Origin of the sequence: Pseudonocardia sp. NPDC049154 (genome assembly GCF_040648315.1) — a bacterium.
In the GTDB taxonomy this organism is placed as follows: Bacteria; Actinomycetota; Actinomycetes; order Mycobacteriales; family Pseudonocardiaceae; genus Pseudonocardia.
In genome coordinates this window covers 1-56,022 of record NZ_JBEZDN010000022.1, presented here as the reverse complement: position 1 = coordinate 56,022, position 56,022 = coordinate 1, and the positions used below count along the sequence as shown (strand labels likewise).

Genomic DNA, 56,022 nt, shown 5'->3' with positions numbered 1-56,022 from the left:
GGCGCCGCCGGCCCGCCCACCACGCGAGCCACATCGAGCGATCGACGAGGAGGCGCACCCCGTGACGAGCACGCGCCCGAACCCCACCACCACCGACGCCGGTATACCGGTCGAGAGCGACGAGCACTCGCTGACCGTCGGCCCCGGCGGCCCGATCCTGCTCCAGGACAGCTACCTCATCGAGCAGATGGCGCAGTTCAACCGGGAGCGCATCCCCGAGCGCCAGCCGCACGCGAAGGGCAGCGGCGCGTTCGGGTACTTCGAGGTCACCAACGACGTGAGCGCCTACACCAAGGCGGCGCTCTTCCAGCCCGGCACGCGGACCGAGCTCGGCATCCGCTTCTCCACGGTGGCGGGCGAGCGGGGCAGCCCCGACACGTGGCGCGACCCCCGCGGGTTCGCGATCAAGTTCTACACGTCCGAGGGCAACTACGACATGGTCGGCAACAACACGCCGGTCTTCTTCGTGAAGGACCCGATGAAGTTCCAGCACTTCATCCGGTCGCAGAAGCGGCGCGCCGACAACAACCTGCGCGACCACGACATGCAGTGGGACTTCTGGACGCTCTCGCCCGAGTCCGCGCACCAGGTCACCTGGCTGATGGGCGACCGGGGCATCCCGCGCACCTGGCGGCACATGAACGGCTACACCAGCCACACCTACATGTGGATCAACGCCGCCGGCGAGGAGTTCTGGGTCAAGTACCACTTCAAGACCGACCAGGGCATCCAGACCTTCACCCAGCACGAGGCCGACCAGATGGCCGCGGCGGACACGGACTACCACACCCGCGACCTGTTCGAGCACATCCGCGACGGCGAGTACCCGTCCTGGACCCTGTACGTGCAGATCATGCCGTACGAGGACGCGAAGACGTACCGCTTCAACCCGTTCGACCTGACCAAGGTGTGGCCGCACGGCGACTACCCGCTGACCGAGGTCGGACGGATGACGCTGGACCGCAACCCCACGGACAACCACACCGAGATCGAGCAGATCGCGTTCCAGCCCAACAACCTGGTGCCGGGCATCGGGCCGTCGCCGGACCGGATGCTGCTCGCCCGGCTGTTCTCCTACGCGGACGCGCACCGCCACCGCCTGGGCGGCAACTACCAGCAGATCCCGGTGAACGCCCCCGTCGTGGAGACGCACTCGTACTCCAAGGACGGCGCGATGCGGGTCAAGAAGGTCTCCGACCCGGTGTACGCGCCGAACTCCTACGGCGGCCCGGCCGCGGACACCTCGCAGCACGTCCCGACCTGGCAGGCGGACGGCGACATCATGCGCACCGCCTACGTCGACCACGCCGAGGACGACGACTGGGGTCAGCCCGGCACGCTCGTCCGCGAGGTGATGGACGACGCGGCCCGCGGCCGCCTGGTCGACAACGTGGTCGGGCACCTGCTCAACGGTGTCTCGGAGCCGATCCTCGAGCGCGCGTTCGAGTACTGGCACAACATCGACAAGGAGATCGGCGACCGGATCGAGGCCGGCGTCCGGGAGAAGAGCGCGGAGAAGGACCCGAAGGCGGACGACCAGGGCAACCCCGCGCGGGAGAGCATGCAGGCCAAGGCCTGAGGACCGCCCCGGGGGACCCGGGGGTGACGGGGCGGCCGGGCTCAGCCCGGCCGCTCCGTCGCGTAGATCAGGTTGAGCGCCTGGCCCGGCGCCGGGGCCACCGTGACTTCGCCGAACCCGGCCTCGCCCAGCATGCGCACCGCGAGCTCCTTCCCCCACGCCGCGCCCAGCCCGGCGCCGCCGCCGGCGAGCGAGACGGTCATGCAGTGCAGGGTGCTGATCGTGTAGATCCACGGGGCGAAGGGGTTGCCGACGTTGTCGGCGAGGTCGGTCGCCGCCGCCATGTCCACCATGACGAAGCGGCCGCCGGGCACCAGCGCGTCGTGGATCCCGCGCAGCACCGCGGCCGGGTCGACCTGGTCGTGCACCGCGTCGATGGCGAACGCGACGTCGACGGGCTCGGCCGGGCGGAAGGCGGCGGCGTCGGCGCGCTCGAACCGCACGTTCGTCAGGCCCTCGGCGGCGGCCTCGGCGCGGGCGTGCTCGAGCGCGTCGTCGGCGATGTCGTAGCCGGTGAAGGTCGAGGCCGGGAACGCCTTCCCGAGGATCACCATCGCGTGCCCGGTCCCGCACCCGACGTCGGCCACCCGGGCGCCCGCGGTCAGCCGCTCCGTCAGCCCGGGCACCAGCGGGAGCCAGGCGTCGACCAGCAGCTCGTCGAGCGGGCGGCGGTTGAGCTGGTCCATCACGCCGGTGAAGTCGGGCGCGAACGCGTCGTAGGGCAGGCCGCCCCCGCTGCGGAAGACCTCGGCGACGGCGTCGAGGTTGCGGCCGAGCAGCGGCACCATCGCCGCCATCGGCGCCATGTTCTTCGAGCCGGGGCCCGTGAGCGCGGCGGCGTGGGCGGCCGGCAGGGTGTACCGCCCGTCGTCGAACGTCATGATCCCGCCGGTGACCATGGCGCCGAGCCATTCGCGCACGTAGCGCTCCTGCAGCCCGGCCCGCTCCGCCAGCTCGGCCGACGTCGCCGGCCCCCGCGCCGCGGCCTCGAACAGCCCGGTGCGGTGCCCGAGGTCGATCATCATCGTCAGCCCGCCGGCGGTGTAGACGCCGAAGAGGTGGCGGGCGAACTCGCGCACCGCGCGTCGGTCGGGGACGTCGGTGTCCGCACTCGTGGTCATGGGGTGATCCTGCAACCTCGCTGCAACCGTTGCCCAGGGCCTCGCTCCGGCGTGACCGTGGACACATGAGAGCAGCGCGGTTCCACGGTCCCGGCGACATCCGCATCGACGAGGTCCCCGACCCGGTGGTGGGGCCGGGCCAGGTCGAGGTGTCGGTCGACTGGTGCGGCATCTGCGGCACCGACCTGCACGAGTTCCTCGAGGGGCCGATCTTCATCCCGAACAAGGGTGAGCCCCACCCGCTGACCGGTGTGGAGATGCCGGTCGTGCTCGGCCACGAGTTCGCCGGCGTGGTGTCGGCCGTCGGGTCCGGGGTGACCGGCGTGAGCGAGGGCGACCGGGTCGCCGTCGAGCCGTACTGGGTGTGCGGGGAGTGCGTGGCCTGCAAGGCGGGCCGCTACAACATCTGCCGCAGCCTCGGGTTCGTCGGGCTGGCCGGTGACCAGGGCGGCTTCGCCGAGCGCTGCGTGGTCGACCAGCGGTGGGTACACCCGCTCGGCGACCTGCCGACGGACCTGGGCGCGCTCGTCGAGCCCCTCGCCGTCGGCTACCACGCCGTGCGCCTGTCCGGGCTGCGCGAGGGCGGCACCGCCGTGGTCTACGGCGCCGGCCCGATCGGGCTGGTCACCACCGCGGCCCTCAAGGCTGCGGGCGCCTCGCAGGTCGTCGTCGTGGAGCCAGCGGCGGCGCGCAAGGCCAAGGCCACGCCCGCGGGCGCGGACGTGATCATCGACCCGATCGCCGACGACGCCCCGGCCGCGATCCTCGACCTCACCGGCGGCGGTGCGGACGTCGCCTTCGAGTGCGCCGGGATCGACGCCGTGCTGGCCTCGGCCATCGGCTCCGTGCGCCCCGGCGGCACCGTCGTCAACGTGGCGATCTGGGGCCACGTCCCGCAGGTCGCCGTGAACGACCTGGTCATGAGCGAGGTCAACCTGATCGGCTCGCTCGCCTACTGCGGGGACCACCCCGACACCATCGCGCTGCTGCGCGACGGGAAGGTCGACGCCGCCCAGTTCATCACCGGACGGATCGGGCTCGAGGACATCGTGTCCGGCGGCTTCCGGGAGCTGATCGACAACAAGGAGGAGAACGTGAAGATCCTCATCTCGCCGAAGGAGGTCCTGGGATGACCGTCGCGCTGGTGACCGGGGCCGGACGTGGGATCGGCCGGGCGATCGCCCTGCGGCTGGCGAAGGACGGGCACGCCGTGGCCGTCAACGACGTGAACAAGGCCAACGCCGAGTCCGTCGCCGGGGAGATCGCCGACGCCGGCGGGTCGTCGGTCGCGCTGCCCTTCGACGTGACCTCGCGGGACGCGGTGTTCGAGGGCGTCGCCGCCACCGTCGCCCAGCTCGGCGGCCTCGACGTGATGGTCAACAACGCCGGGATCGCGCAGGTCAAGACCCTGCTCGAGCTCACGCCCGAGGACCTGCGGACCGTGTTCGACGTCAACGTCTTCGGCGTGGTCTACGGCATCCAGGCCGCCGCCGAGCACATGAAGGACCACGGCGGCGGGAAGATCATCAACGCCGCCTCGATCGCGGGGCACGCGGGCTTCGACTTCCTCGGTCACTACTCGGCCACGAAGTTCGCCGTCCGTGCCCTCACCCAGGCCGGGGCCAAGGAGCTGGCGCCGCACAAGATCACGGTCAACTCCTACTGCCCGGGCATCGTCGGCACCGACATGTGGGACCTCATCGACGAGAAGATGGGCCCCTACCTGGGCAACGAGCGGGGCGAGACGCTCAAGCAGTACACCGAGCTCATCACCCTCAAGCGGGTCCAGACGCCCGAGGACGTCGCCGGCTTCGTCTCCTACCTCGCCGGCCCGGACTCGGACTACATGACCGGCCAGTCGGTGATGATCGACGGCGGAATCGTGATGGTGTAGGGGTCGGGCTGCAAGAGCGTCGCCGCCCTTCGGGTCGATGGGCGGCTCCCCGTCGAGGTCGACCGGTGCCGGGTCCGCCGAGTCGAGCGCCTCGGGCTCGGCCCGGACCGCTTCGACGATGCCGCAGGCCTCGTCGTCGGGCCGGACGAGGAGCGGCCGGTCGAGGTCGGCGTCGGGGCCGTGTGCGATGTCCGGGGGCGGTTCGGGCAGCAGCGGCTCCGAGGTCGTCTCGTAGGTCCGGCCGAGCGGGCTCCTCCACCGGAAGACGCCCGGCTCGGGCTGGTCGAGCGTCCAGCCCGCCTGCTTGAGGCCGTGGTCGTGGCGGCACGCTGGGCCGAGGTCGTCGTCTGCTGTGCGACCGCCGCGCGCGTGGTCGACGGTGTGGTCGAGATCGGCCCGTTCGGCGGGCGCGGCAGCCGACGAAGGTGCAGGTCTGGTCGCGCAGCTGGACGTGGCGGCGCAGTCCGGCGCGAGGGAAGCGTCGGCGTGCGTCGTCCTCGGGGTTCCCGGGAGGGCTCTCGGGACGGTCGAGGGCGCGGCGGATCGCGGACAGGACAGGACGCCAGTCGTGCCCGCCGGCGTCCGGTACCGGATCCGACGGTCCGCCGGCCCTCGGTCCGAGGAGGAGGTCGAGCTCCGCCTCGGTGATCACGATGTCGACGAGGCCGCCCGGCGGTCCGCTGCCGGTGCGGTCCGATGGTGGCGGATCGGTCGACGGTGACGGACGTGCCCGCACGACTCCGCCTCTGACGAACCGGCCCTGGTGGTCGACGAGGGCGAACCGCCACAGCGCTCTGCGTTGTCGGATCACCACCTGTCGTCCCACCGAGGCGGGAATCGGGCCCTGACCCGGCAAGGAGACGTGCCGTTCGTCGTGCCCCAGCAGGGTGCTCAGCGCAGCCCGCACATGAATGCCCCGCCGGGAGTCGTCGGCGGACTCGTCCAGGGGAGCATCTCCGAGTGCTCCCACCTCAGGCGCTGCCGCAGGAGTGGAGCCAGTGGCAGTCGTGCTTGCAGCGACGTCACGACCGTCGCCGTCACCGCTGTCGTCGAGGTCCCGGTCGCCGGCGGCGTCGGCATCCCACTCGACGCCGCCATCGGTGCTGCCGCCGTTCCGACTGACGCCGCGATCGCCCGCTCCCCCAGCGGTGGCGGCGGAGCCCGCGCGAGCAGCCGTGTCGGTCCTGCTCCCGGCTTCCGCGTCGATCTGAGCAGACGCGCCCTGATCGGCGTGGCCGCCGCCCGCCTCCTCCGCCGCGGCGCGGGCGAGGAACTCCGCGACGATCCGGTCGCGATCACGCCGGAACGGAGTGCCTCGGCGACCGACGGCAGGTGCGCGTGCAGCACCCAGGCCAGCTCGGTCTGGTACTCCGCCGCTCGGCGGGTCCAGGTGAGCGCGGCGCGGACCTCGTCCGACCAGTACTTCTGTGGGCGGGCCCGTCGCGCCGCGGAGTACCAGCGCTCCGGGGCCCCGACGGCGATCTGCGCCATCACCTCGTACAACCCGGCCTGCTCGTGCGCGACCTGCCGGTACCGGGCCTGCAACAACACCGGCAGGTCCTCGTTCGCCGTCTCCGCGAGATCGATCGCCGCCAGGACAGCAGCCAGCTCCGGGCCGGGCGGCATCGCCGCCAGGTCCTCGGGAAGAGCCACCACCTGCTGCACGGATCGAACATATATTCGATCCCCGACAGTTTCGTGCGTCAGTCGGGTCGACGGCGGCTCCTCCGGCCCGACAGTCGGTGTCGTCCGGCGCTCCCTGGTGGTGCGGGGCGGCGCTGGTCGTCGGACGTGTGCTGGTGGGGTTGTGGCGTGGCGCTGTCGCCGTGGCGGTTCGTGAGGTCGTGATCGGCGATCCGGTGCAGCCAGGGTGAGGCGGGGTGCCCTGACTGCACGCATTCGATGATCACGGGCGTCGTGATCGCTGTCGGGTCCGTCCGGAGCGTGCCCTGGCGCCGCGGTTGTGCGACAGGTCTCGGAACCCACACCCCGCGCACTGGGCCGGGCAGTCGGATCGAGCGCGGGGCGAGCCAGCCGCCCACTGCGCCCACCCGTCCCGAGGGGCGGAACGTCGACGTCCGGCCTGCTCTCCGCAACCCCATGCTCGGTGGACGATCCCGGCTCAGACCGCGAGGTAGGCGCCGTTCCGCAGAACCGGCACCGATCGACTCCGATCGAGCTCGGCGGCTGTGTCGACGTCGTCGGGGTGGCCCAGGTCGAGGAGCTCCCGACCGCTGGCGCAGCGGCGGAGGGCCGCGCGCAGGTCGGTCAGGGACCGTGGCGACCGACCGTCAGGGCCGTGGTGAAGCTGAGGACGTCGACGACGACGGCCACGTCGCAGCCGGCTGCGACCGCGACCGCACCGGGAAGTCCCCAGTCCATCCTGACCGCGTGGGCGCGCTGACGGTGCGCGTCGAGCAGCATCGGCCGAGCGTAGGGGGAATCAGCCACCACACGTCCTACGGCCGGGACCGGACCACCCGGTACCAGAGCGTGGTGGTGTGGGGGAGGCCCGTGAGCCGCGTTCGTTCCAGCTGCACGGACATCCCGCCCGTCTCGTGGAACAGCCGCACCCCGTCGCCGATCATCTCCGGCACCACCGACACGGCGACCTCGTCGACGGCGCCGAGCGCGAGGCACTGCCGCGCGAGGTCGGCGCCCAGGATGTGGACGTCCCGGTCCCCGGCGGCAGCGCGCGCCCGGTCCAGCCCCTCCTCGACGGTCCCGACGAACGTGACGTCCGGGGGCGGCGCGGCGTCGGGGTGGTGGGTCACGACAATCGTCGGCCCGGACCACGTGCCCCCGAAGGCGCCCTCGGCGTCCGTGCCGGCGTTGGGGTCGTCGCCCCGGTAGGTGCGGGCGCCGACGAGCAGCGCGCCGGCTCCCGACGCGAGCTCCTCGGCGTCGGGATCCGGCCCGAAGTGTCGTGCGAGCCAGGCCATGTCGCCGCCGGGACCGGCGATGTAGCCGTCGAGGGACATGGCGGCGGAGTACAGAACACGGGCCATGCCCCGGACAGTGCCAGGCCCGGCTTCGCGCTGCGCGGACCGTTGCGCGGCGTGATGATTCCCGACGCACGGTCGGGTGACGCGGTCGAAGGGAGTCGGCATGGCGGGGGACTCGCAGCTCAGCGCAGGACTGAAGGACCGGCACGTCACGATGATCAGCATCGCGGGCGTGATCGGGGCGGGCCTGTTCGTCGGCTCCGGCGCGGCGATCGCGACCGCGGGGCCGGCGGTGCTGCTGGCCTACGCGTTCGCGGGGCTGCTGGTCGTCCTCGTGATGCGGATGCTCGGCGAGATGGCGGCCGCGACCCCGGACTCCGGCTCCTTCTCCACCTACGCCGACCGCGCGATCGGCCGCTGGGCGGGGTTCAGCGTCGGCTGGCTGTACTGGTGGTTCTGGGTGCTGGTCATCCCCGTCGAGGCGACGGCGGCCGCGACGATCCTCAACTCGTGGATCACGGCCGTCCCGCAGTGGACGTGGGCGCTGGTCATCACCCTGCTGCTGACGGTCACGAACCTGTTCAACGTGGCCAACTACGGCGAGTTCGAGTTCTGGTTCGCGCTGCTCAAGGTGGTCGCGATCGTCGCGTTCATCGTGGTCGGCGTACTGGCCGTGCTCGGGATCCTGCCCGGCACGCAGGTCAGCGGCGTCAGCCGGTTGTGGGACAGCGGCGGCTTCCTGCCCAACGGCGTGGGCGCCGTCGTCGCCGCCGTGCTCATCACGATGTTCAGCTTCATGGGCACCGAGATCGTGACCATCGCAGCGGCGGAGTCCGAGAACCCGGCCGAGAAGATCGGCCGGGCGACGCGCTCCGTGATCTGGCGGATCTCCGTGTTCTACCTGGCCTCGATCCTGCTGGTCGTGGCCCTGGTCCCGTGGACGGACCCGGGGCTGCCGGAGAACGGCTCGTACCAGACCGCGCTCGACGCCATCGGCGTCCCAGGCGCCAAGCTGATGGTCGACGTCGTGGTGCTGGTCGCCGTCGCGAGCTGCCTGAACTCGGCGCTCTACACCGCGTCGCGGATGATCTACTCGCTCGGCCGCCGCGGGCAGGCCCCGCGGGCGGTCATGCGCACCACCGCGGGCGGCGTCCCGCGGATCGCGGTGCTCGCCTCGACGGCCGTCGGCTTCCTCACCGTGATCGCGAACTACGTCTTCCCCGAAGAGGTCTTCTCGACGCTCCTCGCGACGTCCGGGGCCATCGCGCTGCTCGTCTACCTCGTGATCGCCGTGTCGCAGCTGCGGATGCGCCGCCGGCTGGAGCGGGAGGACGCCGCGCTCCCCGTGCGGATGTGGGCCTACCCCGCGCTGACCTGGGCGGTCATCGTCGTGATCCCGGTGATCCTGGTCTACATGGCCTTCCGCGAGGGTTCCCGCTTCGACCTGGCGATGACGGCGCTGATCGCCGTGGCCGTGGTCGTGTTGGGGATCGTGCTCACCCGCCGCGCCGGGCCGGACCGCGCTCAGAGCCAGGAGGGGTCGGTGTCGAGCGAGGTCCGGTCGAGCGAGGCCAGCAGGTCCAGCTGAGGGCCGACCTTCGGCAGCTCGAACCGGAAGAAGTACCGGGCGGCGGCGCGCTTGCCGCGGCCGAGGTCGTCGTCCCGCCCGGCCGCGGCCAGCAGCTGTTCGAGCCAGATCCACGCGACGACGACGTGCCCGGCCGCCTCGAGGTAGACCGACGCGTTGGCCAGCCGCTCCTCGGTGTCCGGGTGGGCGTGCAGCACGGCGGTGACCTCGACGAGCCGGTCCAGCGCGGCCCGCAGCGCGGCGCCGTGCTCGGCGGCGTCCCCGCCGGCGTCGGTCGCCCGCGCGATCGTGGCGGACAGGGTCTCCTGCAGCGCGGTGAACCCGGCACCGCCGGCCATGACGACCTTGCGGCCGAGCAGGTCGGCGGCCTGGATGCCGTGGGTGCCCTCGTGGATCGGGTTGAGCCGGTTGTCCCGGTAGTGCTGCTCGACGTCGTACTCGCGGGTGTAGCCGTAGCCGCCGTGCACCTGGATGGCCAGCGAGTTGGCCTCCGGGCCCCACTGCGAGGGCCAGCTCTTGGCGATCGGGGTGAGCGTCTCGAGCAGCAGGTGCGCCCGGACCCGCTCCGCCTCGGTCGGGGCGGTGCGCTCCTCGTCGACGAGCAGGCCGCAGTAGAGGACCAGCGCGAGCGCACCCTCGGCATAGGCCTTCTGCGCGAGCAGCATCCGACGCACGTCGGCGTGCCGCACGATCGGGACCATCGGCGCGGCCGGGTCCTTGGCCCCGGCCGGACGGCCCTGCGGGCGGGACTTCGCGTAGTCCAGCGCCTTCAGGTACCCGGTGTAGGCGAGCGCGGCGGCGCCCGCCCCGACCCCGATGCGGGCCTCGTTCATCATGTGGAACATGGCGGCCAGCCCGCCGCCGGCCGCGCCCACGAGGTACCCGACCGCCCCCGGTTCGCCGCCCGGGGTGTGCGCGCCCTCGCCCAGGTTGAGCAGGGTGTTGACGGTGCCCCGGTACCCCATCTTGTGGTTCAGCCCGACCAGCGCGACGTCGTTGCGCTCGCCCGGCTGCCCGTCCGCGTCGAGCAGGTACTTGGGCACCAGGAACAGCGAGATGCCCTTCACCCCGGCCGCGCCGCCCGGGATCTTGGCCAGCACCAGGTGCACGATGTTCTCGCCCAGCTCGTGCTCGCCGCCGGAGATCCACATCTTGGTGCCGCGCAGCCGGTAGGTGCCGTCGGGCTGCGGTTCGGCGCGGGTGGTGATGTCGGCGAGCGACGACCCGGCCTGCGGCTCGGACAGGCACATCGTCCCGTGGAAGCGGCCCTCGAGCATCGGCGGCACCCACGTGGCGATCTGTTCGGGCGTGCCGTGGGCCTGCAACAGGTTGGCATTTGCCACGGTGAGCATGGCGTAGGCCCAGGTGCCGATGTTGGCGGCGTGGAACCACGCCTGCACCGCCGTGCCGACGACGTGGGGCAGCTGCAGCCCGCCCACCTCGGCGTCCATGGTCGCGGACAGCAGGCCGGCCTCCGCGGCGGCCCGGAGGGCGGGCGCGACCTCCTCGTGCAACCGGACCCGCCCGTCGACGAACTCGGGTTCCTCGGCGTCGTTGCGCTTGTTGTGCGGCGCGAACTGCTCCGCGGCGAGGTCGGCCGCCAGCTCCAGCACGGCGTCGACCGTCTCGCGCGAGTGCTCGGCGAACCGCTCGCGCTTGGTCAGCTCCTCCACGTGCAGCCAGTCGTGCAGCAGGAACCGCACGTCGTGGCGGGACAGGATGAGGTCGCGGTCGCCCCGTGGCATCGTCGCTCCCGAGTGGTTACTGATCGATCAGTAAGTAGAGTGGGCGCCACGGGCGGCGGCGTCAAGAGGAGCGGGTGATGGTGCGGGTCACCGAGGCCGGGCAGGACACCGGGGCGACGACGGCGGCGGGCGAGCGGATCCTCGCCGGCCTCGACCTGTGGGCGGAGTGGGCGACGGCGACGCAGCGGGCGATCGTCGGGGCCGCACTGGAGTCCTTCGCCGAGCGGGGCTTCCACGGCACCTCGCTCAAGCACATCGCCCAGGGCTCCGGGCTGAGCACGGCCGCGTTGTACGTGCACTTCGCCTCGAAGGAGGAGCTGCTCTTCGCGCTCAGCCGGCGCGGGCACACCATCGCGCTCGAGCTGGTCCGGGCGGCCGCGGCCGAGCCCGACCCGGCCGCGGCGATGCGGGTGCTGGTCTACTCGTTCACCCGCTGGCACGCCGAACAGCGCACCACCGCCCGCGTCGTGCAGTACGAGCAGGGCGCGCTCACCGCCGCGCACGCCGAGGTGGTCGCGGAGCTGCGCCGGGACACCGAGCGGGTCGTCCGCGGGGTGATCGACCGCGGTGTCGAGGCGGGCGCGGTCACCGTGCCCGACGTCCGCGGGGCCGGCGCCGCCGTGCTCTCCCTCGGCATCGACGTCGCCCGGTGGTTCGTCCCGGACGGGCCGTGGACGCCCGACGCGCTGGGCCTGCTGTACGCAGGGTTGGCGGGCCGCATGCTCGGGATGCCAGCCTGAGGCCATGCGGATCGCCCTGGCCCAGATCGTCTCGACCCCCTCGCCGGAGGAGAACCTCGGGCTCGTCGCCGACGGGGCCCGCGCGGCCGCCGCGGCCGGTGCACGGCTCGTGGTGTTCCCCGAGGCCACGATGTGCTGTTTCGGCGTGAAGCTGGGTCCCGTCGCCGAGCCGCTCGACGGCCCGTGGGCGGACCGGGTGCGGGCGATCGCCGAGGACGCCGGGGTCACCGTGGTCGCCGGCATGTTCACCCCGGCCGAGGACGGGCGCGTGCACAACACGCTCCTGGTCACCGGCGGCGGGGTCGAGGCGTCCTACGAGAAGATCCACCTGTTCGACGCGTTCGGGTTCGCCGAGTCGGACACCGTCGCCCCGGGCACGGGGCTGCGCACGATCCAGGTCGACCGCCGCACGCTCGGCCTCACCACCTGCTACGACCTGCGCTTCCCGGGCCTGTACCAGGAGCTGGGCGACCGCGGGGCGCAGCTGGTCCTGGCGCCGGCGTCGTGGGGCGCGGGGCCGGGCAAGCGGGAGCAGTGGGACCTGCTGGTGCGCGCCCGGGCCCTGGACTCGACGGCCTTCGTGGCCGCCTGCGACCAGGCCGACCCCGAGACCGTCGGCCGGGAGCGCGGGAAGGCGCCGACGGGGATCGGTGCGAGCCTGGTGGCGAGCCCGTACGGCGCGGTGGTCGCGCAGCTGGGGGAGGAGCCCGGTCTGCTCGTGGCCGACGTCGACCTGGACGAGGTCGACGCGGCCCGCAAGGCCATCCCCGTCCTGGCGAACCGCCGGTTCTAGAGAGGGGTGGGCGCGATGTCGTGGACCGTCGACGGTGTGCGGATCAGCCGGGTGGTGGAGCACGTGATGCCCTTCCCGGTCGACTTCTTCGCCGAGGCCACGCCGGCCGACGTGGCCGCGGAACCGGACCTCGCGCTCGACTTCGTCGACGCCCACGGCCGGTACCGGATGAGCCTGCACTCCTATCTGCTCGAGGCGGACGGCCGGCGCATCGTCGTCGACACCTGCTGCGGCAACGGGAAGGTCCGCCCGCTGATCCCCGAGTTCGACCACCGCACCGGCCCGTACCTGGCCGATCTCGTGGTGGAGGGCTTCGCGCCCGACAGCGTCGACGCGGTCGTCTGCACGCACTTGCACCTCGACCACGTCGGCTGGAACACCCGCCTCGTCGACGACGAGTGGGTGCCCACCTTCCCGCGGGCCCGGTACCTCCTCGGAGCGGCCGACCTCGACGCGTGGGGACGCTCCGACGACCCGCTGCACGCCCCGGCGTTCGCCGACTCCGTCCGGCCGGTGCTCGACGCGGGGCTCGTCGATGCGGTCGAGGGCGACCTCCCGCTCGCCGGTCAGGTCCGGCTCCGGGCGACGCCGGGACACACACCGGGCCACCTCAGCGTCTGGATCGGCGACCGGTGCGTGATCACCGGCGACGTCCTGCACCACCCGATCCAGTGCCGGCACCCCGACTGGACGGCGACCGGCGACGGCGACCCAGACCTCGCGCGGGCGACCCGGCGGGCGCTGCTGGAGGAGGTGGCGTCCGCGGACGCACTGGTGCTCGGCACGCACTTCGCCGGCAGCAGCGCGGGCCACGTGGTGCGCGACGGCGAGGCCTACCGGTTCGTGGCCGAGGACTGACCCGGGCGCCGGTGGCAGGCTCGCAGGATGAGCGCTCCCACCCCGCCGACGGCCGAGCTGCACCTCCACATCGAGGGCACGATCGAGGCCGAGCTGCTGGTCCGGCTCGCCGACCGGGACGGCCTCCCGCTGCCCTCGCGCGATCCGGCCGTGCTGCGGGAGCGCTACGCGCACTTCGCCGACCTGCAGTCCTTCCTCGACGTGTACTACGCGAACCTCGCCGTGCTCCGCACCGAGGAGGACTTCCACGAGCTGGCGACGGGCTACCTCGACCGGGCGCGGGCGGCGGGGGTGCGGCGGGCCGAGGTGTTCTTCGACCCGCAGACGCACGTGCACCACGGGGTGCCGCTCGAGGCGGTGATCCGCGGGCTGAGCAGCGCGTTCGACGGTGCCGAGGAGACACACGGGGTGTCCGCGGCGATGATCCTCTGCTTCCTGCGCGACCTCGGCCCGGAGGCGGCGGAGGAGATCCTGCGGGCGGCGCTGCCCTTCCGCGAGCACTTCATCGGCGTCGGCCTGGACTCGGCGGAGGTCGGGTACCCGCCGTCGTTGTTCACCCGCGTCTACGCGATGGCCGCCGCGGAGGGCCTGCACCGGGTGGCGCACGCGGGGGAGGAGGGCGGCCCGGACTACGTCCGCGAGGCGCTCGACCTGCTCCACGTCGAGCGCGTCGACCACGGCATCCGCGCCATGGAGGACCCGGAGCTGGTGGCGCGGCTGCGCGCGGAGCGGATGCCGCTGACCGTGTGCCCGCTCTCCAACGTGTGCCTGCGGGCCGTCGACGCGCTGCCCGACCACCCGCTCCCGCGGATGCTCGACGAGGGGCTCGTCGCGACCGTGAACAGCGACGACCCGGCCTACTTCGGCGGGTACGTCGACGAGAACTACCGGGCCGTCGCCCGTGACCTCGGCCTCGACCGGGCGCGGCTCGCGCAGCTGGCCCGCAACTCCGTCGACGCCACCTTCGCGCCGGAGGAGGACAAGCGGCGCTGGCACGCCGAGATCGCGGAGTGGGCGGGCTGAGGGGCGCCGGCCGGGATCCCCCCGTCGGATCCCGGCCGGAGCGGGCTCAGTTGTTCGCCGTGGCGAGCTCGAGGTACTCGGCGAACTTCTTGTGGGCGGCCTCGGTGCGCGTCGGCACGTGCTCGCTGGGGACGTCGCGGGCCTCGTAGCCGCGCAGGATCCGCTTGGCGACGGTGGCCTTGTGCACCTCGTCCGGGCCGTCGTAGATGCGGGCGGCGCGGGCGGCCCGGTACATCTGCTCCAGCGGCAGGTCGCCGGAGAACCCGAGCGAGCCGTGGATCTGGATGGCGCGGTCGATCACGTCGTGGAGCACCTTCGCGCCCCAGAACTTGATGATCGCGATCTCGTTCCGGGCGTTCGACGCGCCGACCTGGTCCATCTTCCACGCCGCCTGCAGGGTGAGCAGCCGCGCGGCCTGCATCTCCGCCGCCGAGGTCGCGACCCAGTCCTGGATCATCTGCTTGTGGGCCAGCACCGAGCCGTGCGCGTAGCGCGACACCGCGCGCTCGCACAGCATGTCGAAGGCGCGCTTCGACTGGCCGAGCCAGCGCATCGCGTGGTGGATGCGGCCCGGGCCCAGACGCTGCTGGGCCAACTTGAAGCCGTCACCGGGGTTGCCGACGAGGTTCTCCCTCGGCACCCGCACGTTGTCGTAGATGATCTCCGCGTGCCCGCCCTCGAGGCGCGGGTGCACCGTCGAGTGGTCCATGACGGGGATGTCGCGGAGGATGTTCACGCCGGGTGTGTCGGTCGGCACGATGATCATCGACGAGCCCTGGTAGGGCGAGACGTCCGGGTCCGTGACCGCCATCACGATGAGGAAGTCGGCGGCCGAGGCGTTCGACGAGAACCACTTGTGGCCGTTGATCACGTACTCGTCGCCCTCGAGCACCGCGCGCGTGGTGAGGAGGGTGGGGTCGGCGCCGGCGCCCGGCTCCGTCATCGAGAAGCAGGAGCGCAGCTCGCCGCGCAGCAGCGGGTGCATCCACTGCTCCTTCTGCTCCGGCGACCCGCCGATGGCGAGCAGCTCGGCGTTGCCCGAGTCCGGCGCCTGGTTGCCGAAGATGCCCGGCGCGAACTTGCACTGGCCGAGGATCTCGTGCATCAGACCCAGCTTGACCTGGCCGAACCCGCCGCCACCGAGCTCCGGGGGCAGGTGGGCCGCCCACAGGCCCTGCTCCTTGACCTTCTCCTTCATCGGAGCGGTGATGCGGGCGTAGGTCTCGCGGTCGATGTCCAGGGTCTCGAGCGGGATGATCTCCTCCCGGACGAACTCCTGCATCCACTCCAGCTTCTTCTCGAACTCCGGCTCGGTGGAGAAGTCCCACGCCATCGTGCCCGCACCTCCGCGACTCGCTTCGCCGACGCCTGCGTCGGTCGTTGCCTGGAGGCTAGTTGATGCAGGCGCCTTACGGCAGTCCCCTCGTCGAACGCCGGAGCGTGTCGAGGGCCGCATCGAGCGCGGCCTCGAGGTGCGCGGTGCTGCCGGTCGACATCAGCAGCACCACCCCGCCCTGGATGCCGGCGAGGATCGCGGCCGCCTCCCGGTCCGCGTCGAGGCCGGGGTCGACCTCGCCCGCGGCCTGCAGGTGGGCGATGCCCGCGCGGATCTCGCCCTGCCACTGCCGCGCCAGCTCGGTGACGACGGCGCGCGCCCCGGGCGTGCTCCGGCCCAGCTGGGAGACCAGCACCGTGAGCGGGCAGCGCTCACCCTGGGCCCGGTACCGCGCCACGAGCGCGTCCCGCCACGCCCGCCACGCCGCCCAGGAGGTGAGCTCGCCGAGCATCGGCTGCTGGTCCTCCAGCACCCGGTCGGCCTCGCGCCGCGCCACCGCGAGCAGCAGGTCCTCGCGCCCGCCGGGGAAGTAGTGGAAGAGCTGGCTCTTGCTGGTGCGCGTGCGGGCCAGGACGTCGTCGAGCGTGGTGTCGGCGGCCCCACGCTCGCGGATCTCGGCGGCGGCGCCCTCGACGATGCGCGCCCGCGTCGCGGCGCCCTTGGCGGTGAGGGTCACGGCTCCTCCTCGACTGGACTCAGGAGTCCAAATCTAGCCGGTTGATCGACGGCGAGGTCGGTATTGGTTAGCCTCACCTCCGTTCCCGAACGTCGTCCGTGGAGGTCTGCACGACATGGCCACCGAGCTGGAGAACGGTCCCGTCCCCGTCGTGACGGAGACCGTCGAGCGGCTGTCGCCGACGCTGGTCCGCGTGGGCCTGGGCGGGCCGGGGCTCACCGGCCTCGACTCGCTCGGGGTGCCGGACGAGGCCCTGGTCCTGCGGTTCCCCGGTGCCGAGGTCGGCCGCTGGTACACCGTGCGGCGGTGGGAGCCGGCTCTGCTGACCGTCGACATCGTGCTGCACCCCGGCGGGGTCGGCGGCGAGTGGGCCGCCCGGGCGCGCGTCGGCGACGAGCTGGAGATCACGCACCGCAACAGCTGGTTCCGCCGGCCCGAGGGCGCGCGCTGGCAGCTGCTGCTCGGCGACGTCACGGCGCTGCCCGCCATCGGCCGGATCGTGGAGGAGTCGGCGGACCGGCTCCCGACCACCGTGCTCGTCGAGGTGCCGGACCGCGAGGACGCCCAGGAGCTGCCCGGCGCCCAGGTGCGCTGGATGCACACCGCCGGGCTGGGCCACAGGCCCAGCCGGCTGGACGAGCTCGTGCGCGGCGTCCGGCTGCCGCCCGGCCCCGGGTACGTCTACGTCGCGGGGGAGGCCTCGGCGACCCGGGCGGTGCGCCGCTACCTGCGCCACGAGCTCGGGCTGCCCGCCGGGTCCTACGGCGTCGTCGGGTACTGGCGTGCCGAGTCCGAGAAGTGGTTCGCGCGGGTCGCCGAGACGGGCACCGACACCGCCGCCATCTACGCCGAGGAGCTCGACGCGGGCGGCGACCTCGAGGACGTCCGCGCCCGCTACGAGGAACGCCTCGCCACCCTCGGGCTGTGATAGCCGGAGGCCGTGCGTAACGGTGAGGGTGGGGCCGGACGAGATCCCGGCCGTGGAGAGGCGACGCCGCGGACTGCCGCGCAGGCGGACGGACCGGGTCGAGGACGTCGTGGCCGTCCTGCTGTGCGGTCTCGGCGTCGTCGCGACAGTGCTCGCCGGGTTGGTCGGCACCGCGGCGCACGGGGCGGTGTCCGCGCGGGCGTACCAGGAGGCGGCGGACCGCAGCCGGGTGGTCGCGACGGTCGTCGAGCCCGTGGACGTCGCCGGGTCGACGGAGGGCGTGGGCCCGGCCGCCCGCCGCGCCACGGCCACCTGGACCGCACCCGACGGCACCTCGCGCGCCGGCGAGGTCACGGTCCCGACGAGCGCGAAGGCCGGCTCGGCGGTCCCGGTGTGGGTGGACCGCGCGGGCACGCCCGCCCCGGCGCCGACCTCGCCCCGGGCCGGTCTGCTGGTCGGCGTGGTGGCGGCCGGTTGGGTCGCCGTCGCCGGCGTGCTGCTGCTCCTGGCCGCGTGGCGGGTGGTGCAGCGCTGGACCGCCCGCCGCAACGACGCCGAGTGGACCCGCCGGTGGGCGGAGGTCGAGCCGGAGTGGTCGGGCCGCACGGCGGGACCGGCCGACCGGACCGGCTGACCCGGGACGCCCGCTCACGAGCCGGGTCTTCGGCGCCTCACCCCGATTTGCGGAGCGTTCACGCGCCCGCAACGAACCCGACGGGCAACTCCCGGCGCCCCCGCTCGTTGAACCGGGTGCCGGTATCGGCGGGGACTGGGGAGCCCCCTCGCCGATACCGGCAGATCCGGCTCCGGGACCGGTCAGCCGTCCGGCAGGATCGGCACCTCCAGCCCCTGGTCCCGGCCCAGTCGCGCCGCCCGCGTGACGGACTCCGTGCCGAACCGGGTCCGCAGCGAGTCCAGGGTCCGGTCCAGCTCCGGCCCGCTGGTGCGGTCGAAGGGCAGGGCGAGCTGCATCGCGTCGTCCGTGTCGAGGTTGGTGAGCGAGATCCCGATCAGCGTGAGCCCGCGGTCGAGGACCATGCTCAACGACTCGCGGAGCAACCGCCGCGTGGCCTCGAGCAGGGTCGGGGTGTGGTCCGTGGCCCGGGCGAGGGTGTGCGAGCGGGTGGCCCGGGTGTAGTCGCCGAAGCGCAGCCGCAGGACGACCGTGCGGCAGGTCCGGTCCGCCCCGCGCAGCCGCTTGCCGAGCCGGTCGACGATCCCGGCCAGGATCGCATCCATCTCCTCCGGCGAGCGGAAGCGCCGGCCGAGGGCCCGCTGCGAGCCGATCGACCTCCGGCGCCGACCGGTCTCGACCACCCGCGGGTCGTGGTTGTGGGCCAGCGCGTGCAGGTGCCGCCCGGAGGCCCGGCCGAGCAGCGAGACCAGCGCCGGTTCGCCGAGGTCGGCCACCTCGCCGACGGTGCGGATCCCCAGCGCGTGCAGCTTCGCCGCGGTGACCTTCCCGACGCCCCACAGCCGCTCGACGGGCAGCGGGTGCAGGAAGTCCAGCTCACCGCCCGGCGGGACCTCCAGCAGCCCGTCCGGCTTCGCGACCCCGCTGGCGACCTTCGCCAGGAACTTCGTGCAGGCCACACCGACCGTGATCGGCAGGCCCGCCTCGGCCAGCACCCGGGCCCGCAGCCGCTCGGCGATCGCCACCGGCGCGCCCGCGATCCGCCACAGGCCTCCGACGTCGAGGAACGCCTCGTCGATCGACAGGCCCTCGACCACCGGCGTGGTGTCCGTGAAGATCGCGAAGACCGCCTTGCTGGCCTCGCTGTACGCCGAGAACCGCGGCGGGACCACGATCGCGTGCGGGCAGAGCGCCCGCGCCTGCCGGCCGCCCATCGCGGTGCGCACGCCGAAGGCCTTGGCCTCGTAGCTGGCGGCGAGCACCACCCCGCCGCCGACGATCACCGGCCGCCCGCGCAGCCGCGGCGCGTCCCGCTGCTCGACCGACGCGTAGAAGGAGTCGAGGTCGGCGTGCAGGATGCTCGCCTCCGCGCGACTCTCGATCCGGGACACGAACAGATGTTCGCATGCGAGCCCGACAAAATCCCGCCGTCCGTGGCAGGCGGTCCCCACCTCACCGGGGCGGCGGAGCCGCTAGGGACAGGCGATGCGCCTCCCCGACAACGAGACGACGTCCAGCCGCAGGAAGTGAGGCGTGTCGCCGCCGGCCCACGGCCGCAGCGGGAGCCGGCGGGCCCGGGCGAGCTCGGCCGGGTCCTCGACCACCCGCAGCCGGCCGAACGCCAACAGGCTCCACCCCTCCTCCCACACCTCGTCGACGTGGTCGACCTGGAAGGCCACCCGCTCGCAGCGGGCCGCCGCGGCGACCTTGCTGCCCGCGGCGGACCGGAAGTACACGGCGTCGCCGTCGACGGCGAAGTTCACCGGCAGCACGAGCGGCCACCCGTCGGCGACGAAGGCCAGCCGACCCAGCCGCGGGCGATGGGTGACGAGCAGGGCACGGCACTCGTCGGGGCTGAGCGTCGCCAGTGCGATCTCGGTCTCGGACATCGTCGTCCCCACGGCTCGTGGTGCGTCGCCGCCCGGCGCCGGCGCGCCGTCGCCGGCGCCGGGAAGTGTTCCCGACGGGCAGGTGGCGCACGCAGGGCCGAAGGTCCCTGCCCGTCCGGCGGCGCGGACCGCGAGGATCCGGACATGGGTGCCGGGTCGTCGTCACCGCCCCTGCGCGACCTGCTCCCGGGCGGGACCGCGTTGCCCACCGTGCTGCCTCCCGCGCTGGTCGACGAGCTCGACCGGCGCCGCACGGTGCAGGACGTCCCGGCGGGCACGGTCCTGCTACGGCAGCGGGCCGTCGTCGACGACCTGATCGTGCTCGTCCGCGGGCGGATCGCGACCCTCCTCGACTTCGCGGGCACCGGGGACCTGGTGGTCGAGTCCACCGAGGATCCCGGGCGGGTGTTCGGCTGGTCGGGCCTGGTCGCGCCGGGCCGGGCGACGGCCACGGTCCGCGCGGACGAGGACTCACGGATCGTGCGGCTGCCGCTCGCGGTGGTGCGCGACGGACCGCCGCGCTGGACGGCGGCCGTGTGCGGGCTGGTCGCGGGGGCGCTGGTGGACCGCACGAGGGAGCTGCAGGCGCGGTGGGCAGACCCCGCGACGGAGCCGTCCGAGCCGTCGGAGCTGTCCGAGGTGCCCGGGCCGTCCGAGCTGTCCGCGCTGTCCGAGCTGTCGGAGGTCACCGGGGATGCGTGACCTCGCCGCGGTGCGCCGCTGGTTCGCGGGGCTCGCCCTGCTCGACCAGCTGCACGACGCGGACCGGTACCTGTTCGCCGAGCACGCGACCTGGGTGACCCTCCCGGCCGGCGCGCGCCTGTACGGCGAGGGCGAGCGGGGGTCGGCGCTGTGGTTCCTCGTCGAGGGCGAGGTCGTCCTCGGCCCGGCGGCCGGGGCCGGGGTCGACGGCGGGGTCGACGGCGGGGTCGACGGCGGGGTCGACGGGAGGGTGGACGGGGTCGTGCGGCGGGCGGTCACGACGCCCGGCTACCCCGTGGGCTGGGACGGCGTCGTCCGGCCCGACCGGTACCGCTGGGACGCGCACGCAGCCACCCGCATCCGGCTGCTGCAGGTGGACCGGGAGGTGATCGACGCGTCCTGCCGCCGCGACGAGGCCTTCGCGGCGCGGTGGCACGAGCTGCTTCTGTGGCTCGCGGGCGGGCAGCTGCGGCGCCAACACACCCGCCTGGTGACCGGCCACTACGACGACGAGACGGACGCCGTCGCCGCGCTCGTCGCGCTGCGGGCCGAGGAGCTCCGGGTGACCTCACCGCTCCACCGCATCCCCGGCTACCTGCGCTCCCGCCCGACGGTGGCCGACGCCTTCCGGGCGCTCGAGGTGATTCGCGACGGTCCCGACGCGGTCGAGGCCGAGATCGCGCGGGAGGCGCTCGACGTGCTCGCGGGCGTCCGCCGAGAGCTGCGGGTCTACCTGGGCCTCCAACGGGTCTACGAGGCGGTCGCCTCGGCGCCCCCGGACCTCGGGCCCGCGCAGGTCCGGGCCCGGGCCTGCCGGGCGCTCGTGGACCTGTTCGCGCACACCGAGTACCGCATCACGGGCCTCGACCGGCTGCCGCCGACGCCGGGCAACGTCGTGCTGTGCAACCACCTGGACAGCCACCCCGGCAACCGCCTGCCGAACGGGTTCAGCCTGATCCTCGACACGCACTTCGTCTCGTCGGTGATCCTCTACCGGACCTACGGGCGGGCTCCGGTCCGGGTGGTCCGGGACTCGCACTGGCACGAGGCCGGGCACGCGCGCTACTACGCCCGCCTGGGCTACGTCATGGTCCCGTCCGCGGAGGCGGGCCCGGCGACCCCCGAGCAGCGGGCCGAGCGGTACGAGCGCTTCGTGGCCGAGGCGTCCGCGACTCTGCGCGCCGGCGACGACCTCGTCGTCTGCCCGGAGGGTCGGCCGGGTCCCACCGCGGGGTCGCCGGGCCGCCTGCGCCTCGGTGCCTTCCGGCTGGCCGGCCGGCTCGACCCGGAGCCGCTGATCGTCCCGGTCGCCGTCGCGAACTTCGACCAGCGGCTCAGCCGGGCCGTGCTCGGCGCCGTGGTCGCGGAGCCGTTCCGGATGTCCGACGTCGTCGCCGACCGGTCCGATCCCGAGCAGGTGGCGCGGTTCGTCGACGACGAGCTGACCCCGCGCTACCGGAACTGGGTGCGCGAGGCGGCGGCGCTGCGCTGAGCACGCGGACGCGCCTGCCCGAACCCGGCCGGCACCCCGTCGACGGCCAGCTCGAGCCAGCGCTCGTCGAACCCGTCCCACGCCTGCATGGCAGGGCCGGCGTCGTGGCTCACCGGGAAGGTCATGACCTCGCACGGCGCCCGGAACCGCCCCACCACCGCCTCCACGGTGGCGCGCGGCACCACGCGGTCGACCACGCCGAGACCGACCACGGTGGGGCAGCCGACGCGGGGCGCCAGCAGGGCGGCGTCGAAGTAGGACAGGACGGCCTGCAGGTCGTCCTCGGGGTACTCGGGATGCCGCTCGAGGAACGAGGCGAGCTCGGCGCCCGACCCGGCCTCGACGAGCAGGCGGCGGCCCTCCGCCCAGCCGAAGGTGGGCACCCCCAGCACGAGCAGGTCCGCGTGCGGCGCCACCGCCTCGGCCATCATCGCCAGCCCGCCCGCGAGGCTGACGCCGTGACTGACCCTGCGCAGCGTCGGGACCCCCAGGGCCGCGGCGACCTCGGTCGCCCGCACGTAGTCGCACACGGCGCCGCGCAGCACGGACGTCTCCGGTCGGCGCGCGCCCGTCAGCAGCCAGCCCGCCGGTGCCGGTGCGCGGACCGCCGCGAGCGAACGACCGAACCCGCGGACGTCGAAGCCCAGCACGTGGCAGCCCGCGCGGACCCACCCGAGCCGGGGGACGGCCCGCGACCGGTACCCGTGGGCGTGCACGACCAGGGGCCGGGGCGCGGTGCCTTCCCAGGTGATCGCGTACCCGCGGATCGGCTGCCCGCCCCAGGACCGGAACTCCAGGTCGCGGGCGACCGTGCCGGCGCTCGGCGCGGGGCGCGGGGTCCGGCGGAGGTCGACCGGGACGTCGCGCAGCTGCGCGAGCGTCGCGGCCCAGAACGCGTCGAGGTCCGGGGGACGGCCCGGGCCCCCGGCCCCCGGCAGCGCGCCCGATGTCACCGCCGTCCCCGCACCTCCTCGGTCGCCTACCCGAGGGTGAAGGGGTCCCGGGTCCCGCCGGTGAGCTCCACCCACACCGACTTGGTCTCCAGGTACTCGTCGACCGCGGCGACGCCGTTCTCCCGGCCCAGCCCGGAGGCGCCGAACCCGCCGAAGGGCACGCTGGGCGCCACGACGCGGTAGGCGTTGATCCACACCGAGCCCGCCCGGATCCGCGCCGCCACCCGGTGCGCCCGGTGCACGTCCTTGGTCCACACGGCGCCGGCCAGGCCGTACGGCGTGTCGTTGGCCAGCTTCACCGCCTCGTCCTCGTCCGTGAAGGTGTAGGCGGACAGCACCGGGCCGAAGACCTCCTCGCGCACCACCGTCGACGCCGGGCCGACGCCCGTGAGCACGGTCGGCTTCACGAAGTACCCGCCGAGCCCGTCCTCGGCCGCCCCGCCGTACGCGACGGTCGCGCCCTCGTCCTGCGCCGTCCGCAGGTAGCCCAGCACCTTCTCGTACTGCGGGCCGTTGGCGACCGGGCCCATCTCGGTCTCCGGGTCGTTCGGGTCGCCGAGCTTGATGGTCGCCGCGCGCTCGGCCACGAGCCGGACCAGCTCGTCGTGCACCGACTCGTGGACGATCAGCCGCGACCCGGCCATGCAGGTCTGCCCGGTCGCCGCGAACACGCCCGCGATCAGCCCGTTCGCCGCGGCCTGCAGGTCGGCGTCGGGGAACACGATCTGCGGCGACTTCCCGCCGAGCTCCAGGGTGACCTTGTTGAGGTTCTCCGCCGCGGCGTGCGCGACCGCGCGCCCGGTCGCCGTCGAGCCGGTGAAGGCCACCTTGTCGACGCCCGGGTGCCCGGCCAGGTGCGCCCCGACCTCCCGGTTCAGCCCGGTCACGACGTTGACGACGCCCGGCGGGAACCCGGCCTGCTCGATCAGCTCGGCGAACCCGAGCGTCGAGGCGGGCGCGTGCTCCGACGGCTTGACGACGATCGTGCAGCCGGCCGCGAGGGCCGGGGCGAGCTTCCACGTCATGAGCAGCAGCGGCGAGTTCCAGGGCGTGATCGCGGCGACCACCCCGACCGGCTCCCGCCGCGTGTACACGAGGTAGTTCGGGTTGGGGGTCGGGATCTGCCGGCCCTCGATCGTGTAAGCGAGCCCGGCGTAGTAGTGGTACCAGGAGCCCAGGCCGTTGAGCTGGCCGATCATCTCCCGGTACAGCTTGCCGGAGTCGTTGACCTCGAGCCGGGCGAGCCGCTCGGCGTTCTCGCCGACGAGGTCGCCGAGCCGGCGGAGCAGCGCGGCCCGCGCGAACCCCGTGGTCCGGCCCCACTCGCCGTCGAGCGCGGCCCGGGCGGCGGCGACCGCGGCGTCGACGTCCTCTGTGCCGGCGTCGGGGATCTCCGCCCACGGTTCGCCCGTGTAGGGGTTCTGCGACTCGAAGGTGCGTCCCGACGCAGCGTCGGCGGGCTTGCCGCCGATCAGCATGCGGAACCGTTCCAGCCCTGCGCTCATGTGCCGTCCTCCTCGACCGTCCCGGACCGACCCTAGGGGAGTGGCATGCCACCCTCCAGGGGCGTCGCACGACCCGGTCAGAGCACGCCGTCGAGTCCCTTCCGGACGGCGTCGGCCAGCAGGTCCAGGTGCTCCTCGGTGGCGGTGAGCGGCGGCGAGAAGCCGAGCGAGGAGATCATCGGCCGGACCAGCACGCCGTGGTCGCGCACGGCGTTCGCGACGGCGCCGGGTAGGCCGGGCGTCGCGGCCAGCCGCTCCGGGTCGAGCTCGAGCGCGCCGAGGAAGCCGGTCCCGCCCCGGGCGTGGTCGACGAGCGGGTGGTCGGCCAGTCCGGCGAGGCGCTCGGCCAGCGGGCCCTCCAGCGCGACGGCCCGGTCGAACAGGCCGTCGCGCTCGTAGACCTCGATCGTCGCGAGCCCGGCGGCGCAGGCGGCGGGGTGCCCGGAGTAGGTCTGGCCGTGCCGGAACACGCGGCCCGGCTCGTCCCAGAACGGGGACGCCACCCGTCCCGACGCGACGACGCCGCCGAGCGGCTGCACCCCGGACGTCACCCCCTTGGCGAACACGACGAGGTCCGGCCGCACCCCGAAGCGCTCCACCCCGAACCAGTTCCCGAGCCGCCCGAACCCGCAGATCACGGAGTCGGCGACGAACAGCACGCCGTGCCGGGCGCAGACCTCGGCGGCGGCCTCGATGTAGCCCGGGGGCGGCGGGAGCACCCCGCCCGCGCCGATCACCGGCTCGCAGAGGAACGCGGCGACCCGCTCGGCGCCGAGCTCGCGGATGGTCTCCTCGAGCATCTCGGCGTCGTTCCAGGCCGTCTGCACGACGTCCGGCACGAACGGCGGCGCCACCCGGTTGCCGGGGATGCCCGCGAGCGAGGTCCCGAGCCCGTGCGTGCCGTGGTAGCTGTGCTCGCGGTGCAGCAGGATCGTGCGGTCGGGCTGCCCGGTCAGCGCGAAGTACGCGCGCGCCATCTTGGCGGCGGTGTCGATCGAGTCCCCGCCGCCGCTGGTGAAGAAGACCCGGCCGTCGTCGACCGGCGCGCGGGCCGCGATCTCGTCGGCGAGCCGGAGCGCCGGCTCGTTCGCGAAGTCGGTGAACAGGTGGTAGGCGTCGAGCTCCCGCAGCTGTGCGGTCACGGCGTCGACGATCTCGCGCCGCCCGTGACCGGCGTTGGCGTACCAGAGGCTGGCGGTCGCGTCGAGGTAGCGGGTTCCGGCGCTGTCCCAGAGCCAGACGTCCTCGGCGCGGGTGATCGTCACCTGCGACCGCCGCACCGCGTGCATGGCGGCGAACGGGTGCCAGAGGGTCTCGGTGCCGGTCACGGCGTCTCCTTCGGATCGGTTCGGGCGGTTCGTCCACGGGGTCGGCGGGACCCGTGCGGCGTCCGGCTCGCCGGAGCCGCCGGGGGGAGAGTAAGCAGGGCGGGGACACGAGATCTTCGAGGAGGCGCGAAGTGGCGTACGACGCCGTGCTGGCCGAGACCGTGGGCATCCGCGGCCACGGCGACGACCTGGTCGAGGCCTACACCGCCCGGCCGATGGCCCCCGGCCCCCGCGGCGGGGTGGTCGTCATCCACCACATGCCCGGCTACGACCGGGAGTCGAAGGAGGTCGTGCGCCGGTTCGCGGTGCTCGGCTACGACGCGATCTGCGTCAACCTCTACAGCCGCGAGGCGCCCGGCGCGGCCCCGGACGACGCCGCCGCGACCGCCCGCGCGCAGGGCGGCGTGCCGGACGAGCGGTTCGTGGGCGACGCGAAGGCCGCGGCCCGCTGGCTGCGCGACCTGCCGACGTCGAACGGCACGGTCGGCACGATCGGCTACTGCTCCGGCGGCCGGCAGGCCTTCCTGACCAGCATCGAGGTCGACGTCGAGGCGGCCGTGGACTGCTACGGCGCGTTCGTCGTCGGGACCCCGCCGGAGGGCTTCCCGCTGCAGGTGCAGCCGCTCGCCGACCGGGTCGCCGAGGTGCGGGCGCCGATCCTGGGCCTGTTCGGCAACGACGACTCCTACCCGGCCCCGGAGCAGGTCGACGAGCTGGAGAAGCTGCTGCAGGAGCACGGGAAGACCTACGAGTTCCACCGCTACGACGGCGCCGGGCACGCGTTCTTCTCCGTCGACCGGCCCAGCTACCGGCCGGAGGCGGCGGTCGACGGCTGGCGGCACATCGAGGCCTTCTTCGCGACCCACCTGGCGGGCTGACCCGTGTGCACCTACTCCACGGAGAAGATCGAGGTGGCCGGCAGCAGCGGGAAGGGGCCGGCGGGCTGGTTCCCGCTGCGCACCGCGACGGTCTACTACGACCACCCCGTCCACGCCCCGGACGAGCACACGGTCAACATCGACTTCCTCAACCCCGAGCAGGGGCCGGGGGCGCGGGTGGCGGTGGAGCTCAGCCTCGACACCGCCCGTGAGCTCCTCGCCGCGCTGCAGACGACCGTGGAGCGCGCCGCACACCACTGAGCCGTCCACCACTGAGCCGTCCACCACTGAGCCGTCCACCACCGGGCCGTCCACCACCGGGCCGTCCACCACTGAGCCGTCCACCACCGGGCCGTCCACCACCGGGCCGCTCATCACCGGTCCGAAGGCCCGGGCCGTCGGTCGGTATCGCCGGGCGGCTGTCCGTGCTCTCCTCTGTCGGGGCGGGTGACGAGGGGAGCACGGACGGTGGCACGGAACCTGGCGGACTGCTGCAGCGACGTCACGACGATCGCGGACGTGGTGAGGGTGCTGAGCGCCGTCCGCGACGCGTCGGCCGAGGACATCATGCGTCCGGAGGTCGACGGCATCTCCTGCTTCTCGCGGCTCTACACGATCATCACGCAGAACGTGCTGGACACGGTGGAGGGCCGCAAGCCGAAGCGGGAGTTCAAGGACCCGGACTTCCTGACCCTGCTCGACCTCGAGTTCGCGCGGCGGTACATCGCCGCGATCAGGGCGTACGAGGCCGGCCGCGGGGACACCCCGAAGAGCTGGGACGTGCTGTTCGAGCGCCGGCGCAAGGCCGGCATCGGGCACGTCAACTTCGCCGCCGCGGGCGTGAACGCCCACGTGAACTTCGACCTGGCCTTCGCGCTGCTCGAGACGTGGAAGACGTTCCCGCCGAACGCCGACCGGCGCTCGGACTACGGCCAGGTCAACGAGATCTTCGCCGAGGAGATGGACCAGCTCCGCGAGGACTTCGACGCCTTCCTGGCCGAGGTCGCGCCGGACGGCAGCGCGGTCGACCGGTTCGGCAACGCCGCGTCGGACCTCCTCGTCCGGGTGACCCGGGCGCTCGCCTGGGAGGCGGCCGAGGAGGTCTGGGAGCACTACGACCCGACGAAGGCGGACGGCGGCCAGGCCTACCGGAAAGCCTACGACCGGATGGAGCGCCGGCTCGACCGCACCGCCTGGATCCTCGGCTGGGGCGTGCTGACCGCGCCCGACCTGCCCTGACCCCACGGACGCCGACACCTCACACCCCGCGCGGCTGGAGGATCTCCGGGTCGACGTCGAGGTGCAGCACCGCGGCCCGGCCCCCCGCGACGGCGGCCAGGGCGCGGTCGAGCGCGGCCGGGACGTCGTCGGTGCGGGAGAGCCGCTCGCCGTGCAGGCCGAAGGAACGGGCCAGTGCGCCGAAGTCCGGGTTGACCAGCGCCGTGCCGCTGGGCCGGCCCGGGTGGTGGCGCTGCTGGTGCTGGCGGATGGTGCCGTAGCCCGAGTTGTCGGCGATCACCACGAGCGGGGTCGCGCCGTAGGCCGCGGCGGTGGCGAGCTCCTGGCCGTTCATGAGGAAGCAGCCGTCGCCGGCCACGCACACCACCTGCCGCCCGGGGTGGACGAGCGAGGCGGCGACGGCGGCGGGCAGCCCGTAGCCCATCGCCCCGTTGCGCGGCGCGAGCAGCGAGGGGAACGAGTGCCGCGGCAGGAACCGCTGCGCCCAGATCGCGTGCTGGCCCGCGCCGTGGGCGACGATCGCGTCCGGCGTCATCCGCTCCGCCAGCGCGGCGACGGCCATGTCCAGGTCGACGTACTCGCTGCGCACCGGCACGCCGGGCGTCGCGAACCGCTCGCGGGCGGCGCGCAGCCCCTCCCACCACACCGGGTCCGCCGCGGGTCCCTCGGGGAGCGCGCCGGCGAAGGCGGCCGGGGTCGCGAGCAGGTGCAGGTCGACGCGGCGCTGGTGCGCCCGCAGGTCGGGGTCGGCGGAGACGACGACCGTCGGCGCGTCCGGGTTCCCGCGGGTGTAGCCGCCGGACAGGACGTCGCCGTACTGCCCGCCGACGAAGAGCAGCAGGTCGGCGCGGTCGAGGGCGTCGAGCAGGCCGGGATCGGAGCCGTAGCCGAACCAGCCGGCGTAGGCGGGGCTGTCGTGGTCGACCATGTCCTGGCACCGCCAGTCGGCGACGACGGGGAAGCGCCGCCGCTCGCACCACGCGGTCACGGCGGCCGCCGCGTCGGCCGTCCAGCCGGTCCCGCCGACGATCACGAGCGGCCGCTCGGCCCGGCCGAGCAGCACCTCGAGCTCCTCGGCCTGGGGCGCGGACACCGCGCCGCCGGAGACGGCCCGCGCCGGGACGACGGGTGCGGCGGTCTTGGCCGTGAGGACGTCCTCGGGAAGCCCGATCACCACCGGGCCCGGCCGGCCCGCCGTCGCCACCGCGAACGCCTCGGCCACCTGCTCGGCCGCGCGCTCCGGCCGGTCGAGGGTGATCACGCGCTTCGCGGTGGTGCCGAACCAGCCGCCGAGGGAGAACTCCTGGAAGGACTCCCGGTCCCGGTCGGCGACCGGGATCAGCCCGACGAGCAGGACCATGGGTGTGGCGTCCTGCCAGGCGGTGTGCACCGCGATCGCCGCGTTGGCCGCGCCCGGCCCGCGGGTCACGGCGACCACGCCGGGACGGCCGGTCAGCCGGGCCTCGGCGAGCGCCATGAACCCGGCGCCGCCCTCCTGCCGGCACACGACCATGTCGATCGGGGAGTCGTGCAGGGCGTCGAGCACCTCCAGGTAGCTCTCGCCGGGCACGCCGTACACGCGCGGCACCCCGAGCGCCTCCAGCTGCGCGACGAGCAGCGCTCCCGCGGTCCGTTCCACGCCGGTCCGGCCGGCCCCTGCCGACTTCTCAACCACGGACGTCGACCTCCCGCACCTCGTCGTCGCGCCCCAGGGCGACCTTGGGAGCGAGCATGCCCGAGATCGCGGTGATCAGGGCGATCACGATCAGCAGCAGCGCCGCGGTCCACGACGCCCCACCGGCCCCCGCGAGGAAGGCCGACGCGACGAGCGGCACGAACCCGCTGACCACGCCGGCGACGTTGGCCGACAGGGCCACGCCGGAGTACCGCAGGCGGGCCGGGAACAGCTCGGTGAGCAGCGCGCCGGAGACGGCGTAGGGGATCGACAGGCAGGCGACGCCCAGGGTCACGCCGATGATCACCAGCGCGGCGGCCTTGCTGTCGATCAGCCAGAACATCGGGAACGCGGCGACCGCGGAGATGACACCGCCCGCGACGGTGATCCGGGCCGCGCCGTACCGCTCCGCGAGCCGGCCGCCGGTGATCAGCACGAGGATCTCGACGGCGGCCGCGACCAGCGTGGCGCCCAGCATCAGCGACTGTGGCAGCTTGAGCGTGGCCGTGCCGTAGCTGATCACGAACGTGGTGGCCAGGTAGAACCCGCCGACGCCGAGGAACGCCGAGCCGGCGCCCACCATCAGCTGCGGGAAGGAGCGCAGCAGGACGTCCTTGACCGGCGAGCTCGCCCGCTCGTCCTCGGCCAGCAGCTGCTCGAACAGCGGCGACTCCTCGACCCGGCGGCGCAGGTACAGCGCGACGGCGAGCAGCGGGAAGGCGACGAGGAACGGGATCCGCCAGCCCCAGGAGTCGAAGCTCTCCTTCGGCAGCGCGGACACCGCGAGGAAGGCACCCGAGGAGAGCAACGTGCCGATGGGCGAGCCGATCTGCGGCATCGCCGCGTACCGGCCGCGCTTGTCCTTCGGTGCGTGCTCCACGGCGAGGGTGACCGCGCCGCCCCACTCGCCGCCGACCGCGATGCCCTGCAGCAGCCGCAGCACGGTGAGCGCGATCGGCGCGAGGACGCCGATCGACACGGCGGTCGGCAGCACGCCGATCAGGCCCGTGACGATGCCGATCATCGTGACGGTGACGATCAGGCAGGTCCGCCGGCCGATCCGGTCGCCGAGGTGGCCGAAGAGGATCGCGCCCAGCGGCCGGGCGGCGAACCCGACGGCGAAGGTGGCGAACGCCGCGAGAGTGGCCGCGACCGGCGAGCCGGTGAAGAACAACCGGTTGAACACCAGCGAGGCGGCCGTGCCGAAGAGGAAGAAGTCGTACCACTCGAGGGCGGTGCCGACGAACGCGCCGAAGGCGACCTTGCGCGCCTCGCGGTCGCTGACGACCGCGGTGCCTGCCGGTGAGCTCATGACATCTCCTGGGTGTCGAGACCGAGCGTGGTGGAGCCGTGGGTGGGACGTCCGCCGAGGAGCGTCGCGACCACCTCGGTCGTGCCGATCCGGTCGGCGGGGACGGCCAGCACGTCGTCGCCGAGGACGACGAGATCGGCGTGCTTGCCGGGGGTGAGGGAGCCGCGGACCCGCTCGTCGCCGGCGGTCCACGCGGCGTCGAGGGTGTAGGCGCGCAGGGCCGCGGCGGCCGTGACGCGCTCGTCGGGCCCGAGGACCGCGCCGCCGCGGGTGCGCCGCTCGACCATGGACTGCATGCCGAGCAGCGGTGCGCCGAGCGCGACGGGCCGGTCGGAACTGCCCGGGACGCGCAGGCCGGCGCGGTGGAAGCCGCCGACCCGGTAGAGCGAGTCGGCGCGGTCCGGTCCGACGGCGGCAGCCATCGTGTCGCCGATCTCGTAGAGGAACCGCGCCTGGGGGACGGGCGTGACACCGAGGTCGGCCATCCGCGCGATCTGCGCCTCGGTGGTCACGGCGGCGTGCTCGATCCGGTGCCGCACCTCCGGCCGCGGACGCTCCTTCTGCGCCTCGGCGAAGGTGTCGAGGGCGAGGTCCACGGCCCGGTCGCCGATGGCGTGCGCCGCCACGGCCCAGCCGGACACGTGCGCGTCGACGACCCGCCGGCGCAGCAGCTCGGGATCGTCCTGCAGGTAGCCGTGGGAGTGGCGGTCGCAGAAGGGGTGCAGCATCGCGGCGGTCCGGGCCACCAGCGACCCGTCGAGGAAGATCTTCATCGGGCCGAGCCGGAGCATGTCGTCGCCGAACCCCGTGCGCAGGCCGAGGTCCAGGCCGAAGCGGTCCGGGTCGCTGGCGTGGCCGCGCAGCGGGTGCAGGGCGTCGGAGACCGGCATGACCTGCACCCGGACGTCGAGCAGGCCCGCCTGCTGGTAGGCGCCGAGCTCGAGCCCGGACCGGCCGATCCAGCCGCCACCGACACCGCACTCGGTGACGTGCGTGAGGCCCTCGCCCGCGTACACCGCCGCCGCCCGCCGGATCGCCGTCGCCAGGTCGGCCAGGGGATGGGGCACCACGAGAGCGCCGACGAGGTTCTGGGCCTGCTCCTCGAGGGTCCCGGTCGGTCCGTCGGCGTCGGTCACGACCACGCCGCCCTCGGGCACCGGGCGGTCGCCGATCAGGTCGAGGACCGGCGAGTTGACCGTGCAGACGTGCCCGGAGCGATGCGTGAGCCAGACCTTGCGGCCGCCCGCGGCCCGGTCCAGCTCCCGCCGGTGCGGATGCCCGCCGAGGGTGGTGTCGTCGTAGCCGGAACCGACCACCCAGGCGTCGGCGGGCAGGGTCGCCGCGCGCTCGGCGACGGCCGCGTACAGCGCGTCGAGGTCCGGCAGGCCGGCGAGCGCGATCTCGGAGAGGGACTGGCCGAACCAGGCCATGTGGTTGTGCGCGTCGCCGAGGCCGGGGACCACGGTGGCGCCCTGCAGGTCGATCTCGCGGCGGGCGCGCAGGCCCTCGGGATCGAGGGCGAAGACCCGGCCCTGGTGGATCGCGACGGACCGGGCGCATGGGTGGTCCGCGTCGAGGGTGTGGACGGTCGCGTTGTGCAGCAACAGGTCGATCACTGATCACCCCAGGTGGTGGAGCCGGGTCAGGGGCAGGGTGGGCGAGCGGTGCAGCGGCACGTCGCGGCCGTCGACGCGCACCGGGATCGGTTCGGGCGCGACCTCGACCTGCGGGGTCGCCGTGTTGTGCAGCATGTCCGCGCAGGTCAGGCCCCGGCTGTCCGCGATGCTCGCGTAGCCGCGGCCGGCGGGCAGGCCCGCGCGCTCGGCGTGCTCGGAGACGAAGACGTGGGCCAGCCGCGCCGGCGCGGTGCCCAGCCCCCCGTAGAAGGGGCGCATCCGCCGCGGCTGGGTGAGCCGCGTCGAGCCGGAGCCCGAACCCGCGGCGCCCCAGGCGACGAACCCGGACTTGAGCACCAGGTCGGGCTGCGCGCCGAACCAGGCCGGGTTCCACAGCACGAGATCGGCGAGCAGCCCGGGCCGGACCGAGCCGACGTGCTGCGCGAGCCCGTGCGCGACCGCCGGGTTGTGCGTGAGCTTGGCCAGGTAGCGCAGGACCCGGGCGTTGTTGACGACGTCGGGGCCGGTCTCCCCGGCCAGCGTCGCCTGCACGTGGGCGAGCTGCCAGGTGCGGCGGGCGGTCTCGCCGATCCGGCCCATGCCCAGGGCGTCGGAGTTCACGATCGCGATCGCGCCGGAGTCGTGCAGGGCGTTCTCCGCGGAGATCGCGTGCTCGCGGATGCGACTGGCCGCGATGCTCGCGTCGCTGGGCACGTGCGCGTGCCCGCGGTGCACCGTCAGCGTCATCGGGCCCAGCTCGGCGACGGTCGACGGGGTGAGCGGGAGCGTCGGCGTCGTCGACGACGTGAGGACGTTGTCCTTCGAGACGATCTGCAGCAGGTCGGGATGTCCGCCGCCGCCCTCGACGTGGTAGGCGTGCACGGTGCGGCCGCCGACGGCGTCGAGGGTGTCGGCGAGGTAGCCGGACTCGTTGAGGGTGTCGGTGTGCAGCGCGACGGGCAGGTCGGCGCCCTCGGCCACGCCGAGGCACGTGTCGATCACCGGGGGAGTGGCGCCCCAGTCCTCGTGGATCTTGAACCCGCCGGCGCCGGCGGCCACGGCCTCCTCGAGCAGCGCGGCGCTCGTGGAGCTGCCGCGGGCGAGGAACGCGGCGTTGATCGGCACGTCCGCCCAGCCCTCGATCAGGGTGTGGAGGTTGCGGCGGGGGTTGGCGCCGACGTCCCACACCCCGCCCATCCCCATCCCGACCAGGGTGGTCACGCCGGCGGAGAGCGCGGCGCCGGCGAGGTCGGCGTTGGACAGGTGCACGTGCGAGTCCACGACGCCGGGGGTGCAGATCAGCCCCTCGCCCGTGACCATGGCGGTGTGGGCGTCGACCTCCAGCTCGACCCCGGCCTGGACCTGTGGGTTCCCCGCCCGCCCGACGCCGACGACCCGGCCGTCCTTGATCCCGATGTTGGTCTTGCGCACGCCCAGGAGCGGGTCGACCAGCACCACCCCGAGGACGATCATGTCCAGGGCGCTGGCCCGGTCCGCGGAGCTGCTGACCAGCGCGCCGTGCCGGGCGGTCTTGCCGCAGCCGCCGAGGAGCTCCTCGCCGGGCTCGGTGTCGTCGGCCTCGATCTCGATCCAGAGGTCCGTGTCGGCCAACCGGATCCGGTCGCCCGTCGTCGGCCCGTAGAGGCGGGCGTACTCGCGGCGCTCGACGGTCGTCATGCGTGCGTCCTTCCCATCCGGACCACCGGGACCTCCCGCTCTGCGCCGGCTTCCACCTTCACCGACGTCCCGGCCGGTAGATCGAGGCGGAAACTCCCGGCCTCGGCGAGCTCGACCTCCAGGGCGGGATTGAGCCGGTCGAGCTGGACGTGCGAGGACACCCAGATCGCCAGGTGTCCGCGGTTGCGCAGGCGCGCGGAGCCGCGCTCCCGGCCCGGTGCGAGCTCGCGGGGCGGGCCCTCCGCGCGGACCGCACCCGGCCCGTCGGCGGGCGGGGCACCGAAGGGGTGGTCGACGTGCACGAGCACCGTTCCGTGCGGGAAGAGCGCCTCGACCTGCAGCGCCGGCACGGCAGCGGCGACGCCCTCGACCAGGCGGGCCGGGTCGACGACGGTGCGGGCCCGGGCCACGACCTCCTCGTAGGGCAGGTCGTCCCAGGCCATCTCGCAGATCTCGTCGCAGACGAGCGCGATGGCGTCCGGCGCGCCGAGCTTCGCGCCCCGGTCGAGCCGGCGGCGCGCGAGCGAGGCCGCGCTGTGCAGCAGCAGCCGCTCGGTCTCTCGCGGGGTCAGGTGCACGGGCACAGCCTGGCCGTTCCACGGTCGCGCCGGTACCACTTCGCGCAGCGCGATGTGAGCTGGATGATGTGCAGATGCACAGCCCGCGTGACACGGACGCGCACGTCGCCGACGACGCCCGCTGGGCCGTCCTGGTGGGCCGGCTGCGGGCCGACTCCGGGGGACTGGTCGACGAGTTCGTGGACCGGGTCCGCCGGATCGCCCCGTACGGCCGGGGGCTCGTCCCGCCGGACCGGCTGGTCACCGACGCGGACCTGACCTTCGACCACCTGCTGCGCCGGATCGCGGGGCAGGACGTCCCGGAGCGGCTCGCGGGCATCGGCCAGGCGATCGGGCGGGACCGGGCACGGCGCGGTGTCCCGCTCAACGAGTTGCTCTCGGCCGTGCGGCTCGACTTCCGGGTGCTGTGGTCGGCCCTCCGCGACCGCGCGACGCCCGAGGAGCGCGACATCCTGGTCGCGCGGGTCGAGCAGGTGTGGGCGGTGGTCGAGGACTACACGCTGCAGATCCAGTCCAGCTACCAGGAGGAGGCCGCGCTGCTCGCGCGCGAGCGGCACGGGGAGCGGACCGCGCTGGTGGGCGAGCTGCTCGGAAGCGAGAACCCCGACCCGGACCAGGTCGAGCGGGTGGCGCTCGCGCTGGCCGTCGACGTCGACGCGGACTTCCTCGTCGCCGCGGCAGGTGCGGCGTCCGGTGCGGCCCTGCGGCGGGCCGCGGAAGGGCTGGCGGCGGGGGACCGCGTGGTGCACGTGCAGTCGACGGGGGCGCACAGCGTGCTGGTCGCGGAGTGGCAGGGCGGGACGGGGGCGCCGGTGCGGGCGGTGCTCGACGGCGTGCAGTGCGGGGTCGGGCCGCTCGCCCACGGGCTGGCCAACGTGCCGCGGTGCGCGCGGCTGGCGACCGAGATCGCGTCGGTCACCACCGGGCCCGGCCCGGTCGAGGTGTCCGCGGCCTGGCTGCCGCTCGCCGCGGGACGGCTCTCCGACACCGCCGCCGAGCTCGTCGACTCGGTGCTGTCCGGGCTGGCGGCCGCCGCGCCGGGGGAGCGGGAACGGCTGCTGGAGACGGTCCGCGCGTTCGCGGAGTCGGGCTCGGTCAAGGAGGTGGCGGAGCGGTCCTTCTGTCACCGCAACACGGTGCTGAACCGGCTGCGCCGCTTCACCGCGCTGACCGGGCGCGATCTCGCGGTGCCCGCGGACGCCGCAGTGGTGCTGCTGGCGCTGGCCGCCGCGAACCGGGGGCTTGTCGCGCTCGGGCGGATGCCCTAACGTACAACCATGTGGTTGTACGTGAGCTGAGCCCGGACGAGGTCGACCGGATCTTCCACGGCCTCGCCGACGCGACCCGGCGGGACATCGTCGAGCAGGTGCTGCGCGAGGCGCAGTCCATCTCGACGCTGGCCCGCCGGTACGAGATGAGCTTCGCCGCGGTGCAGAAGCACGTGGCGGTGCTCGAGCGGGCCGCGCTCGTCACCAAGCAGCGACGTGGACGGGAGCAGCTCGTGCACGGCAACCCGGAGGCCCTGCAGCGGGCCGCCCGCCTGCTCGAGGACTACGAGCGGATCTGGCGGCACCGCGTGCGGGCGATCGAGGACATCCTCGCCGAGGACGCCCTCACCCAGGATCCCGAGGAGAGGACCGAACCGTGACCGTGATCGACGTCCGCAAGGACCCGAAGGACCTCACGCTGACCTTCGTCGCCGAGTTCGATGCGCCCGTCGAGCGGGTGTGGGAGGTGTGGGCGGACCCGCGCCGGCTCGAACGCTGGTGGGGACCGCCGACGTGGCCGGCCACGTTCGTGGAGCACCAGTTCGTGGTCGGCGGGCGGTCGCGCTACTACATGACCGGCCCCGAGGGGGAGAAGGCCGGCGGGTGGTGGGTGATCACCGCGATCGACGCGCCGCACCGCCTCGAGTTCGACGACGGCTTCGCGGGCGACGACGGCGAGCCCAACACGGCGATGCCCACGACCCACGCGGTCGTCACGCTGGAGGCGACGGGCTCGGGCACCCGCATGACCACCGTCAGCACCTTCACCAGCCTCGAGGACCTCGAGAAGCTCACGGCGATGGGCATGGAGGAGGGCATGCGCGAGGCGATGGGCCAGATCGACGCGGTGCTGGCGGGCTGAGGGGGGCGACCGGGAGACCGCGGGGCCGCGGGTGCGAGGGGTGCCCGCGGGCCCGCGGGACGGGAGGTGCCCACTGCCGGTCGACGGACGCGGAGTGGCGCGGCTGACAGGGGTCGGACCTCGGGGAACGGCGTGCGGCTCGTTAGCCTCGTCGGGTGCCCGCCCGAACGTCGTCGCCCGCCACCGACCTGGCCACCACCGTGGTGTTCGCCGCGTTCATCGCGGTGCTCGGTCTCTTCCCGGGGGTGTACGTCGGCGCCACCGGCGTGCCGATCGTGGTGCAGAACATGGGGCCGTTCCTCGCGGGCGTCCTGGTCGGCGCCAAGCGGGCCGTGTTCGCCGTGGTGCTGTTCCTGACGCTGGTGGCGATCGGCCTGCCGCTGCTGTCCGGCGGCCGCGGCGGGCTCGCCCCGTTCGTCGGGCCGAGCGGCGGGTTCCTGCTGGGCTGGATCCTGTCGGCGCTCGTCTCGGGCCTGATGGCGCAGGCCGGTGCGCGGCGTGGCCGGCCCGGGTTTCCCGTGCTGCTGCTCGCCGCGTTCGCCGGCCTCGTCGCCGACTACGTGATCGGCGTGCCGTGGCTGGCCGTGTACACCGGCTCGTGGAGCACCGCGCTCACCGGGTCGCTGGTCTTCGTGCCCGGTGACCTCGTCAAGGTGGTGGTCGCGGCGCTGATCGCGTCCGTGGTGCACCGCGCCCTCCCCGGACGCCTGGTGGGGACCCGGACGCGGTGACCGCTCTCGCCGTCCCACCCGTCCTCGGCGGGGCCGCCGTCCCCGCCGGGCTGCTGAGGCGGGCGCACGCCGCCGCCGCGGAGCTGGCCCGGCGGGGTGTGCGGGACGGCGGCCGGGTCGCGCTGGAGGGGAACGACGACCTCCTCGCCTGGTTCCTCGGCGCGGACCTGCTCGGCGCGGCGAGCCTCGTCGTCGAGCCGCGCTGGACCGCGCGCGAACGGGCGGCCGTGCTCGACGACGCGCGCCCCGACCTCGTCGTCCGGCCCACCCCGACGGAGCCGGGCCCCGGGACCACCCCCGCGGGCGACGGCCGCACCCCCTTCTACCTGCCCACCACCTCCGGCAGCAGCGGCCGCCCCACGGTGCTGCGGCGCTCGCGGGACTCGTGGCTGCGCAGCTTCGCCGCCCTCGGCGCCGTACCCGGCCCGGTGCTGATCGCGGGCCCGCTGAGCTCGTCGCTCTTCCTCTTCGGGGCCCTGCACGCACTCTGGTGCGGGGCCGAGCTCCGGTTCGGTCGCGCCGCGGACGCCCGCGCGGCGGCGACGACCCACGTCGTCCCGGCCATGCTCGCCGATCTCGTCGCCACCCAGGAGCGCGCCCCCGCGGAGACGGCGCTGCGCACCGTCGTCTGCGGCGGGGCGCACCTCGGCGACGGCCTGCGCGCGCGGTTCCGGGAGGCCTTCCCCGAGGCCGAGCTCGTCGAGTACTACGGCTCGGCCGAGCACTCCCTCATCGCGATCCGGCGCGGCGCCGGGCTGCGGCCGGTGCCGGGCGTCGACCTGGACGTCCGGGACGGCACGCTCTGGGTCCGCTCGCCCCTCGCGGCCGACGGCACCCTGCGCGCCGGCCGCCTGGAGCCCGCCGGCGAGTGGACGACCGTCGGCGACCGGGTCGACCTCCACGACGGCCTGCTCACCGTGCACGGGCGCGGCTCCGCCGTGATCTCCAGCGGCGGCCGGCTCGTGGCCGCCGAGGAGGTGGAGACCGTGCTGCGCGAGGTCCCGGGCGTCGACGACGTCGTGGTCACCGGGACCCCGCACGCCCGACTCGGCGCGCTGGTCACCGCCGTCGTCGAGGGGGAGCCGGCGTCGGCCGACCTGCGCGCGGCGGCCCGCCACGCCCTCGAACCCGGCAAGCGGCCGCGGGTCTGGCTGCGCGCGAAGGCGTTGCCGCGCACCGCCTCCGGCAAGCCCGCCCGGGCCGTGATCGCCGACGGGCTGGCCGCGGGGACCCTCGACGCGGAGCCCCTCCGATGAGCGCACCCGTGGTCGTCGCCGCCCGCCGGACCCCGATCGGCACCGCGGGCGGTGTGCTGCGGGACCTCGCCGCGGACGAGCTCGCCGCCCCCGTGCTCCGCGCCCTGCTCACGGACGCCGGGCTCACCACCGTCGACGACGTCCTGCTCGGCAACGTCTTCGGTCCCGGCGGCAACACCGCCCGGGTGGCCGCCCTGCGCGCCGGCCTCGGCGCGGAGGTCCCCGGCCTGACCGTCGACCGGCAGTGCGCCAGCGGGCTCGCGGCGATCACGCTGGCCGCCGCCCTGATCACCGCGGGGGACGGCGAGGTGTACCTGGCGGGCGGCGTCGAGAGCGCGTCCACCGCCCCGCACCGCCTGTGGCGCACGGACCCGCCGGAGCCGTACACGCGGGCCCCGTTCGCGCCCGCCGGGTCCGGCGACCCGGAGATGGGGGAGGCCGCGGACCTGGTCGCGGCCGAGGCCGGGATCTCCCGCGAGCGGCAGGACCGCTTCGCGCTGCGCAGCCACGAGCGCGCGGTGGCCGCGCAGGCCGCGGGCCGGTTCGACGACGAGCTGGTCGAGGTCGCCGGGGTCCGGCGCGACCAGCGCCCCCGGGCCGGCTTCACCGCCGCGCGGCTGGGTCGCTTCCGGCCCGCCTTCACGCCCGACGGAACGGCGACGGCGGCCAACTCCTGCGGCGTCAGCGACGGTGCCGCAGCCGTGCTGGTGGTGTCCGAACGCGTGCGGCGCGAGCACGACCTCCCCGGCCTGCGGCTGGTGGCGAGCGCGACCTCCGGCTGCGACCCGCGGCGGCTCGGGCTGGGTGTCGTCCCGGCCCTGCGCGAGGTGCTGAAGCACGGCACGCCGCAGGTCACCGAGTTCACCGAGGCCTTCGCGGGGCAGGCGCTGGCGTGCCTCGACGCCACCGGGCTCGACGAGGAGGCGGTCAACCCGGACGGCGGCGCCATCGCCCTCGGTCACCCCTGGGGCGCCTCGGGCGCGGTCCTGGTGGTGCGTCTGTTCTCGCAGCTCGTGCGCCAGCGGCAGGGCGGGGTCGGGCTGACCGCGCTGTCCGCGGGCGGCGGGCTGGGCGTCGCGGCCCTGTGGCAGGCCGTCGGGCCGGACGGGGAGCCGGTGCCGGCAGGGGGAGCGCGGTGATCACGTTCGAGGCCGTCGGGCACCGGTACGAGGAGCGGGTGGTGCTGCAGGACGTCGACCTCGCTCTCCCGGAGCGGCGGATCGGCTTCGTCGGCGCCAACGGCTCGGGCAAGTCCACGCTGGCGCGGATGGTCAACGGGCTGGTCCTGCCGAGCGAGGGCCGGGTGCTGGTCGACGGCCTGGACCCCGCCGAGAAGGGCCCCGCGGTGCGCCGCCGGGTCGGGTTCGTGTTCACCAACCCGGACAGCCAGATCGTGATGCCGACGGCGGGCGAGGACGTCGCGTTCTCGTTGCGGCGCAGCGGCTCGTCGCGGTCCGAGCGCGCCCGCCGGGCCGCCGAGGTGCTCGCCGCGCACGGCCTCGAGGGCTACGCCGACCATCCCGCGCACCAGCTCTCCGGCGGCCAGAAGCAGCTGCTCGCGCTGTGCGGGATGCTCGCCCTCGATCCCGACGTCCTGGTCTGCGACGAGCCGACGACCCTGCTCGACCTGCGCAACACCCGCCGGTTCGCCGAGATCGTCGCCGGGCTGCGGCAGCAGGTGCTGCTGGTGACCCACGACCTCGACCTGCTGACGGACTTCGACCGGGTCGTGGTGCTCGACGAGGGCCGGGTCGTGGCCGACGACGAGCCGGAGCCCGCGGTCCGGCACTACCGGAAGCTGTGCGACACATGACCCCGCTCGGTCTGTACTCGCCCGGGGACAGCCCGCTGCACCGCGCGCCGGCCGGGGCGAAGCTGCTCGTGCTGCTGGCGCTGGTGACCGCAGTCGTGCTCGTCGGGTCGCCGGCCTGGCTCGGCGGCGCCTGCGCGCTCGTCGCCGCCGGCTACGCGGTCGCGCGGATCCCGGCCCACCGGATCCTGCCGCTGCTGCGCACCCTGCTCCTGCTCGCCGTGCTGGTCGGGGCGTTGCAGGTGTGGCTGCTCGGCTGGCGGCCCGCGCTCGTCACGGTCCTGCGGCTCTCGGCCTCCCTCGCCGCGGCGGGCCTGTTCACGCTGACCACCCGCATCGACGCCGTGGTCGCGACGGTCGAGCGCGGGCTCGGCCCGCTGCGCCGGGTCGGGATGCGGCCGGAGCGGCTCGGCCTGCTCGTCGGGCTGACCGTGCAGGCGGTCACGACCTTGTCCGGCATCGCCGGCTCGGTGCGCGAGGCCGCCCGGGCGCGCGGGGCGGAGCGGTCGCCGACGGCGTTCGCGGTGCCCTTCGTCGTGCGCACCCTCCGGCACGCCGACGAGCTGGGCGAGGCGCTGGCCGCGCGCGGGATCGGCGACGAGGAGGACGAACCCGCCGGCCACGACCGGCCCGGCACCGGGTCGGACACCGGGCCCGGACGGGGCCGGGGCGGCCGTCCGGTGCCGTAACGTCCCGGACCGCGTCACCACCACGACGATCACCACGACCGTCATGACCCAGGAGCCGCCCGTGCCCCAGCCCGTGTCCGGGCGCGATCCCGCGCCCGGTACCCCGCCCGACGCCCCGGCCTGGTTCCGGGCCGCCCTCGCCGCGCAGCCCGAGACGGGTGCGGTCGAGGTCGACGGCGCCGCGGTCGCGTTCCGGGCCTGGGGCCCGCCCGGCGAGGGCGTGCTGCTGATCCACGGCGGCGCCGCGCACGCGCGCTGGTGGGACCACCTCGGGCCGCTGCTCGTCGGGCCCGAGGGCCGGCGGGTGGTCGCGATGGACCTCTCCGGGCACGGCGACTCCGGCCGGCGCGAGCGCTACACGCTGCAGCAGTGGGCCGCGGAGGCGCTCGCGGTGGCGGCGGCCGCCGGCCTCGCCCCGCTGCCGGTGATCCTGGGCCACAGCATGGGCGGCATGGTCGCGCTGATCGCCGCGCAGGAGTTCGGCAACCGGCTGGGCGGCGCCGTCGCGATCGACACCCCGGTGCGCGAGATGCCGCCGGAGGACGAGGCCGCCCGGCAGCGCCGGGCCTTCGGGCCGCTGCGCGTCTACGCCGAGCGGGAGCGCGCGATCCGGCACTTCCGGACCGTGCCGCCGCAGGAGGGCGAGCCGTACGTGCTCGCGCACATCGCCGAGCACTCGCTGCGTGCGGTCGAGGGCGGGTGGTCGTGGAAGTTCGACCCGCGGGTGTTCCTGCGCAACGCCCTCACCCCGGAGGACCTCGACATCCCCGGCTGCCGGGTCGCGCTGTTCCGCGCCGAGCACGGGCTGATGCCGAAGCACATGGGCGAGCTGGTGAGCGACCGGCTGGGCCGCGGCGTCCCCGTCGTCGAGATCCCGGCCGCTGCGCACCACGTGATGATCGACTCGCCGATCGCGCTGGTCACCGGCCTGCGTACGCTGCTGGCCGACTGGCGGCACTCCCGAGCCGCGACCCCCGGGGAGGTTCACGCATGACGGCGACCGAGCCGCGCCGCACGCAGCCCACGCTGCGCGACCTGCTGGAGCTCGAGCGGATCGACCGCGACCTGTTCCGCGCGTGCACGGTCTTCGAGGAGGACTACGCGCTGTTCGGCGGGCAGGTCGCCGCCCAGGCGCTGCTCGCGGCCGGGCGCACGGTGCCCGACGACCGCGCGCCGCACTCGTTGCACGGCTACTACCTGCGCGGCGGGCACGCCTCCCGGCCCACGGTCTTCCAGGTGCACCGGGACCGCGACGGCCGCTCGTTCACCGCGCGCCGGGTCGTCGCGATCCAGGACGGCGAGGTGATCTTCAACATGGCGGCGTCGTTCGCGGTGCCGCAGGACGGCCCCGACACGTCCGTCGACCCGGTCCCGGAGGCCCCGGACCCCGAGACGCTGTCCGGGACGCCGGTGCCGCGCGTGTTCGGCTTCGAGGGCCGCATGGTGCGCGCGCACCCGGGCGCCCGGAGCTACCCGGTCCGCTACTGGACCCGGTGCACCGAACCGCTGCCGGAGGACCCGCTGGTGCACGCCTCGGCGCTCACCTACATCTCGGACATGTTCGGCGCCTTCCCGCCGGTCGACGGGGGAGTGCCGGGCCCGAGCCTGGACCACGCGATCTGGTTCCACCGGCCGGTGCGGGCCGACGGGTGGATGCTGATCGACCTCGTGCCGCGCAGCGCCGCGGGCGGCCGCAACTGGTACACGGGCACGCTGCACGACCGGACCGGCCGGCACGTCGCCAGCCTCACCCAGGAGTGCCTGTTCCGCGCACCCCGGTCCTGAACCGGCCCGCTCGGAAGGAGCACGACGGCGGCGGCCCACAGCCCCGGGGCCGCCGCCTGTCGGATCGTCGCCCCCACCGACCTCGTCACGGTGCCGCGCGCCCTTCCCCGGTGCGCGGTCCCGTCCGGTGCGGAGGCCCGATGCCGTGGTGCCCCCCTACTCGACCCGGTGCGACGGCCGCGCCTCCGGCGGCAGCACGCCCCAGTCGATGAGCTGGTCGGTCAGCTCGCCCGGGGTCATGTCGTAGATGATCGCCAGCGAGCGCAGGTCCTCGGCGCGGATGGAGAGGACCTTGCCGTTGTAGTCGCCGCGCTGGGACTGGATCGCGGCGGCGTAGCGGGCCAGCGGGCCCACCTTGTCCGCGGGCAGCTGCTGGAGCCGCTCGAGGTTGATGACGATCTTCGTGGCCGGCTCGGAGCCGGAGGGGACACGGCCCTCGGGCAGCAGCTCGGCCACCGGCACCCCGTAGAAGTCGGCCAGCTCGGCGAGCTTCTGGACGGTGACCGCGCGGTCGCCGCGCTCGTACGAGCCGACGACCACCGCCTTCCAGCGGCCCCCGGATTTCTGTTCGACGCCGTGCAGCGACAGCCCCTGTTGCTGCCGGATGGCCCGGAGCTTGCTCCCGAGGGCCTTGGCGTAGTCGCCCATGTGGCGATCTCCTCATTCCTGGTCTTCTCGGCCGTGGTGGGCCGAAAGTGGACCTCGTACCGCTGAGTGGTGAGCGGGTGGTGCTGAGCGCCGACGCGCTCCGGTGGTGCTCGCTGGTCTCGTCGTGGGACGAGGTCGGTGTCGCCGCCGTGGCGGCCACCCTCGCCACTGTCGATCAATACGCAGAGTAATCATGCGCCGGTGTTGCGTCGCAGGTCAAGCCGGGTGGCCCCGGACGGGTGCCAGGTGAGGCTTTCCCACCCGATCGAACGACGGTTCGTCCCCCGACGGCGGTATCAATCGGGCGGTCCGCCCGCACGGCCGCGACGCCCTGCGAGCGTTGGGACGCATGGTGAACGTGTGGGTGTGGCCCTGCGTGACGGTACGGGCCGTGACCGTCGCGGAGTGCTGACGCGCGCCGCGCACGGCGCCGGACGGGGACCGCTGCGTTGCCCGATCGTGACGCCCCCGTGACCTGCGGAGCTCGCCCTGCGGACGTGACGGACGGCGCTCCCGCCCGGGCGCACCGATCGTCTGCCGCTTGCTAACCTCGGCACCGACAGTCCTTTAACCCCGTCCCGTGAGGCGGGAAAGGAGAGCACCTCGTGGCGAACGGCCGCCGCGGGGACGTCGGGGAGGGGCAGACGCCTGCCCGCGAGCTGCTGAGCAGCGCCGACGTCGCCCGCACCATCGCGCGCATCGCGCACCAGATCATCGAGAAGACGGCGTTCGGGCCCGGCAACACCGGCGACCTCGTGCTCCTGGGCATCCCCACCCGCGGCGCCGTGCTGGCCCGCAGGCTCGCCGCCGCGATCACCGAGTTCACCGGCGTCGCCCCGGCCGTCGGCTCGATCGACGCGACCCTCTACCGGGACGACCTGCGCCGCGGCCCGGCCCGCGCGCTCGTCGACACCGCGGTGCCGGAGGGCGGGATCGACGGCAAGCTCGTCGTCCTGGTCGACGACGTCCTCATGTCCGGCCGGACCACCCGCGCCGCGCTCGACGCGCTGGGCGACGAGGGCCGCCCGCGGGCCGTGCAGCTGGCCGTCCTGGTCGACCGCGGCCACCGCGAGCTGCCGATCCGGGCGGACTACGTGGGCAAGAACGTGCCGACCTCGCGCGCGGAGAAGATCCTGGTCCAGCTCACCGAGTCCGACGACCGGGACGGCGTGCTGATCGAGCGCGGAGAGGGGAGCACCGCGTGAAGCACCTGCTCTCGATCGCGGACCTGGACGCGGCCACCGCGACCGGCCTGCTGGACACCGCGAGCAGGCTCAAGGACACGCTGCTGGGCAGGGAGGTGCGCAAGCTGCCGACGCTGCGCGGCCGCACCGTGGTCACGCTGTTCTACGAGGACTCCACCCGCACCCGGGTGTCCTTCGAGATCGCCGGCAAGTGGATGAGCGCGGACACGATCAACGTCAGCGCCAAGGGCTCGTCGGTGTCGAAGGGCGAGTCGCTGCGGGACACCTCGCTGACGATCTCGGCGATGGGCGCGGACTGCGTGATCGTCCGGCACCCGGCCTCCGGTGCGGCGCACCGGATCGCCGCGTGGGCCGACAAGGACGCCGCTACCACGGGCACCCACACCTCGATCGTCAACGCGGGCGACGGCACGCACGAGCACCCCACGCAGGCGCTGCTCGACGCGGCCACCCTGCGGGAGCGGCTGGGCTCGGTCGCGGGCCGGCGGATCGGGATCGTCGGCGACGTCCTGCACTCCCGGGTCGCCCGGTCCAACGTGCTGCTGCTCTCCACCCTGGGCGCCGAGGTCGTGCTGATCGCCCCGCCCACGCTGCTGCCCACGGGCGTCGCGGAGTGGCCCTGCCGGGTCGCGCACCACCTCGACGCCGAGCTCCCCGCGCTCGACGCGGTGATGATGCTGCGCGTGCAGGCCGAGCGGATGCACGGCGGCTTCTTCCCGAGCGCCCGCGAGTACTCGATCGCCTACGGGCTCACCGAGCGCCGGCTCGCCCTGCTGCCCGAGGGCACGCCCGTGCTGCACCCCGGCCCGATGGTGCGCGGCATGGAGATCGCGCCCGCCGTGGCCGACGCCCCCAACGCCGCGGTGCTCGCCCAGGTGCGCAACGGCGTGCACGTGCGGATGGCCGTCCTCTACCACCTGCTGGCCGGAGCTCCCGAATGACAGACCTGCTCATCACCGACGCCAAGCCCTACGGCGAGGAGGCCGTCGACCTGCTGGTCCGGGACGGCGTCGTCGCCGAGATCGGCACCGGCCTGGCCGCCGAGGGCGTCGAGACCCTCGACGCAGGCGGCCACGTCCTGCTCCCCGGCCTCGTCGACCTGCACGTGCACCTGCGCGAGCCGGGCGGCGAGGAGTCCGAGACCATCGAGACCGGCTCGCACGCCGCCGCGCTCGGCGGCTTCACGGCCGTCTTCGCCATGCCGAACACGGATCCGGTGGCGGACACCGCCGTGGTCGTGGAGCACGTGCGGCGCCGCGGCGAGGAGGTCGGCCTGGTCGACGTGCACCCGGTCGGCGCCGTGACCACCGGGCTGCGGGGCGAGAAGCTCGCCGAGCTCGGGACCATGGTGGCGTCCGCGGCGCAGGTCCGGATGTTCTCCGACGACGGCCGCTGCGTGAACGACCCGCTGATCATGCGCCGGGCCCTGGAGTACGCCGGCGCGCTCGACGTCGTGATCGCCCAGCACGCCGAGGACCACCGGCTCACCGGCGGCGCCCAGGCGCACGAGGGCGCGATCGCGTCCCGGCTGGGCCTGGCCGGCTGGCCCGCGACCGCCGAGGAGACGGTGATCGCGCGGGACGTCGCGCTGGCCCGCGAGGCGGGGGCGGCGCTGCACGTCTGCCACGTGTCCTCGCTGCACTCGATCGCGGTCCTGCGTGCGGCCAAGGCGCAGGGCGTGCGGGTGAGCGCGGAGGTCACCCCGCACCACCTGCTGCTCACCGACGGCCGGTTGACGGGCTACGACCCGGTCAACAAGGTCAACCCGCCGCTGCGCACCGGGGCGGACACCCAGGCCATGCGGGAGGCGCTGGCCGAGGGCGTGATCGACGTCGTCGCGACCGACCACGCCCCGCACGCGTCGCAGTACAAGGACACGGAATGGGCGGCCGCGAAGCCGGGCATGCTGGGGCTGCAGACCGCGCTGTCGGTCGTGATCCACACGATGGTCGAGCCGGGCCTGCTGGACTGGCACGGGGTCGCGCGGGTGATGTCGGAGCGGCCGGCCGAGATCGGGAACCTGCCGGACCAGGGCCGGCCGATCGCGGTCGGGGAGCCGGCGACGTTCGCGCTGGTCGACCCGGACGCGCAGTGGACGGTGCGCGGCGCGGCGCTGGCCAGCAGGGCGGCGAACACGCCGTACGAGGGAATGCGGCTGCCCGGAGCGGTGGTCGCGACGGTTCTGCGTGGCCGGATCACGGCCCGCGACGGGAAGGTTGTGGCATGACCAGCCCCACCATCGACGCAGTGCTCGTCCTCGAGGACGGGCGGATCTTCCGGGGCGAGGCCTTCGGTGCCGTGGGGGAGACCCTGGGCGAGGCCGTGTTCACCACCGGGATGACGGGCTACCAGGAGACCCTGACGGACCCGTCGTACCACCGCCAGATCGTGGTGCAGACCGCCCCGCAGATCGGCAACACCGGCTGGAACGGCGAGGACGACGAGTCCACCGGCATCCAGGTCGCCGGGTACGCGGTGCGCGACCCCAGCCGCCGGCCGTCGAACTGGCGGTCGACCGGCTCGCTGGAGGACGCGCTGCGGACCCAGGGCGTCGTCGGGATCGCCGGGATCGACACCCGCGCGGTCGTGCGGCACCTGCGCGAGCGCGGCGCCATGCGCGCCGGCGTCTTCTCCGGCACCTCGCTGGGCTCGGACGAGATCCTCGTCGAGCGGGTGCGGCAGAGCCCGGGCATGGAGGGCGCGGACCTCTACGGCGCCGTCACCACCACGACCCCGTACGTCCGGGAGGCGGTGGGGGACAAGAAGTTCACCGTCGCCGCGCTCGACGTGGGGATCAAGTTCAACACCCCGCGGATGATGGCCCAGCGCGGCATCGAGGTGCACGTGCTGCCGGCCGACACCACGTTCGAGCAGCTGCTCGCGATCCGGCCCGACGGCGTGTTCATCTCCAACGGCCCCGGCGACCCGGCCACGGCCGACGTCCCGGTGGCGCTGACCCGGCAGGTCCTGGAGCGGCGGATCCCGCTGTTCGGCATCTGCTTCGGCAACCAGATCCTCGGCCGGGCGCTCGGCCGCGGCACCTACAAGCTGCGCTACGGGCACCGCGGCATCAACATCCCGGTCGTGGAGCACGCCACCGGGCGCGTCGCGATCACCTCGCAGAACCACGGCTTCGCGGTCGAGGGCAGCGCGGGCGAGCGCTTCGACACCCCGTTCGGCGCCGGCGTCGTCAGCCACACCTGCCCCAACGACGGCTGCGTCGAGGGCCTCACCGGCCTGGACTTCCCGGCCTTCAGCGTGCAGTACCACCCGGAGGCCGCCGCCGGCCCGCACGACGCCGCGGACCTGTTCGACCGCTTCTGCCAGCTCATGACGGACAACCCGGTGACCCACGGGCCGGCCGGGACCGAGGAGTCCGGCGGCCGACACCGCCTGCTCGACCAGAACGGGGGAGCGGTCTGATGCCGCGCCGCGAGGACATCCGGCACGTGATGGTGATCGGCTCCGGCCCGATCGTCATCGGACAGGCCGCCGAGTTCGACTACTCCGGCACGCAGGCCTGCCGCGTGCTGCGCGCCGAGGGCCTGCGGGTCTCGCTGGTCAACTCGAACCCGGCCACGATCATGACGGACCCCGAGTTCGCCGACGCCACCTACGTGGAGCCGGTCACCCCCGAGTTCGTCGAGAAGGTCATCGCCGCCGAGCAGCCGGACGCGATCCTGGCCACCCTGGGCGGGCAGACCGCGCTCAACACCGCGATCGCCCTGCACGAGAACGGAGTGCTGGAGCGCTACGGCGTCGAGCTCATCGGGGCGGACGTCGACGCCATCCAGCGCGGCGAGGACCGGCTGAAGTTCAAGGAGATCGTGCTGAAGGTCGGCGGCGAGGTGCCGCGCTCGGCCGTCTGCCACTCCATGGACGAGGTCCGCGCCGCCGTCGACGAGCTGGGCCTCCCGGTCGTGATCCGGCCGTCGTTCACCATGGGCGGGCTCGGGTCCGGCATGGCGCACACGGACGAGGAGCTGGAGCGGCTCGCCGGGGCGGGGCTGGCCGCGTCGCCGGTCACCGAGGTGCTGATCGAGGAGTCGGTGCTCGGCTGGAAGGAGTTCGAGCTCGAGCTCATGCGCGACCACCGCGACAACGTGGTCGTCGTCTGCTCCATCGAGAACCTGGACCCGATGGGCGTGCACACCGGCGACTCGATCACGGTCGCCCCGGCCATGACGCTCACCGACCGCGAGTACCAGCACATGCGGGACGTGGGCATCGCCGTGCTGCGCGAGGTCGGCGTCGACACCGGCGGCTGCAACATCCAGTTCGCGATCCACCCGGAGACGGGCCGGCTCGTCGTGATCGAGATGAACCCGCGCGTGTCCCGGTCGTCGGCGCTGGCGTCGAAGGCCACCGGCTTCCCGATCGCGAAGATCGCGGCGAAGCTCGCCGTCGGCTACACGCTCGACGAGATCCGCAACGACATCACCGGCGAGACCCCGGCGGCCTTCGAGCCGACCCTGGACTACGTCGTGGTGAAGATCCCGCGGTTCGCCTTCGAGAAGTTCCCCGGCGCGGACCCCGAGCTCACCACCACGATGAAGAGCGTCGGCGAGGCCATGGCGCTCGGCCGGTCCTTCCCGGAGGCGTTCGGCAAGGCGCTGCGCTCGATGGAGCGGAGCGCGATCGGCTTCTGGACCACCCCGGACCCGGCCGCGCCGCCGACGGACGACGAGATCCGCACGCCCACGGACGGCCGCATCTACGCCGTCGAGCGGGCGCTGCGGGCCGGGCGGACCGTCGACGAGGTCGCGGAGATCTCGGGCATCGACCCGTGGTTCCTCGACCAGATCCAGCTGCTCGTCGAGCTGCGCGCCGAGATCGAGGCCTCGCCCGTGCTCGACGCCGCGCTGCTGCGCCGGGCCAAGCGGGCCGGCTTGTCGGACCGCCAGCTCGCGGCCATCCGCCCCGAGTTCGCGGGCGAGGACGGCGTCCGGACGCTGCGGCACCGGCTGGGCATCCGGCCCGTCTACAAGACGGTCGACACCTGCGCCGCCGAGTTCGCCGCGAAGACGCCGTACCACTACAGCGCCTACGAGACGGACCCCGCCGCGGAGTCGGAGATCGCCCCGCAGACCGAGAAGCCGAAGGTGCTCATCCTCGGCTCCGGGCCCAACCGCATCGGCCAGGGCATCGAGTTCGACTACTCCTGCGTGCACGCCGTGCAGGCGCTGCGCGAGGCCGGCTTCGAGACCGTCATGGTCAACTGCAACCCGGAGACGGTCTCCACGGACTACGACACCGCGGACCGGCTGTACTTCGAGCCGCTGACCTTCGAGGACGTCCTCGAGGTGGTGCACGCCGAGCAACAGTCCGGGCACGTCGCCGGCGTGATCGTGCAGCTCGGCGGGCAGACCCCGCTCGGCCTGGCCCAGCGGCTCACCGCGGCCGGCGTGCCGGTCGTCGGGACCTCCGCGGCCGCGATCGACCTGGCCGAGGACCGCGGGGCGTTCGGCGAGGTGCTGCGCAAGGCGGGCCTGCCCGCCCCGGCGTTCGGCACCGCGACCAGCTTCGAGCAGGCCCGGGAGATCGCCGAGCGGATCGGCTACCCGGTCCTCGTCCGGCCGTCGTACGTGCTCGGCGGGCGCGGCATGGAGATCGTCTACGACGAGTCCACGCTCGCGGGCTACATCGCCCGAGCCACCACGATCAGCCCGGACCGCCCGGTGCTCGTCGACAAGTTCCTCGACGACGCGGTGGAGATCGACGTCGACGCCCTGTGCGACGGCGAGGAGGTCTTCATCGGCGGCGTGATGGAGCACATCGAGGAGGCCGGGGTGCACTCCGGCGACTCCTCCTGCACGCTCCCGCCGATCACGCTGGGGCGCAGCGTGCTCGCGGCCGTGCGGACCTCCACCGAGGCCATCGCGCACGGCGTCGGGGTGCGCGGGCTGCTCAACGTCCAGTACGCGCTGCACGGCGAGACGCTCTACGTCCTCGAGGCCAACCCCCGGGCGTCGCGCACGGTGCCGTTCGTGTCCAAGGCGACCGCGGTCTCGCTCGCCAAGGCCGCCGCGCGGATCATGCTCGGCGCGTCGATCGCGGACCTGCGGGCCGAGGGGATGCTCCCGCAGCAGGGCGACGGCGGCGAGCTGCCGGCCGACGCGCCGGTCGCGGTCAAGGAGGCCGTGCTGCCGTTCAACCGCTTCCGCACCCCGAGCGGGCAGGGCGTCGACCCGCTGCTCGGCCCGGAGATGAAGTCGACCGGCGAGGTCATGGGCATCGACGCGTCCTTCGGGCCCGCGTTCGCCAAGTCCCAGGCCGCCGCGTACGGCTCGCTGCCGAGCGAGGGCAAGGTCTTCGTGTCGATGGCGGACCGGGACAAGCGCGCCATGGTGTTCCCGGTGCGCCGGCTCGCCGACCTGGGCTTCGAGGTCCTCGCCACCGAGGGCACCGCCGAGGTCCTGCGCCGGCACGGCATCACGACCACCGTCGTGCGCAAGCACTCGCAGAAGGACGAGGGCGAGACGATCGTCGACCAGATCCTGGCCGGCGACGTCGCGCTGATCGTCAACACGCCGTACGGCAACTCGGGCCCGCGCGTCGACGGCTACGAGATCCGCGCGGCGGCGGTCTCCCGGGGCGTCCCGTGCATCACCACGGTGCAGGGCGCCTCGGCGGCCGTGCAGGGCATCGAGGCGAAGCTGCGCGGCTCGATCGGCGTGCGGTCGCTGCAGGACGCGCACGCGGCGCTGAAGAAGTCCCGCCCGTGAGCGGGTTCGGGGGGCGGCTCGTCGCGGCGGTCGACCGCTTCGGGCCGCTCTGCGCCGGCATCGACCCGCACCCCGGGCTGATCGCGGAGTGGGGCCTCACGGACGACGCGGACGGGCTCGCCCGGTTCTGCGCGGCGGCCGTGGAGGCCCTGGCCGGGCACGTCGCCGTGGTGAAGCCGCAGGCGGCGTTCTTCGAGCGGCACGGGTCGCGCGGGATCGCCGTCCTGGAGCGGACCCTCGCCGACCTCGCCGGCACCGGCACGCTCTCGCTGCTGGACGTGAAGCGCGGCGACATCGGCTCGACCATGGACGGGTACGCCGACGCCTACCTCGGCGTCGGCGCGGCCGTCGGGGCCGACGCGATCACGGTCTCGCCGTACCTCGGGTTCGGGTCCCTCGAACCGGCCTTCCGAGCCGCCGAGGAGGCCGATCGGGGCGTGTTCGTGCTGGCCCGCACCTCGAACCCGGAGGGCGGGTCGGTGCAGCTGGCGAGCGCCGACGGGCGCACCGTCGCCCAGGCGATGGTCGACGGCGCGGCGGGCCGCAACACCGGTGTCGCGCCGCTGGGCGGGGTCGGCGTGGTCGTGGGTGGCGCCCACGACCACGGGCTGCGGCTCGGCGCCCTCAACGGCGCCGTGCTGGCGCCCGGGCTCGGGGCCCAGGGGGCGACCCCGCGGGACGTCGCCGAGCGGTTCGCGGGCCTCTCGGGGCTTGTCCTGCCCGCGGCCTCGCGCTCGATCCTGAAGGCCGGGCCGGGGGTGGCGGGCCTGCGGTCCGCCGCCGAGGCGCAGCGGGACGAGCTGGCCGCGGCGCTCACCGCCCTCCGCTGACCACGCCCCCGCGAACGGGGGCGGCGGGCGGCTGATACCCCGGGCGCGCGGATTCACCCGTTCGGAGGGGATGGTGGCACCATGGTGCCGGGCCCCGCGGCCCGGCACGCTGGGCTGACCGCGCGGTCGGGACCGGTGCCGCGCGGGTCGGGGAGCGCGGAGGTGTGTGCAGTGGCCGGAACGGTGGACGAGGTGGTGGACGTCCTCATCGTGGACGACCAGCGCCCGTTCCGGACGGTGGCACGCACCGTCGTCGGGATGGTCGGCGGCTGGCGCGTCGCCGCCGAGGCCGAGACGGGCGAGCAGGCCCTCGTCGAGGCCGAACGGGTACATCCCGCGGTCGTCCTGATGGACATCAACCTGCCCGGGATCAGCGGGATCGAGGCCACCCGGCGGATCCTGGCGGGCGATCCGGCCGCCGTCGTGGTGCTCCTGTCGACCTACGCGCTCGACGATCTCCCCGGTGACGCCGCGCACTGCGGAGCCGTGGCGTACATCAACAAGGAAGACCTCACACCGGCACGCCTGCGCGCCCTGCGGTCGGTGGAGCAGGCGGGCTGAGCGCAGGAGCGCCCCCGCACGCACGATTCGTGACGCACACCACCGGTGACGCGACGGTCCCGAGCGCCGAACGGGCGCGTCGCCGTAGCCGCCGCGCGGTCGCTCGTGGTATCACCCGGACGGGTGTGGGCGACCAGGCCTGTGGCATCAAACCTACAGGTGGCACCCCCGTTGGCATCACGAACGGGTGCGTGGGTACGTTCGCTCCCGGCCCCCGGCACAACCCACCGGGGACGGCGGCCGCCGCCACCCGACGACCGCCCTCGCGCACGACCGAAAGACGGAGGAGACCGTGGCCCTTCCCCAGCTGACCGAGGAACAGCGTGCCGCCGCGTTGGAGAAGGCCGCGGCCGCCCGCCGGGCCCGGGCAGAGCTGAAGGACCGGCTCAAGCGCGGCGGGATCACCCTCGCCGAGGTGCTGAAGCAGTCCGACACCGACGAGGTGCTCGGCAAGATGAAGGTGTCGGCCCTGCTCGAGGCCCTGCCCAGCGTCGGCAAGGTCCGTGCGGCGCAGATCATGGAGCGCCTCGAGATCGCCCCGAGCCGCCGCCTGCGCGGCCTCGGCGAGCGGCAGCGCAAGGCGCTGCTGGCCGAGTTCCCTTCCTGAGCGGGGGCGGCGTGCCGGCAGGACCGCCGCCCCGCCGGGGCCGGCTGATGGTGCTCGCGGGGCCCTCCGGGGTCGGTAAGAGCAGCATCGTCGACCGGCTCCGCTCGGAGCTCCCCGACCTCCACTTCAGCGTCTCCGCGACCACGCGGGCGCCGCGGGAGGGGGAGGTCGAGGGGATCCACTACCACTTCGTGGACCGCGCGGAGTTCGACCGGCTGATCGCCGACGGCGAGCTGCTGGAGTGGGCCGAGGTGCACGGCGGCCTGCAGCGCTCCGGCACCCCGCGCGAGCCCGTCGAGCGCGAGCTCGCGGCCGGCCACCCGGTACTCGTCGAGGTGGACCTGCAGGGGGCGCGCTCGGTCAAGCAGGTGATGCCCGAGTCGGTCACCGTGTTCGTCGAGCCGCCCTCGTTCGAGGAGCTGGCCCGCCGGCTCACCGACCGGGGCACCGAGACCCCGGAGGTCCGGGAGCGCCGGCTGCGCACCGCGGTCGAGGAGATGGCGGCGCGTGACGAGTTCGACGTCGTCGTGGTCAACGACGAGGTGCAGGCCGTCGTCGACCGGTTGGTAGAGTTGCTGGTCGCACCTGCGGAACTCCCGCATTCGTCCGTCTCTGGAGTATCTGAGTGAGCATGCCGCTGACCGGCGCGGTCGCCGGTTCCATCCCCGAGGGCATCACCAACCCCCCCATCGACGACCTGCTCGACAAGGTCAGCTCCAAGTACGCCCTGGTGATCTACGCGGCCAAGCGTGCCCGGCAGATCAACGACTACTACTCCCAGCTCGGCGAGGGCCTGCTGGAGTACGTCGGCCCGCTGGTCGAGCCGGGCCCCCGCGAGAAGCCGCTGTCGATCGCCATGCGCGAGATCCAGAGCGGCCTGCTCGAGCACACCGAGGGCGAGTGAGCCCGGCCGACGGCGCGCGAACGGCCCGTCCCGGGGCGTGACGACGGCATGACCGCACCGAAGGTCCTGCTCGGCGTGGCGGGCGGCATCGCCGCCTACAAGAGCGCCGAGCTGCTCCGCCGGCTCACCGAGACCGGCCACTCCGTGCGGGTCGTCCCCACGGACTCGGCGCTGAACTTCGTCGGCGCCGCCACGTTCGAGGCGCTGTCCGGGCAGCCGGTGCACACCGGCGTCTTCTCGGACGTGCCGTCGGTCCAGCATGTGCGGCTGGGCCAGGAGGCCGATCTCGTCGTCGTCGCCCCCGCCACCGCGGACCTGCTGGCCCGCGCGGTGCAGGGGCGAGCGGACGACCTCCTCACCGGCTCCCTGCTCGTCGCCCGGTGCCCGGTGCTGTTCGTGCCGGCGATGCACACCGAGATGTGGGAGCACCCCGCCACCCGCACCAACGTCGCGACGCTGCGCGAGCGGGGTTCGGTCGTCATGGAGCCCGCGTCCGGCCGGCTCACCGGCAAGGACACCGGCCCCGGCCGGCTGCCCGACCCCGCCGAGATCGCCGAGCTCGCCCGGCTGCTGCTGGAGCGGGCCGACGCGCTGCCGCGGGACCTCGCGGGCCGGCGCGTGGTCGTCTCGGCCGGCGGGACCCGCGAGCCGCTCGACCCCGTCCGCTACCTCGGCAACCGGTCGTCCGGCCGGCAGGGGTACGCCCTGGCCAAGGTCGCGGCCCAGCGCGGCGCGCACGTCACTCTCGTCGCGGGGCACACCGCCGAGCTGGCCGACCCGGCGGCCGTCGAGGTCGTGAAGGTCGGGTCCGCGCTGGAGATGCGCGAGGCGATGCACGCGGCCGCCAAGGGTGCCGACGCCGTGGTGATGTCCGCCGCGGTCGCCGACTTCCGGCCCGCCGCGCTCGTCGCGCACAAGATCAAGAAGGACGGGTCCGAGCCCGAGCCGCTGCACCTGGCGCTCAACCCGGACATCCTCGCCGAGCTCGTCGCCGCCCGGGAACCGGGCCAGGTCGTGGTCGGGTTCGCCGCCGAGACCGGGGACGACACCGCGGACGTGCTGGAGTACGGCCGCCGCAAGCTCGCGAAGAAGGGCTGCGACCTGCTGCTGGTCAACTGGGTCGGCGAGGGCGGCGCCTTCGAGAACACCGAGAACCAGGGCTGGCTGCTCGGCGCCGACGGCGGCGAGACGCAGATCCCGAACGGGTCGAAGGCCCTGCTCGCCTCGCGCCTGTGGGACGCGGTGGCGGCCCGGCTCGCCTGACCCCGGGGCTCCGCGAGCCGGACACCCGAGAACGCACGAGGGGCGGTCCCGCCGGGACCGCCCCTCGTCTCGTGTGCGTGACGCCGGCCGTCAGCCGCCGAGCAGGCCGGGCACGCCGCCGCTGCGGGCCGGGGCCGGCTCCGCGGGGGCGTCCTCGCCGGCGTCGGTGCCGTC

General features: G+C 74.2%; 54 protein-coding genes. 36 read left to right on the top strand and 18 right to left on the bottom strand.

Features of this window, described 5'->3' with window-relative positions:
* Window positions 1-61 precede the first annotated feature (61 nt).
* The gene (locus tag AB0B41_RS14240) at window positions 62-1,579 is read left to right on the top strand and encodes a catalase (protein WP_358202832.1); all 1,518 of its coding nucleotides are present in this window, start codon (window positions 62-64) and stop codon (window positions 1,577-1,579) included.
* 41 nt (window positions 1,580-1,620) lie between these two features.
* On the opposite strand, the gene AB0B41_RS14235 is transcribed toward AB0B41_RS14240, so the two are convergent.
* Window positions 1,621-2,700 carry a methyltransferase domain-containing protein gene (locus AB0B41_RS14235; protein ID WP_358202829.1) on the bottom strand — a complete coding sequence of 360 codons (1,080 nt, stop codon included), beginning with the start codon at window positions 2,698-2,700 and terminating at the stop codon, window positions 1,621-1,623.
* Between the two features lie 65 nt (window positions 2,701-2,765).
* Here AB0B41_RS14235 and AB0B41_RS14230 point away from each other — a divergent pair, with 65 nt between their 5' ends.
* Window positions 2,766-3,833, top strand: a complete 1,068-nt coding sequence (locus tag AB0B41_RS14230) for a 2,3-butanediol dehydrogenase (RefSeq protein WP_358202827.1) — start codon at window positions 2,766-2,768, stop codon at window positions 3,831-3,833.
* Window positions 3,830-4,594, top strand: a complete 765-nt coding sequence (locus AB0B41_RS14225; RefSeq protein WP_358202825.1) for an acetoin reductase — start codon at window positions 3,830-3,832, stop codon at window positions 4,592-4,594. The genes AB0B41_RS14230 and AB0B41_RS14225 overlap by 4 nt, the downstream gene beginning before the upstream one ends.
* Before the next feature lie 891 nt (window positions 4,595-5,485).
* On the opposite strand, the gene AB0B41_RS14220 is transcribed toward AB0B41_RS14225, so the two are convergent.
* From AB0B41_RS14220 to AB0B41_RS14210, 3 genes are all read right to left on the bottom strand, one after another.
* On the bottom strand, window positions 5,486-6,259 hold the full coding sequence (locus tag AB0B41_RS14220) for a hypothetical protein (protein ID WP_358202822.1): 774 nt from the start codon (window positions 6,257-6,259) through the stop codon (window positions 5,486-5,488).
* 603 nt (window positions 6,260-6,862) lie between these two features.
* Window positions 6,863-7,018 carry a hypothetical protein gene (locus tag AB0B41_RS14215; protein ID WP_358202821.1) on the bottom strand — a complete coding sequence of 52 codons (156 nt, stop codon included), beginning with the start codon at window positions 7,016-7,018 and terminating at the stop codon, window positions 6,863-6,865.
* A gap of 35 nt (window positions 7,019-7,053) precedes the next feature.
* Window positions 7,054-7,602: a dihydrofolate reductase family protein gene (locus AB0B41_RS14210; RefSeq protein WP_358202818.1), complete on the bottom strand. Its 549-nt coding sequence runs from the start codon at window positions 7,600-7,602 to the stop codon at window positions 7,054-7,056.
* Window positions 7,603-7,702: 100 nt separating this feature from the next.
* Between AB0B41_RS14210 and gabP the strand changes: the two genes are divergently transcribed.
* Window positions 7,703-9,127 carry a GABA permease gene (gene gabP / locus AB0B41_RS14205; protein WP_358202816.1) on the top strand — a complete coding sequence of 475 codons (1,425 nt, stop codon included), beginning with the start codon at window positions 7,703-7,705 and terminating at the stop codon, window positions 9,125-9,127.
* On the opposite strand, the gene AB0B41_RS14200 is transcribed toward gabP, so the two are convergent.
* A complete protein-coding gene (locus tag AB0B41_RS14200; protein ID WP_358202814.1) occupies window positions 9,064-10,872 on the bottom strand; it encodes an acyl-CoA dehydrogenase in 1,809 nt (602 codons plus the stop codon). The two genes, gabP and AB0B41_RS14200, sit on opposite strands and share 64 nt — an antisense overlap.
* A 77-nt stretch (window positions 10,873-10,949) precedes the next feature.
* Here AB0B41_RS14200 and AB0B41_RS14195 point away from each other — a divergent pair, with 77 nt between their 5' ends.
* The 4 genes from AB0B41_RS14195 to AB0B41_RS14180 are packed head-to-tail and all read left to right on the top strand — an operon-like array spanning window position 10,950 to window position 14,286.
* Window positions 10,950-11,612: a TetR/AcrR family transcriptional regulator gene (locus tag AB0B41_RS14195; RefSeq protein ID WP_358202812.1), complete on the top strand. Its 663-nt coding sequence runs from the start codon at window positions 10,950-10,952 to the stop codon at window positions 11,610-11,612.
* Window positions 11,613-11,616: 4 nt separating this feature from the next.
* Window positions 11,617-12,405 (top strand): carbon-nitrogen hydrolase family protein, encoded by a 789-nt coding sequence (locus AB0B41_RS14190; protein ID WP_358202810.1) that lies wholly within the window; start codon window positions 11,617-11,619, stop codon window positions 12,403-12,405.
* Between the two features lie 15 nt (window positions 12,406-12,420).
* A complete protein-coding gene (locus tag AB0B41_RS14185; RefSeq protein WP_358202808.1) occupies window positions 12,421-13,263 on the top strand; it encodes an MBL fold metallo-hydrolase in 843 nt (280 codons plus the stop codon).
* A gap of 27 nt (window positions 13,264-13,290) precedes the next feature.
* Complete coding sequence (locus AB0B41_RS14180; protein WP_358202805.1) at window positions 13,291-14,286, top strand: adenosine deaminase; 996 nt, start codon at window positions 13,291-13,293, stop codon at window positions 14,284-14,286.
* A 46-nt stretch (window positions 14,287-14,332) separates the two neighbouring features.
* Here AB0B41_RS14180 and AB0B41_RS14175 read toward each other — a convergent pair whose 3' ends face one another.
* Together AB0B41_RS14175 and AB0B41_RS14170 are read right to left on the bottom strand one after the other, a co-directional pair.
* Entirely contained in the window at window positions 14,333-15,619 is a 1,287-nt protein-coding gene (locus AB0B41_RS14175; protein WP_358202803.1) for an acyl-CoA dehydrogenase family protein, read from the bottom strand.
* Between the two features lie 76 nt (window positions 15,620-15,695).
* Window positions 15,696-16,298: a TetR/AcrR family transcriptional regulator gene (locus AB0B41_RS14170; RefSeq protein WP_358202801.1), complete on the bottom strand. Its 603-nt coding sequence runs from the start codon at window positions 16,296-16,298 to the stop codon at window positions 15,696-15,698.
* Between the two features lie 115 nt (window positions 16,299-16,413).
* On the opposite strand from AB0B41_RS14170, the gene AB0B41_RS14165 reads away from it, so the two are divergent.
* Both AB0B41_RS14165 and AB0B41_RS14160 read left to right on the top strand, forming a co-directional pair.
* Window positions 16,414-17,226, top strand: a complete 813-nt coding sequence (locus tag AB0B41_RS14165; protein WP_358202798.1) for a siderophore-interacting protein — start codon at window positions 16,414-16,416, stop codon at window positions 17,224-17,226.
* 52 nt (window positions 17,227-17,278) lie between these two features.
* On the top strand, window positions 17,279-17,860 hold the full coding sequence (locus tag AB0B41_RS14160) for a hypothetical protein (protein WP_358202796.1): 582 nt from the start codon (window positions 17,279-17,281) through the stop codon (window positions 17,858-17,860).
* A 182-nt stretch (window positions 17,861-18,042) separates the two neighbouring features.
* On the opposite strand, the gene dinB is transcribed toward AB0B41_RS14160, so the two are convergent.
* Complete coding sequence (dinB, locus tag AB0B41_RS14155) at window positions 18,043-19,257, bottom strand: DNA polymerase IV (RefSeq protein ID WP_358202888.1); 1,215 nt, start codon at window positions 19,255-19,257, stop codon at window positions 18,043-18,045.
* A gap of 75 nt (window positions 19,258-19,332) precedes the next feature.
* A complete protein-coding gene (locus AB0B41_RS14150; RefSeq protein WP_358202794.1) occupies window positions 19,333-19,749 on the bottom strand; it encodes a pyridoxamine 5'-phosphate oxidase family protein in 417 nt (138 codons plus the stop codon).
* Between the two features lie 144 nt (window positions 19,750-19,893).
* Between AB0B41_RS14150 and AB0B41_RS14145 the strand changes: the two genes are divergently transcribed.
* Together AB0B41_RS14145 and AB0B41_RS14140 are read left to right on the top strand one after the other, a co-directional pair.
* Window positions 19,894-20,451, top strand: coding sequence for a cyclic nucleotide-binding domain-containing protein (locus AB0B41_RS14145; protein WP_358202792.1), 558 nt, complete (start codon window positions 19,894-19,896; stop codon window positions 20,449-20,451).
* Entirely contained in the window at window positions 20,444-21,943 is a 1,500-nt protein-coding gene (locus AB0B41_RS14140) for a hypothetical protein (protein WP_358202789.1), read from the top strand. The genes AB0B41_RS14145 and AB0B41_RS14140 overlap by 8 nt, the downstream gene beginning before the upstream one ends.
* On the opposite strand, the gene AB0B41_RS14135 is transcribed toward AB0B41_RS14140, so the two are convergent.
* The 3 genes from AB0B41_RS14135 to AB0B41_RS14125 form a co-directional block, all read right to left on the bottom strand.
* Entirely contained in the window at window positions 21,904-22,896 is a 993-nt protein-coding gene (locus AB0B41_RS14135; protein WP_358202787.1) for an acetylxylan esterase, read from the bottom strand. The genes AB0B41_RS14140 and AB0B41_RS14135 overlap by 40 nt on opposite strands.
* A 26-nt stretch (window positions 22,897-22,922) precedes the next feature.
* Window positions 22,923-24,401, bottom strand: coding sequence for an aldehyde dehydrogenase (locus AB0B41_RS14130; protein ID WP_358202785.1), 1,479 nt, complete (start codon window positions 24,399-24,401; stop codon window positions 22,923-22,925).
* 77 nt (window positions 24,402-24,478) lie between these two features.
* Window positions 24,479-25,690 carry an aspartate aminotransferase family protein gene (locus tag AB0B41_RS14125; protein WP_358202886.1) on the bottom strand — a complete coding sequence of 404 codons (1,212 nt, stop codon included), beginning with the start codon at window positions 25,688-25,690 and terminating at the stop codon, window positions 24,479-24,481.
* A gap of 170 nt (window positions 25,691-25,860) precedes the next feature.
* Between AB0B41_RS14125 and AB0B41_RS14120 the strand changes: the two genes are divergently transcribed.
* The 3 genes from AB0B41_RS14120 to AB0B41_RS14110 all read left to right on the top strand — a co-directional run bounded on the left by AB0B41_RS14120 (window position 25,861) and on the right by AB0B41_RS14110 (window position 27,846).
* Window positions 25,861-26,607 (top strand): dienelactone hydrolase family protein, encoded by a 747-nt coding sequence (locus tag AB0B41_RS14120; protein WP_358202783.1) that lies wholly within the window; start codon window positions 25,861-25,863, stop codon window positions 26,605-26,607.
* Between the two features lie 3 nt (window positions 26,608-26,610).
* The gene (locus tag AB0B41_RS14115; RefSeq protein WP_358202780.1) at window positions 26,611-26,868 is read left to right on the top strand and encodes a DUF6295 family protein; all 258 of its coding nucleotides are present in this window, start codon (window positions 26,611-26,613) and stop codon (window positions 26,866-26,868) included.
* A gap of 207 nt (window positions 26,869-27,075) precedes the next feature.
* Window positions 27,076-27,846 (top strand): DUF5995 family protein, encoded by a 771-nt coding sequence (locus AB0B41_RS14110; protein ID WP_358202778.1) that lies wholly within the window; start codon window positions 27,076-27,078, stop codon window positions 27,844-27,846.
* 19 nt (window positions 27,847-27,865) lie between these two features.
* Here AB0B41_RS14110 and AB0B41_RS14105 read toward each other — a convergent pair whose 3' ends face one another.
* From AB0B41_RS14105 to AB0B41_RS14085, 5 genes are read right to left on the bottom strand one after another with little or no spacing between them, the layout of a single operon-like run.
* The gene (locus tag AB0B41_RS14105; protein ID WP_358202776.1) at window positions 27,866-29,521 is read right to left on the bottom strand and encodes a thiamine pyrophosphate-dependent enzyme; all 1,656 of its coding nucleotides are present in this window, start codon (window positions 29,519-29,521) and stop codon (window positions 27,866-27,868) included.
* The gene (locus AB0B41_RS14100) at window positions 29,514-30,833 is read right to left on the bottom strand and encodes an MFS transporter (RefSeq protein ID WP_358202773.1); all 1,320 of its coding nucleotides are present in this window, start codon (window positions 30,831-30,833) and stop codon (window positions 29,514-29,516) included. The genes AB0B41_RS14105 and AB0B41_RS14100 overlap by 8 nt, the downstream gene beginning before the upstream one ends.
* A complete protein-coding gene (locus tag AB0B41_RS14095; RefSeq protein ID WP_358202771.1) occupies window positions 30,830-32,449 on the bottom strand; it encodes an amidohydrolase in 1,620 nt (539 codons plus the stop codon). The genes AB0B41_RS14100 and AB0B41_RS14095 overlap by 4 nt, the downstream gene beginning before the upstream one ends.
* A gap of 3 nt (window positions 32,450-32,452) precedes the next feature.
* On the bottom strand, window positions 32,453-34,126 hold the full coding sequence (locus AB0B41_RS14090; RefSeq protein ID WP_358202769.1) for an urease subunit alpha: 1,674 nt from the start codon (window positions 34,124-34,126) through the stop codon (window positions 32,453-32,455).
* Entirely contained in the window at window positions 34,123-34,704 is a 582-nt protein-coding gene (locus AB0B41_RS14085) for an urease subunit gamma (protein ID WP_358202766.1), read from the bottom strand. Before AB0B41_RS14085 ends, AB0B41_RS14090 begins: the two co-directional genes overlap by 4 nt.
* 74 nt (window positions 34,705-34,778) lie before the next feature.
* Here AB0B41_RS14085 and AB0B41_RS14080 point away from each other — a divergent pair, with 74 nt between their 5' ends.
* From AB0B41_RS14080 to AB0B41_RS14035, 10 genes are all read left to right on the top strand, one after another.
* The gene (locus AB0B41_RS14080) at window positions 34,779-35,972 is read left to right on the top strand and encodes a helix-turn-helix domain-containing protein (protein WP_358202765.1); all 1,194 of its coding nucleotides are present in this window, start codon (window positions 34,779-34,781) and stop codon (window positions 35,970-35,972) included.
* A gap of 11 nt (window positions 35,973-35,983) precedes the next feature.
* Window positions 35,984-36,352, top strand: a complete 369-nt coding sequence (locus AB0B41_RS14075) for a helix-turn-helix domain-containing protein (protein WP_358202762.1) — start codon at window positions 35,984-35,986, stop codon at window positions 36,350-36,352.
* Entirely contained in the window at window positions 36,349-36,834 is a 486-nt protein-coding gene (locus AB0B41_RS14070) for an SRPBCC domain-containing protein (RefSeq protein WP_358202760.1), read from the top strand. The genes AB0B41_RS14075 and AB0B41_RS14070 overlap by 4 nt, the downstream gene beginning before the upstream one ends.
* 155 nt (window positions 36,835-36,989) lie before the next feature.
* The gene (locus AB0B41_RS14065; protein WP_358202758.1) at window positions 36,990-37,565 is read left to right on the top strand and encodes a biotin transporter BioY; all 576 of its coding nucleotides are present in this window, start codon (window positions 36,990-36,992) and stop codon (window positions 37,563-37,565) included.
* On the top strand, window positions 37,562-38,821 hold the full coding sequence (locus tag AB0B41_RS14060) for an AMP-binding protein (RefSeq protein ID WP_358202756.1): 1,260 nt from the start codon (window positions 37,562-37,564) through the stop codon (window positions 38,819-38,821). The genes AB0B41_RS14065 and AB0B41_RS14060 overlap by 4 nt, the downstream gene beginning before the upstream one ends.
* Window positions 38,818-39,960 carry a thiolase family protein gene (locus AB0B41_RS14055; RefSeq protein ID WP_358202754.1) on the top strand — a complete coding sequence of 381 codons (1,143 nt, stop codon included), beginning with the start codon at window positions 38,818-38,820 and terminating at the stop codon, window positions 39,958-39,960. The genes AB0B41_RS14060 and AB0B41_RS14055 overlap by 4 nt, the downstream gene beginning before the upstream one ends.
* The gene (locus tag AB0B41_RS14050) at window positions 39,957-40,634 is read left to right on the top strand and encodes an ABC transporter ATP-binding protein (RefSeq protein ID WP_358202752.1); all 678 of its coding nucleotides are present in this window, start codon (window positions 39,957-39,959) and stop codon (window positions 40,632-40,634) included. Before AB0B41_RS14055 ends, AB0B41_RS14050 begins: the two co-directional genes overlap by 4 nt.
* Window positions 40,631-41,320, top strand: coding sequence for an energy-coupling factor transporter transmembrane protein EcfT (locus AB0B41_RS14045; protein WP_358202750.1), 690 nt, complete (start codon window positions 40,631-40,633; stop codon window positions 41,318-41,320). The genes AB0B41_RS14050 and AB0B41_RS14045 overlap by 4 nt, the downstream gene beginning before the upstream one ends.
* 61 nt (window positions 41,321-41,381) lie before the next feature.
* Window positions 41,382-42,314 (top strand): alpha/beta hydrolase, encoded by a 933-nt coding sequence (locus AB0B41_RS14040; RefSeq protein WP_358202747.1) that lies wholly within the window; start codon window positions 41,382-41,384, stop codon window positions 42,312-42,314.
* Window positions 42,311-43,105 carry an acyl-CoA thioesterase domain-containing protein gene (locus AB0B41_RS14035; protein WP_358202746.1) on the top strand — a complete coding sequence of 265 codons (795 nt, stop codon included), beginning with the start codon at window positions 42,311-42,313 and terminating at the stop codon, window positions 43,103-43,105. The genes AB0B41_RS14040 and AB0B41_RS14035 overlap by 4 nt, the downstream gene beginning before the upstream one ends.
* Before the next feature lie 156 nt (window positions 43,106-43,261).
* Here AB0B41_RS14035 and AB0B41_RS14030 read toward each other — a convergent pair whose 3' ends face one another.
* Entirely contained in the window at window positions 43,262-43,753 is a 492-nt protein-coding gene (locus tag AB0B41_RS14030) for a transcriptional regulator (protein ID WP_037038677.1), read from the bottom strand.
* A 605-nt stretch (window positions 43,754-44,358) separates the two neighbouring features.
* Between AB0B41_RS14030 and pyrR the strand changes: the two genes are divergently transcribed.
* From pyrR to coaBC, 11 genes are all read left to right on the top strand, one after another.
* The gene (gene pyrR / locus AB0B41_RS14025) at window positions 44,359-44,958 is read left to right on the top strand and encodes a bifunctional pyr operon transcriptional regulator/uracil phosphoribosyltransferase PyrR (protein WP_358202744.1); all 600 of its coding nucleotides are present in this window, start codon (window positions 44,359-44,361) and stop codon (window positions 44,956-44,958) included.
* Window positions 44,955-45,899: an aspartate carbamoyltransferase catalytic subunit gene (locus tag AB0B41_RS14020; protein ID WP_358202741.1), complete on the top strand. Its 945-nt coding sequence runs from the start codon at window positions 44,955-44,957 to the stop codon at window positions 45,897-45,899. Before pyrR ends, AB0B41_RS14020 begins: the two co-directional genes overlap by 4 nt.
* Complete coding sequence (locus AB0B41_RS14015) at window positions 45,896-47,185, top strand: dihydroorotase (RefSeq protein WP_358202739.1); 1,290 nt, start codon at window positions 45,896-45,898, stop codon at window positions 47,183-47,185. The genes AB0B41_RS14020 and AB0B41_RS14015 overlap by 4 nt, the downstream gene beginning before the upstream one ends.
* The gene (gene carA, locus AB0B41_RS14010; RefSeq protein WP_358202737.1) at window positions 47,182-48,381 is read left to right on the top strand and encodes a glutamine-hydrolyzing carbamoyl-phosphate synthase small subunit; all 1,200 of its coding nucleotides are present in this window, start codon (window positions 47,182-47,184) and stop codon (window positions 48,379-48,381) included. Before AB0B41_RS14015 ends, carA begins: the two co-directional genes overlap by 4 nt.
* Window positions 48,381-51,683 (top strand): carbamoyl-phosphate synthase large subunit, encoded by a 3,303-nt coding sequence (gene carB / locus AB0B41_RS14005; protein ID WP_358202735.1) that lies wholly within the window; start codon window positions 48,381-48,383, stop codon window positions 51,681-51,683. Before carA ends, carB begins: the two co-directional genes overlap by 1 nt.
* Window positions 51,680-52,513: an orotidine-5'-phosphate decarboxylase gene (gene pyrF, locus AB0B41_RS14000; protein ID WP_358202733.1), complete on the top strand. Its 834-nt coding sequence runs from the start codon at window positions 51,680-51,682 to the stop codon at window positions 52,511-52,513. The genes carB and pyrF overlap by 4 nt, the downstream gene beginning before the upstream one ends.
* A 171-nt stretch (window positions 52,514-52,684) precedes the next feature.
* The gene (locus AB0B41_RS13995; RefSeq protein ID WP_358202731.1) at window positions 52,685-53,074 is read left to right on the top strand and encodes a response regulator transcription factor; all 390 of its coding nucleotides are present in this window, start codon (window positions 52,685-52,687) and stop codon (window positions 53,072-53,074) included.
* 292 nt (window positions 53,075-53,366) lie between these two features.
* The gene (gene mihF / locus AB0B41_RS13990; RefSeq protein ID WP_037038688.1) at window positions 53,367-53,681 is read left to right on the top strand and encodes an integration host factor, actinobacterial type; all 315 of its coding nucleotides are present in this window, start codon (window positions 53,367-53,369) and stop codon (window positions 53,679-53,681) included.
* A 47-nt stretch (window positions 53,682-53,728) separates the two neighbouring features.
* Complete coding sequence (gene gmk, locus AB0B41_RS13985; protein WP_358202884.1) at window positions 53,729-54,310, top strand: guanylate kinase; 582 nt, start codon at window positions 53,729-53,731, stop codon at window positions 54,308-54,310.
* 2 nt (window positions 54,311-54,312) lie between these two features.
* Window positions 54,313-54,585 carry a DNA-directed RNA polymerase subunit omega gene (gene rpoZ, locus AB0B41_RS13980; RefSeq protein ID WP_232869548.1) on the top strand — a complete coding sequence of 91 codons (273 nt, stop codon included), beginning with the start codon at window positions 54,313-54,315 and terminating at the stop codon, window positions 54,583-54,585.
* A gap of 48 nt (window positions 54,586-54,633) precedes the next feature.
* Entirely contained in the window at window positions 54,634-55,848 is a 1,215-nt protein-coding gene (gene coaBC / locus AB0B41_RS13975) for a bifunctional phosphopantothenoylcysteine decarboxylase/phosphopantothenate--cysteine ligase CoaBC (RefSeq protein ID WP_358202728.1), read from the top strand.
* Window positions 55,849-56,022: the final 174 nt, after the last annotated feature.

What these genes read in the sequence shown, in the direction of transcription:
- AB0B41_RS14225 (WP_358202825.1), top strand. Translation starts at nt 3,830, where the DNA reads ATGACCGTCGCGCTGGTGACCGGGGCCGGACGTGGGATCGGCCGGGCG.
- gabP (WP_358202816.1), top strand. Translation starts at nt 7,703, where the DNA reads ATGGCGGGGGACTCGCAGCTCAGCGCAGGACTGAAGGACCGGCACGTC.
- AB0B41_RS14150 (WP_358202794.1), bottom strand. Translation starts at nt 19,749, where the DNA reads ATGTCCGAGACCGAGATCGCACTGGCGACGCTCAGCCCCGACGAGTGC.
- AB0B41_RS14130 (WP_358202785.1), bottom strand. Translation starts at nt 24,401, where the DNA reads ATGAGCGCAGGGCTGGAACGGTTCCGCATGCTGATCGGCGGCAAGCCC.
- AB0B41_RS14140 (WP_358202789.1), top strand. Translation starts at nt 20,444, where the DNA reads ATGCGTGACCTCGCCGCGGTGCGCCGCTGGTTCGCGGGGCTCGCCCTG.
- AB0B41_RS14175 (WP_358202803.1), bottom strand. Translation starts at nt 15,619, where the DNA reads ATGGCGTGGGACTTCTCCACCGAGCCGGAGTTCGAGAAGAAGCTGGAG.
- AB0B41_RS14235 (WP_358202829.1), bottom strand. Translation starts at nt 2,700, where the DNA reads ATGACCACGAGTGCGGACACCGACGTCCCCGACCGACGCGCGGTGCGC.
- AB0B41_RS14165 (WP_358202798.1), top strand. Translation starts at nt 16,414, where the DNA reads ATGGCCACCGAGCTGGAGAACGGTCCCGTCCCCGTCGTGACGGAGACC.
- AB0B41_RS14045 (WP_358202750.1), top strand. Translation starts at nt 40,631, where the DNA reads ATGACCCCGCTCGGTCTGTACTCGCCCGGGGACAGCCCGCTGCACCGC.
- AB0B41_RS14090 (WP_358202769.1), bottom strand. Translation starts at nt 34,126, where the DNA reads ATGACGACCGTCGAGCGCCGCGAGTACGCCCGCCTCTACGGGCCGACG.
- AB0B41_RS14080 (WP_358202765.1), top strand. Translation starts at nt 34,779, where the DNA reads ATGCACAGCCCGCGTGACACGGACGCGCACGTCGCCGACGACGCCCGC.
- AB0B41_RS14030 (WP_037038677.1), bottom strand. Translation starts at nt 43,753, where the DNA reads ATGGGCGACTACGCCAAGGCCCTCGGGAGCAAGCTCCGGGCCATCCGG.
- AB0B41_RS14200 (WP_358202814.1), bottom strand. Translation starts at nt 10,872, where the DNA reads ATGCCACGGGGCGACCGCGACCTCATCCTGTCCCGCCACGACGTGCGG.
- AB0B41_RS14180 (WP_358202805.1), top strand. Translation starts at nt 13,291, where the DNA reads ATGAGCGCTCCCACCCCGCCGACGGCCGAGCTGCACCTCCACATCGAG.
- AB0B41_RS14035 (WP_358202746.1), top strand. Translation starts at nt 42,311, where the DNA reads ATGACGGCGACCGAGCCGCGCCGCACGCAGCCCACGCTGCGCGACCTG.
- rpoZ (WP_232869548.1), top strand. Translation starts at nt 54,313, where the DNA reads ATGCCGCTGACCGGCGCGGTCGCCGGTTCCATCCCCGAGGGCATCACC.
- AB0B41_RS14210 (WP_358202818.1), bottom strand. Translation starts at nt 7,602, where the DNA reads ATGGCCCGTGTTCTGTACTCCGCCGCCATGTCCCTCGACGGCTACATC.
- coaBC (WP_358202728.1), top strand. Translation starts at nt 54,634, where the DNA reads ATGACCGCACCGAAGGTCCTGCTCGGCGTGGCGGGCGGCATCGCCGCC.
- carA (WP_358202737.1), top strand. Translation starts at nt 47,182, where the DNA reads ATGACCAGCCCCACCATCGACGCAGTGCTCGTCCTCGAGGACGGGCGG.
- AB0B41_RS14100 (WP_358202773.1), bottom strand. Translation starts at nt 30,833, where the DNA reads ATGAGCTCACCGGCAGGCACCGCGGTCGTCAGCGACCGCGAGGCGCGC.
- AB0B41_RS14015 (WP_358202739.1), top strand. Translation starts at nt 45,896, where the DNA reads ATGACAGACCTGCTCATCACCGACGCCAAGCCCTACGGCGAGGAGGCC.
- gmk (WP_358202884.1), top strand. Translation starts at nt 53,729, where the DNA reads ATGGTGCTCGCGGGGCCCTCCGGGGTCGGTAAGAGCAGCATCGTCGAC.
- AB0B41_RS14055 (WP_358202754.1), top strand. Translation starts at nt 38,818, where the DNA reads ATGAGCGCACCCGTGGTCGTCGCCGCCCGCCGGACCCCGATCGGCACC.
- AB0B41_RS14230 (WP_358202827.1), top strand. Translation starts at nt 2,766, where the DNA reads ATGAGAGCAGCGCGGTTCCACGGTCCCGGCGACATCCGCATCGACGAG.
- AB0B41_RS14125 (WP_358202886.1), bottom strand. Translation starts at nt 25,690, where the DNA reads ATGCACGCGGTGCGGCGGTCGCAGGTGACGATCACCCGCGCCGAGGAC.
- AB0B41_RS14190 (WP_358202810.1), top strand. Translation starts at nt 11,617, where the DNA reads ATGCGGATCGCCCTGGCCCAGATCGTCTCGACCCCCTCGCCGGAGGAG.
- AB0B41_RS14195 (WP_358202812.1), top strand. Translation starts at nt 10,950, where the DNA reads ATGGTGCGGGTCACCGAGGCCGGGCAGGACACCGGGGCGACGACGGCG.
- carB (WP_358202735.1), top strand. Translation starts at nt 48,381, where the DNA reads ATGCCGCGCCGCGAGGACATCCGGCACGTGATGGTGATCGGCTCCGGC.
- AB0B41_RS14185 (WP_358202808.1), top strand. Translation starts at nt 12,421, where the DNA reads ATGTCGTGGACCGTCGACGGTGTGCGGATCAGCCGGGTGGTGGAGCAC.
- AB0B41_RS14145 (WP_358202792.1), top strand. Translation starts at nt 19,894, where the DNA reads ATGGGTGCCGGGTCGTCGTCACCGCCCCTGCGCGACCTGCTCCCGGGC.
- AB0B41_RS14215 (WP_358202821.1), bottom strand. Translation starts at nt 7,018, where the DNA reads ATGCTGCTCGACGCGCACCGTCAGCGCGCCCACGCGGTCAGGATGGAC.